The following is a 57,671-nucleotide window of genomic DNA, read 5'->3' as shown; positions in this document are numbered from 1 at the left end:
CGTCGCTTTTTGAAGAATTTGTTTCGCAAAAAAAAGGTTTTTATACGATTTCTACTTTAGTAAAATTAAAGGAAGAAAGCCGAGAAAACTTCATCAAACAATATCATAATAAAGAAACAATTGTAATTGATCGCAAACAGTTAAACGAAAATTTTTTAGGAAATTTAGTGACAGATTTTAATAATCTTGTCAATTACTCATTTATTGCTGTTTTATTAATATTGTGGTATTTCTTTCGACGTATAGAATTGGTTATTATCAGTGCGATTCCTATTGCGTTATCGGGCTTGGTTACTGCTGGATTGATGGGACTTTTTGATATTAAATTCAATATTTTTAGCAGTATTGTTTGTACATTGGTTTTTGGTCATGGTGTTGATTTTAGTATTTTTATGACGAGTGCTTTACAAAAAGAATATACGACCGGAAAAGATGAAATGCCTACTTATCGCACTTCGATTTTGTTAGCAGTTATCACGACAATTTTAGCAATTGGAGCACTTATTTTTGCTAAACATCCAGCGTTGAAATCAATCGCATCAGTTTCTTTAGTTGGAGTTGTGGCGGCACTAGTGATTACATTTATTTTCTACCCAATTTTATTTCGATTTTTCATCTCAAATCGTCCTAAAAAAGGTAAATCTCCAATGACGTTGTGGTTGGCAATTCAAAGTGGGATTTTCTTCATTTATTTTGGATTATTTGGTACAATAACGTCTTTAATTCTTCGATTTTTGATGCTTATTTTACCAATCACGAAAGAAAAAAAATATGGACTTTTTGGTTGGGGAATGTCAACTTTTATGAAATCTGTGTTGATGTTAAAACCAACGGTTGTCAAGAAAATTATTAATCCAAATCAAGAAGATTTTAAGAAACAGTCAATCATAATCGCGAATCACACTTCGTTTTTGGATACGTTGGCGATTGGAATGTGTACGCCTAAAATTGTGTTCTTAGTGAACGATTGGGTTTACAAATCGCCAATTTTTGGTCGTGCCGTGAAAATGGCTGGTTTTTATCCTGTTTCAAATGGTGTTGAAAATAATATTGAAGAGATTAAAACTCGAATTGGGAATGAGTTTTCGTTAATGATTTTCCCTGAAGGAACGCGTTCTCGAACGAATAATATAAATCGTTTTCACAAAGGTGCATTTTATTTGGCGGAGAAATTACAACTTGATATTTTACCAATTTATATTCATGGGAATTCTGAAATTATTCCAAAAGGAGAATTTTTAATTTTTGATGGACATATTTATTCAATAATAGGTAAAAGAATTGCTTGGAATGATGAAAATTGTGGTTTGAATTATTCGGAGCGAACGAAAAAAATCAGTAAAGAATTTAAAGCTAATTTTCAAGAAATTCGAAATCAATATGAAGATGAAAATTATTGGAAACAGAAATTATTTTTAAGTTTTTTATACAAAGAATCTGAAATTATTCAAGCTGTAAAAAAGGATTTTAAATTAAATAAATCTGTTTATCATCAATTAAATAATGCATTTACAAAAGATGAAAGAATTGTACATTTTTCGAATGATTTTGGACAAATTGATTTTTTATTGTTGATGCAACAATTCAACCGAAAAATAATAACGTTTGTAAAAGAGGAAGAAAAGCGAGAGGTTGCTGGAACAAATTATATTATAAAAATCCGTTCGTTAGAATATCGTCCTAACTTTGACGTTATAGATGAATATATGACGCTTTTAATTTCAACTGATATTGAAAATATTTATCAAGAAACAATAAATCAATTTGAGAAAATTGTTGTTTTAAAGAATAGAAATATTGACGAATCACTTTTTACAAGTTTTGCCCAACAAACCGAAACAAATGAATACACAATTTACACAAAATAATTCTGAATCTCATTACGATGTAGTCGTTATTGGTAGTGGTTTGGGAGGACTTGTTTCTGCGCTTATTTTGGCAAAAGAAGGAAAGAAAGTTGTTGTATTAGAAAAGAACAATCAGTTTGGAGGGAATTTGCAAACTTTTGTTCGAAATAAAACAATTTTTGATACTGGTGTTCACTATGTTGGAGGTTTGGATAAAGGAGAAAATTTGTATAACTATTTCAGTTATTTGAATATATCCGACAAATTGAAATTGCGCAAGTTGAATAAAAATGGTTTTGATATGATTTCGTTTGATGATGATTCTCAGGAATATCCAATTGCGCAAACGTATCAGAATTTTGTTGATCAATTAGCTGTTTTTTTTCCTGAAGAGAGAGAAAATTTAATCAAATACAGCAAAAAATTAGAGGAAATTTGTTCTGCTTTTCCTATGTATAATTTGAATATCGGAACTTTTGCTGATGAAGAAGATTTTTTGTCGATTAATGCGAAAGAATACATCGATTCGGTTTTCACAAATAAGCGTTTGAAAGCGGTTTTAGTAGGAAATAATTTTCTTTATGTAGGACAAGCAGAGAAAACGCCTTTGTACATACACGCGCTTTCAGTTAACTCTTATATACATTCGGCTTGGAGATGTGTAAATGGAGGAAGCCAAATCGCGAAACTTTTGATCAAAGAACTGAAGAAATATGGAGGTGAAATTTATAAATACCAAGAAATAAAATCATTTGTACAAAACGAGAATGAAGAAGTAATTGGTTGTGAAACAACAAAAGGAAAACGTTTCTTTGGTAATTTATTCATTTCGAATATTGACATTAAAAAAACAATAGATATGTTAGGCGAGCGTAAGTTTGGTAAACCATTTTCTCGACGCGTCAAAAGCTTGGAAGTAACGCCTTCTGCATTTACTATTTATATTGTTTTTAAGCCAAAAAGTTTTTCCTATATCAATCATAATATTTATCATTTTAACTCGATAAATGATGTGTGGGACAGCTACGAAAAAACTACAAATGATTGGCCAAATACATACATTGCAACATTTAGTATGGATCAAAAAGATGAAGAGTATTCGGAAAGTATGACGGTTATGACGTATATGATGTTTGATGAAGTACAAAAATGGGAAGAATCGTATAATGTTGATATTAATGATAATTACGGAAATAGAGGAGAAGAATATGAAGAATTTAAACGTCAGAAAACGGAATTAATCATTCGTAAATTAGAGAAAAAATTTCCTGATATTAGAGAAAAAATTTCTTCAATTCATACTTCTACGCCTTTATCTTATCGCGATTTTATAGGTTCTGAAAAAGGAAATATGTATGGATATTTGAAAGATAGTAATCATCCGATGAAAACATTTATTTCACCAAGATCAAAAGTAAAAAATGTGTTTTTTACTGGTCAAAATGTCCGTGTTCATGGAGTTTTGGGTGTAACGGTTGGTGCATTTGTAACATGTTGCGAAATCCTTGGTGCTGACTATTTAATGAATAAAGTTCATCGTGAAATAAAACTAAATGCGAATGAATAAAACTATTTACTTTTTTACGTTTATTTTTTTTACGTTTATATCTTGTGGCATTAGAAAAAGTTTAGAAAATCGTCCTGATTTGTCTACTTTTCAATCAAAACAATATAGTAGAAATGAGATCAATGACTCACTTTTTTATATTGAAAATAATTTTTTTAAGAAAAATAAAACACAAAATTGGGAACTTTTTGTTTCGGGAGATCCGTTAGAAATTGGTCAAAAAACAGGTGTTTTAACGAAAGAATTATATGCTTTTCAAGAGCAATCTTTCATGAATTTGATAACTGATTTTATTCCTTCTGAAAAGCGCAGAAAATTTCTTTTCAAAGTACTCAAATATTATAATCGAGATTTACATAAATATGTCAACAACGAATATAAAGCACAAATTTATGGACTTTCTGAGTCTGCAAATAGCCACTATGATTCGTTAATAGACAAATATAATCGTAACCTTTTTTTACATGGGGCGCACGATATAGGACATGCTATGCATGATTTGATGTTGGTTGGTTGTTCATCTTTGGCTGTTTTGGATAATAAATCTGAAGATGGAGGTTTGTTGATTGGTCGCAATTTTGACTTTTATGCAAATGATGATTTTGCGAAGAATAAAATAGTTTCGTTTGTCAAGCCAAATTCTGGTTATCCATATATGTCGGTGACTTGGTGTGGAATGATTGGTGTTTCGTCTGGAATGAATCTGGAAGGGCTTACAGTAACGATAAATGCGGGAAAATCTTCTATTCCACTTAAAGCAAAAACGCCTATTTCTCTCGTTGCTTTAGAAATTTTACAATATGCCTCAACGATTGATCAAGCAATTGAAATAGCAAAGACTAAAAAGGTTTTCGTTTCTGAGAGTATCATGATTGGTAGTTCAAAAGATCATCGTGTGGTGTTGATAGAAATTTCTCCTAAAAAGTTTGGTGTTTATGAAGTTCAAAATCAACCTTATTTAGCTTGTACTAACCATTTTCAGAGTGATGTTTATTTGGATGATAAGCGAAATAATATTCAAAAAGAGGAAAGTCATTCGGTTTATCGTTTTGAAAAAATTGAAGAACATCTTTCGAATGAAAATAAGCTAAATCCCACTAAAATGGTTGAATTATTGCGTGATACAAATGGTTTGAAAAACACTAAATTAGGTTACGGAAATGAAAAGGCTTTGAATCAACTATTGGCGCATCACGCAGTTGTTTTTCAACCAGATAAACGATTGGTTTGGGTTTCGTCAAATCCATATCAATTAGGTGAGTTTACAGCTTATGATTTGAATAAAATTTTTAATGATTCTATTTCAAATTATATGTTAAATGTAGATAGTTTGAGAATAGAAAAAGACAAGTTTGTCTTATCTGCTGATTATTCTAATTATGAAAAATATCGTGAACAAACGCACCAAATAAGTAAGTTGATAAAAGAAAATAAGAAAATTGATGAAACTTTTTTAACAAGTTACATTCAAAATAATCCTGATTTTTGGTTGGTTTATGACAAAGTTGGTGATTATTATTTTCAGCAGAAAGATTATCAACAAGCGAGTTTTTATTATAAATTAGCATTGACAAAGGAGGTGACTACAGTTCCTGACCGAAATAAAATTCAGAAAAAATTATCCAAATGTTCTCGAAAAACGCGTTAACATCCTTAGAACTTCAATCTTTAGAAGAGATTAAAGAATTTCAAAATCAGAAACTTCAAGAACAGATAAAGTATCTTGCGACGCATTCCAAATTTTATCAAGATTTATTCAAAAAATATCAAATTGATTGGAAATCTATTCAAACAACGGAAGATTTAAAATTAATTCCTGTTACAACGAAGAATGATTTGCAACAATATAATTTTGATTTTTTATGTGTTCCATTAACTGAAATTATTGATTACTCAACAACTTCTGGAACTTTAGGTGATCCTGTAACATTTGGTTTGACGGATAAAGATTTAGATCGTCTGGCAGCAAATGAAATGAATTCTTTTCAACGAATTGGGGTTCAAAAAGGTGATGTTGTACAATTGATGACAACGATTGATCGTCGTTTTATGGCTGGTTTGGCGTATTTTCTTGGTTTGAGAAAAATAGGCGCGGGCGTTATTCGTGTTGGTGCTGGAGTTCCGCAATTGCAATGGGATTCTATTTTAAAATATCAACCCAAATTTTTGGTTGCTGTTCCATCTTTTTTATTGAAAATGTTAGATTATGCAGAGAAAAATAACATCGATTATCAAAATTCATCCGTAAAATCGGTTTTGTGTATTGGAGAGTCGTTGCGTGATAAAGATTTGAATTCGTCTTTGTTGGCGCAAAAAATAAATTCGAAATGGGATATTCAACTTTTTTCGACTTATGCTTCAACCGAGATGGGAACAGCGTTTACAGAATGTAATGAATCGGTTGGAGGACATCATCAGCCAGATTTGATTATCACAGAAATTTTAGACGAGAATAATGAAGTTGTACAAGATGGTGAATTAGGTGAATTGACAATTACAACATTAGGAATAGAAGGAATGCCTTTATTGCGTTTTAAAACAGGTGATTTAGTACGCAAACATTCCGATAAATGTATATGCGGGAGTAATTCGTATCGATTAGGACCAGTTGAAGGTAGAAAGCAACATATGATAAAGTACAAAGGAACAACCTTGTATCCGCCAGCTTTACATGATATTTTGAATCATTTTGATGAAATCAAATTACATTTAATCGAAATTTATTCGAACGAATTTGGAACAGATGAAATTTTAATTCGATTAGTTTCAACAGACGAAACCGATGATTTTTTAGCAAAAATAAAAGATTATTTCAGAGCAAAATTACGCGTAACGCCTTCTATAAAATTTGAAACTTTTGAAGAATTACAATCAATTGTTTTCAAGCCAGAAAGTAGAAAACCAATTACGTTTGTTGATTATAGAGAAAGTTAAATATATGAAATAAAAAGTCCACTGAAAGTGGACTTTTTATTTGAAAATATCTTATTTTAAATAAGTATCAGAATTTCTTGCCGGGCTTTTAACCTCTGGCCATTCTTGCTGTTTTCCGTCTCTACCATTAGGTAAAATACGACGCTCACGACTTACTAAATCTTTTTCTTGATCTGCCATCATCGTTAAAGTAGCACTCAAAATTGCATTCGTTTGTACTTCTTCAAAAACGATTTTATCATACGTATCTTTGTTTGTGTGCCAAGTATACGTACCGTAACCCCAATTTAATGAACTAAGTCCGAAAGCTGGCGCTCCTGCAGCGATAAAAGATGCATGATCCGATCCTCCACCACTTGGCATTCCAGGGAAATCTGTCTTGATTTCTTTCGTAATAAAATTAGGAACAGCTTGTAACCAGCGCGTCATGTATTCATATGATTTTTCAAAACCAGATCCATTGATGTTTACTACACGTCCTGTTCCATTATCTTGGTTAAATACAGCTTGAGTGTTTTTAATAATTTCTGGATGATCTTCTACAAAAGCACGAGAACCATTCAATCCTTGTTCTTCACTTCCCCATAAACAAATCAAAATTGTACGTTTGTTATTTGGGTATAATTTTTTGATTGTACGAATTGTTTCCATCATTGTGATAGTTCCAGTTCCGTTATCTGTTGCTCCTTGCGCTCCATCCCAAGAATCGAAGTGAGCAGAAAGAATAATGTACTCGTTTGGTTTTTCTTTTCCTTTAATTTCTCCAATAATATTGAATGTTTTCGCAACTCCATTGTGTTTAGATTGTGCATTAACAGTCAATTTTGGAGCAGTTCCATTTTCAGCTAAACGATATAACATTCCGTAATCTTCATTCGAAATATCTAACATTGGGATAGTTTTCGTTTTTGCACCAAAAATTCTATTTGCTCCCATAATTCCTGTCCAATAAGAAATTGCAACCGCTGCAGCTCCATTTTTCTCAAAAACTTCTGGAAGTGTATTGTTGTTGTAACCTGTCACTTTTATAGAATTTGCCCAAGCTTCGGCTTCAGCTTTTCTTGTTTCAGTAACTTTTTTATACAAATCCTCTAAACCAAAATCTTTGTATTGATAATCAGAACGTCCATATGATTGGTTTTGTGACATCAAAACAACTTTTCCTTTTACAGAAGGTAACCATGCGTCAAATTCAGCTTTTGTTTTGAAAACAGGCATTGCGATAGCATCTGCATTCACAGCTTTTTTAGTTGCTGGTGACCATGCTAATTGAGTAGCTTCGATAGATTTTGCTCTTGGATACGTCATATCAACATGCGTTATTCCGCGCTCCCATGCTTTCCATGTTCCATAATCTTCACGGCGGGCATCAATTCCCCAAGATTTCAACGTTTTAATTGCCCATTCTCCTGCTTGATCCATTTGTGGAGTTCCTACTAAACGAGGTCCGATTCCGTCTAATAATTCGTGCGAAATTTTCTTCAACTGCGAATTATTTTGAATTTCGGTTACAAAACTTTGTACAGTTGGGTCTAATTTTTCTTGTGCTTGCGCATGTACCGCAATAGACGATAATACAATTGTAGAGTAGGTTAATGTGTTAATCAATTTCATAATTAAAGTAATTTCGTGTGATAAATTTTACAAATTAGGTCTAAAATAGAATATTTTGTGAAATAAAAAAAGACATCTGTAGATGTCTTTTGTGTAATTATGTTTTTTTGAAAATATAGTATTGTTTTTTAACTATCTTTCATTTTAATGAATCGATTATTTTGTAGCACAAATATTTTGTCAGGGTTATAGGCATGATTCTTTTTCGATTCTTCATTTAATGGAAAAACCGTAATTGCTAAAACTGGAAAATCATTGAAACTAAATATCTGTAAATTAATGTTTTTATATAAATATTCGTCCTGAGAAAAATTTGCATCAAGTAAATTGTAATAATTAATCAATTCGACATCGCTCATAATACTTTCGGTTAAATTTTCTGGATGATAACCAACAAATAATAAACCTCCCTGACCATGCAGCATTGCATAAATATTTTTTTCAATTTCTTTCGGACAATTCTTTTCTAAAAACTGAACATAATTAAAATATTGATAATGAAAAAGATGATCGTAAAGACAATCTAGAATAAATTCGTTGTTCGAAATATTATTTATAAAAAATTGTCTTGTTGGGTTATTCCACAAAAAAGGTGTGTCTAAAATTTTGAAATAGTCATCTTTAATAGCAAAATTTGAGAATAGATTTTTATTTAATTTTATTGCATTTATTTGTTCTTCAAAACCTAAATTTTTCAGTAACTTATATTCGTTTATTAAATTGTTAAGTTGTTCAGAATAATTAATTTGTTTAGAATTTTTTAAAGAATAAATTTCATATTCGTTATCTTTTTTTAAAGAATCGAAATCTTCATTTAACACAAAAGACAAACTAATTCCGTAAGGAAAAATGGTTTCATTTGGAGTGATAAAAATAGCTTCTTGATTAACTAGTTTTAAGCGTTTGTAATTATTTTCGTTAGGAAAATTGATTTCAGTATTTATTCGATCAATTGCTTTTGGTTGAATAAAGTTACTTTCAATTTGTAGCAAACCTTCATTTGAAATAATTTCGATGTAATTTTTAAGAAAATTAAAAGCATCCAACCTATTTTTTAACCCGTTATCCGAATTAAATTCAGTTGTTTGAAATTCTTTTGAGCTTGTGCAAAAACGTGTTTTTACAACATAAGTTATTGTAGATAAAATGTTTTTGTGCATAGTTGAATTTTAATCTTTTGTAAATGTAAAAGATTAGTTTTTAATAATTTTTACTAAAAAACACTTTTTTATAAAAATTATTAAGTGTTTTTGTTAAGAACTTTTTGATTCCGTTTTCGATAAAATAGTCACTTTTTTTAACATTGTTTTTGAGGAAATGATAAAATTATAAATTTGATTTAAACAAAAAATCCTCAACTCCGAAGAATTGAGGATTTACTAACCAACTAAAATTAACTATATCTATGAAATTTGTATGCTACGTTTTTCTTTTGGTAAAGCTTCTTCTTTCTTAGGTAGAACTAATTGCAAAATTCCGTTTACATAAGAAGCTTCTATTTTATCTTCGTTTATGGTTTCTGGCAATGTAAATGCTCTTCTGAAGCTTGAAAAATTAAATTCTTTTCTCGAAAATTTTTCTTCTTTTACTTCTTCATTTTGTTTAAATTCTGATGAAATTTTCAAAATATTTTCATCAATTTCAATAGAGAAATCTTCTTTGTTTAAACCTGGTGCAGCTAATAAAATCTCGAAACTATCTTCATTTTCTTTGATATTTACTGCAGGAAATTGATTTTGAGAATTTACAAAAGTTTCAAATTTTGGACGCATTGCATTTTCAAATCCAAAAGGAAAATAATTTGCTCTATTATTTCTTGCTGTATTCATGTCTTGTATGTTTAAATTTTTGATTTCATTGTTCATGTTTTCACTTTATTCAAATTATGTGCAAATCGATATTTTAAGACAAAATGACTGGTTTTTACTATTTTCAAATGTCAAAATGACCGAAAATTTAAATTTTGAACATAAAAAAATCCTGAAAAGTCATTTTCAGGATTTGTAAATCTCGGTAAAGATTCTATTTATTTATAAATTTCGTCTAAAACTTTTGCTAAACGTAGACCGCCTTTTAGCATTTGATCTTCGATCGTTTTTTTGTTGTCAAAATGATAACGGTAACCTAATTTATCGTCCATTTTAACACCTGCGTAAATTCTGTTTGCAATAATATAAGAGCCGTAAATCCAATCAGCAAAAGTTCCTTCTTGCATTGTTTTTTGTTGTTCTTTCGTTGCAATATCCAGTAAATTAGAATATTCTGTGTACGAATAGTTTTCGTAATCAACCAATTTAGAATCCCAAACGGTATGAATATTTACTTTATCGCGAAACCATTCAACTTTGATTCTATTTCCACCCAAATCGTCTGGACGCCCAACATGTAAAGGTTGATGCGCATCTCCCAAAATGTGAATCAAGAAATATAAATCGTGTTGTTTTTGTTCGATTGTTAAATTCTTGTTGTTTTTTAATTCATTAATCAAAAACAAACCTTTTTTGTACATATTATCATCAGAAGTTCCATCTAGCGCAACATCAAATTGTGCACGATCCAAATCTCCTGGAATATTTACGTAATGGTAAGAATCTGCATGTTTCCAAGAATCATCAGACTTGATAAAATCTGGCCAGTTCGCCCAATACGCTAATTTTTGTGGACCAATAATTTTTGTAATTTCTTTACGAGTTTTCTTGCTAATATGTTGTTCTGCAATTTGAGAAACTACTCGGTGACCTGTTAATCCCCAAGCTAAAGCACTTTCTGAAGCTAAAAATGCTCCTAAAAGCATTGCACTTCCTATAATTTTTTTCATTGTGTGAGCTCGATTTTTGACAAAGGTAATAAAACTAATTCAAGTAGAATGAGTGATTTTTGAAGGTGATTTTTAAATGATAGTTAATATTTTTTCAAGTAAAATCAAGTACTTTTTCATAAAAAAAACATCGATTTTAAAATATTCTTAAATAACTTAAAAAACTTAAAAAACTTAAAAAACTTAAAAAAAATATTAATTCAATAAACCTCGATAAACAGGCAGATTGGTATGTCTTTTATTTATAATACTAAAAATAATTCAGTACTTTGTTTTGCATAATACTAAAACTTTTATATATATTTGTATAACAAAATAAAACAAGCCGTTCTTATGAATATAGAGAAAACAAAAGTTCAGATGCGAAAAGGTGTACTGGAATATTGTATTCTCAGCATTATCAAAAAAGGAGATGCTTATGCATCTGATATCATAGACGAATTGAAAAAAGCAGAGATGATTGTTGTTGAAGGAACATTATATCCGCTTTTGACAAGACTAAAAAATGATGACCTTTTACAGTATCGCTGGGAAGAATCAACGTCAGGACCACCTCGCAAATATTATGCACTTACAGAGTTAGGTGAAAATTTTTTAAAAGAATTAGCTGAAACTTGGGAACAGTTAATTGAAGCCGTGAATAAAGTAACCACAGAAACGCAGAAAAATGGATAAAACAGTATCAATAAGTATAGGAGGATTTTCTTTCGTGTTAGACGAAATCGCCTATAATAAATTAAAGACCTATTTACAAGATGTAAAAACTTCGTTGAGAGGTACGGAAGGTGTAGAAGATATTATTGAAGATGTAGAAATCCGTATTTCTGAATTATTTCGTGAACGATTAAAATTTAGAGAAGTCGTAAACGAAGATGACATCAATTTTGTAATTGCAACGATGGGACATCCAGATCAATATAAGGTTGAAGAAGATGAAGAGAACGAAAAAACGTCTACAAATTCATCATACAATTATTCGTCAAATAATCAATCGTATGGTGGGCAACAAACTGGTGCGAAACGTTTGTACCGCGATCCAGATGATACAATTGTAACAGGATTATCTGCTGGTTTGGCGCATTATATGGGCGTTGATCCTTGGTTTGTACGTTCTATTTGGTTAGTTCTTGGAATTTTGGGAATTTTCACAGCAGGTGTATCATTTTTCTTAGTGGTATTCTGTTATTTTATCTTGTTAATTTTTGTTCCAAAAGCAAAAACAACATCAGAGAAGTTACAGATGTACGGACAACCAGCAAACATTGATACATTAAAAAAAAACGTAGAACAAGCTAGTGAAGCTGTTGTAAGTGGAAGCAAAGAATTAAGTAATAAATTAGGCGGAGCCTTTGGTGTTTTTGGTCGAATTTTACTTTGGTTCATCGGATTTATCATTCTAAGTTCAGGAATTGGATTAATCATTGGAGGATTCTTTTTCTTCTTTACTACTTGGACAGAAATGCCAACAGAATTATTCGGTTATCTTGTTGAAGAGGAATGGATGAGCATGGCAGCCAAAATATTTGGAGGAATATTAATGGTAATTCCAGGTATTTTGTTGACAATTTTAGGTGTAAAATGTTTCTGGAATAAAGTAAAAGTAAGCAAAGCTGTCATCTTTGGATCAATCGCTCTTTGGTTTGTTGCATTATTTGCAATCATCGGAATTTCTGTAAGTACAGCAAGTAAATTTAGAAACTCAGTTGAAATGACACAAGAAAAAAGTTATGTTATTCCTTCTGATACCTTACAAGTTTATTTTAGAGAAAATAATGAAGGTAACTTAAAGTTCAAAACTTTTAACGATTTAGATCAATTAATTGATGCTGATGGAAACTTAATCATTCCAATTGATGATATTTTTGAGATTGAAGAAAGTACAGACGATAAACTTCATGTTCAAGTAACTTATTCTTCTAAAGGAGGAAGCAAAGAAGAAGCAAAACGCAATTTAGAAGCAATTAGATATAATTACGAATTAAATGGAAATAAACTTTATTTAGATGAGTTTATTAAAATTCCTAAAGATGGTAAATTTAGAAATCAAACGGTTGATATCAAATTGTATGTTCCTAAGAACAAATTAATTCACACGAATAACACTGATCGAATAACAATTATTAATAATGATAATGATCGTGATTATTTATACGATTTGAAGAATAAATTTATTGGATATAATGGAAAAAAATTCGTATGTTTGAATTGTCAAAAAGATTCAGATTCTGAGGACGATATTAATCTTGATTCAGAGGATGTAAACATAAATTTGAATGACGGAAACGATTCGGCGAGAGTTAGAATTGATAAAAATGGTATTCGTGTCGAAAGTAAAGACGGTTCAGTAGGACTAAATTTACCAAGAACTGAAAACAAAAAAGAAAAATCAAACCAAGAAATACACTATAAAGATGATACAGATTCTATTAACATTAACTACAGAAATCATTCAAATAATCGTTGATTTCTTTGCATAGACTTAGGAAGTATTTTAATTAATAATATTCAAAAAGAGACATTTCATTTCGGAATGTCTCTTTTTATTTTTGGTTACATTGACTAATATCCGTTTCGAGTTTTGTATGTTTGCAAATGCATAAAGCATCATTTTATGAAAAAAATTTTAGGCAAACTTTTGTACTCATTAGGAGGTTGGAAATTAGATAATCATCTCGATCTATCGAAAGTAGATAAATGCGTTTTGGTTTGCGCTCCGCACACTTCCAATTGGGATTTTTACTATACTATTTTGGCTTTTTGGCAAATGGGAATTCCAATGAAAATGTTTATCAAAGATGCTTGGACAAAACCTTGGTATGGATATTTTATAAAGAAAATGGGCGGAATCGGAATTGATCGTTCTCAACGACATAATATGGTCGATTTTGCTTCAGATATTTTGAAAGAATCAGATAAATTATATTTAATTAATACACCAGAAGGAACGCGTTCTCGTGCAGAAAAGTGGAAAAATGGATTTTTCTATATCGCGCAAAAAGCAGATGTTCCGATTGTTTTGGCTTATTGTGATTTCAAGAAAAAAAGAGCTGGAATTTCAAAAATTGTAGAAACAGAAAACAGAACTTTAGAAGATGTGATGGATGAAATTCAAGATTTTTACAAAAAAGTTAGGGCAAAACATCCAGCACTTTATAACCCAAAAATACATTAAATTATGAACGAACAAGATATTTTACAGAAGTTCAATGAAATTTCGAAAAATACATTACTTGAAACTTTAGATATAGAATTTACGGCAGTTGGAGAAGATTTTTTATCAGGAAAAATGCCTGTTACGCCTAAAGTTCATCAACCATTTGGGTTATTGCATGGAGGCGCTTCTATCGTTTTGGCGGAAACGTTGGGAAGTACATTGTCAAATATTATTTTACATTCGGATGATTTTGTGGCGGTTGGTCAACATGTTGACGCAAATCATCTTCGTCCAAAAAAGGAAGGAACAATTTTTGGGCATGCAACAGTCGTAAAACAAGGTCGTACTTCGCATTTGATTAAGATTGAAATCAAAGATGAAAACGATAAATTAATCTGTTATACACATTTAACAAACGCTATTATTTCTAAAAAACATGTTTAAAAAATTTCAAGATAAACTTGAAAGATTAATTCAGAATCAAGAACCTTTTCTTCTTTTTAGAAAACCAAATTCTACACAAGTGGAGTTGTGGGAAAATAAAGATTTTGAATCGGATAACAAGTTTATTTGTAATAGTTTCGATAATACAAAATTGGTTGAATTTAATGATAATGAGGTTATAGATATTGGAATAAATGAATTACCAAATTTTGAACTTTCTTTACCAGAATCAAACAAAAATGAAGCAATTTCGTATGAAAATTATATTGATTTAATTCAAAAAACAGTTGAAGAATTACAAAGTGATTCACCAACTAAAAAAATTGTAATTAGTCGAATCAATTCACTTCCAGAAACGAATATTAATTTAGTTGAAACTTTTAAAAATTTACATCAACATTATCCAAATGCCTATGTGTATTTGCGATTTGATACAGAAGAAGGTTGTTGGATTGGAGCTTCGCCAGAGCTTTTATTGAAAGAAAATAATCAATTTATACAAACTGTTTCTTTAGCTGGAACAAAAGCAAAAGAAGATGAATGGACAGAGAAAGAATATCACGAACAACAAGTAGTAACTGATTATATTTCGTCAACTTTAGAACCTTATACTTCTTACATTGATGTGGACGGACCATTTTCGGTAAATGCAGGATTTTTTGAACATTTGAAATCATTTATTTCAGCTCAATTAAAAGATAAATCTCAGCTGTATGACTTGTTGAAAGCTTTGCATCCAACGCCTGCTGTAGGAGGAATGCCAAAGGATCTGTCAAAAGATTTTATTCTCGAAAACGAAGGCTATAATCGTACTTTTTATGCAGGTTTTATGGGCTTTCAAAATAAAACAGAATCGGAGTATTTTGTTAATCTTAGATGTGCAAAAATCTATTCTAATAAAGTAAATTTGTATGTAGGAGGAGGTATTATGCCCGATTCTATTCCTGAAAATGAATGGCGAGAAACAGAACTGAAATCAAAAACAATAGGTGAATTGTTGGTGAAAACAGAGAATTAAATCAACTTAGGACGTTTAGATTTTGGTAAAGTTAAGATGACTAAATTATAAGAATCTTTTATCCATTCTTTGATTTGAATGTTTTTCACGTCTTGATGAATTTTAACAGTATTCCAATGTTTTTTGTTCATGTGATAACCAGGAATTACAGCTTCGAAAGTTGCGCGTAATTCGATTGCATTATCTGGATCACATTTGATATTTACAGAATCAAAATCGTCAATATTACAAAGGCAAAACATTTTTCCAGCGATATAAAAGACCAAAGTAGATTGATCAAAAGGAAATTTTTCTTCGACCAATGGAAGTCCTAAACAAAACTCTCTTAACTCTTCTATATGCATAAAAATATTTTTAGTGAAGATACAAATAAAACGAAAACGACCTTAATTACAAGGTCGTTTTCTATTAAATGTGGAATGTATGCAATTAATTTACATCCCACCAAACACGCGTATTGATGTTATCTGGTCCCATTTGTTGAAGTGCGTTCTGATAGCCTTCTGGGTTATAATTTCTAACACTTGTTGGATAAAGCATACGACGAGGCATTTTTTTATCATTCAACATGGTAGAAGTTGTCGGTAATTTTGGAAAACCAGTTCTTTTATATTCAAACCATTGTTGGTAATCTGTAAAGAATAAAGCAAAATATTTTTGATCGATGATACGTTCTAACGTATTGTTGTATTTAATTTTTTCTTGTGCCATAAATTCAGCAGTAGGCTCGATATTCGTCCATAATTGTACAGCAGCTTTTACAGCTTTATCATAATGAGTTTTTGCATCACCACCTAAACCTTTTTGAGCCATTTCAGCTTTTATAAACTCAACTTCAGCATAAGTCATTAATGGAATTTTCATCGGAGCGATAACAATTGCATTGTTAGGAGATGACGGATTGAATTTGTAATCAGAACTATTTCCTTCGTAAGCTGCAGGAACTCCTTTGTAACCTAATGAAGAACCATCCAAATTAGAAGCTTTATTGACTAAAATTGGTAAACGAGGATCATTAGTTTCATTCATTTTATCAATAAAAAATGTTGTGAATGTTCGGCTATCTCTATAATCTTGTGCTCTTGGCCAAGGAGATAAACTTGGTGCTAAACCAGAAATTTGTAAAATAGCAGATTCTGATTCACTTTCGAAAATAGGATAAGTTGTCGGATTATCAATTATTTTTTTAAGTTCTGTTAAGGCAGATGCATCACGATTCGAAATTCTTAATAATAATCTCATTTTAAGAGAATTTGTGAATTTTTTCCAACGTGTTATATTGATGTTTTTTTCACTACTTGGGAATAAAATATCGGTACCATATTTTAGACCTAAATTAGTTACATATAATTGATTTGCTTTCTCTAAATCATTTAATAATTGCTTATAAATATCTTGTTGTGTATCAAATTTTGGTTTTGTAATTCCTTCTTCTGCTTTGGCTGCTTGAGAAAAAGGAACATCGCCAAACATATCGGTTAAATTAGAAATAACTAAAGAACGAAGCGTTAATGCAATTGCTTGATAATTGACATCTCCAGCTTTTTGCGAAACTTTTAGCATTTCCTCCAAATTAACAAGATTTGTGTAGGCATTATTCCAAGTCGAATTTCCCGTTCCTGTTGTTACATCATAACGATGAAGTCCCATTGCATTGCTTGGATAAGGAATATGAACTTGCATCAATTGAGCTGTAATATCGTAGTTTTTTAAAACATTATTTTCAGCCAAATCATAAAGAACAGGATTTAAAACAGAACCTGAATTAATTTCTGTGATTAAGTTTGGATCTTCATTTGCTTTCTCAAAATCGTTTGTACAAGAGAAAACAGTTGAAATTATAGTGAAGGCAAAAAATAGTTGAATTGAAATCTTTTTCATTTTAATAAATTGAATGTTGTAAATTATAATGAAGCTTTTAAGATTACTCCATACGTTGCTGTTGACGGCATTTGTCCCATTTCAACTCCAGGTACATAAGTATTTCCATTTAATGATGCTGTTTCTGGATCGTATAAAGGAAAATCACTAATCGTGAATAAATCGCGTCCGTAAACTGTTAATGACAATGCTTGTAAACCTGTTTTTGATAATAATCTTTTAGGAAAATCAAATGTTAAACTCACATCTCTTAATTTTAAATATGAAGCTTCGAATGAATTAGATTCTACATTTGCACGACGATTATATTCAGCATAATAAGTTGCCACATCAGCTTTTGTTGTATTTGGAGAATAAGTTCCGTCAGCATTCAATACAACACCATTTCCAATGATGTAACCATCTTCTCGACCAGGTAAAGAATCTGCCAATTTTCCTTGCTCCATCATTTTGTGATAAGTTTGTGAATAGACAATTCCACCATATTGTCCGTCTAATGTAAAACTGAAACGCAATGTTTTGAATTTGATTTCATTTGTGAAACCTGCTCTCCATTTAGGTGTTGCGTCTCCAACATATTCTATTAATCCATTTTTAAGTGGAACACCTGTTTTTGCATCATAAATGATTTGTCCCGCATCGTTTCTTACAAATTTTTCACCATATAGAGCTGTAGAAGAACCGCCAACTTTAGCAATTTGATAAACTGTTCCAGATTGACCAAGAATCATTTGATCACCTTCTATTCCTTCTACTAAAGATTTTACTTTGTTTTCATTTTTAGACCAAGTTCCAATCATTTTCCATTCAAAATCTTTACTTTTAATTGGAGAATACGTAGCTGCTATTTCAATTCCTCGGTTTTCAATTTCTCCTCCATTTACCACTCTTCTTGAATAGCCAGTTGTGATATCATTTGGTAATTCGAAGATTTGATTTTTTGTACTTTGTTGATAAACTGTAAAATCTAAGCTTAATCTTTTCTTGAATAATAAAGCCTCGAAACCAGTTTCCCATGATGTTGTAGATTCAGGTTTAATATCAGGATTAAATAATCTTCCAGGTACTACTGCAGAAGCTGTAAAATCGCTTTGATCGTAATATCTATTTGTCCAACCTGTTGTACCTCCGTTACCAACTTTTGCAAATGATAAACGGTATTTTAAGTAATTAATAGGTCCTTTTATTTTGAATAAATCTGACAGTATAAAACTAGAAGAAACTGAAGGATAAAAGAATGAACTATATTTTACTGCAACAGAAGAATTCCAGTCGTTACGACCTGTAAAATCAACGAAAATCATATCTTTCCAACCAAATGAAGCCATTCCATATAATGAATTTTCTTTTAAATTAGAATCATACGTTCTTGCAAAAGGAGAAGTTAATCCATTTGAAAGTTTATAAACTCCAGGCGAAGCTAAACCATTTACCCAAGCCGTTAAATTTCTGTATTCATAATTTTTTCTATTACCTCCAACATTTGCATTGAAACCAAAATCTCCCCATTTATCAGTATAAGTTAATAAGAAATCGATATTTGTTTCAGTTTTAGAAATGTCTTGTCTTTTGTAATATCCATTCGGCGTACGATTCATATCAAATGGACGTTTTTGTTCGCGCAATTGGGTATATGTATTAATTGCAGGACGTAACATTAAGCTTAATTTATTGCTTAATTTAAAATCTGCTCTAATATTTCCAACAATCTGGTTACTACTCATTGGGTTAACAGCTTCGTAAGCAATCGCATAAGGATTGTCCATGTATGAACTATACGGGCGAATCATTTTTACACCATCGTAATTTTTTTGCCAAATTGGTTTGTACCAATTTAAATCTACATTTGGATTTTGGAAGATCATAAAATAAGCAATAGATCCGTTATTGTAACCAGTTCCTGGTAAATTATCACTTGTTTTGCGAGTATAGTTTAAGGCAGTCGAAACTTTGATACGATCACTTACTTGATAATTTCCATTAATCGCAGCAGTATAATTTTCATAACCTGTATTTGGCATAATCCAGCTATTTTTCTGATGCCCAATAGAAGCTCTCATACTTCCTTTGTCATTTCCACCAGAAAGTGTAACTGCATTGCTGAAAGTAAATCCAGTTTGCCAAAATCCTTTTCTATTATCTTTATAGGCACGCCATAAAGTTCTTTCAGCCCCTTGTTTTTCTAAATTAGGGTCATATTGAAAAAATGATTGTCCGTCAAATTTTGGTCCGAATGCAGAAGAAGTACTTCCTGTATTTGGTCCATCTGCTGAGGTTTGATAAGAGTAATAAGGATTGCCATTTTTATCGAAACTTTTTCCAGTTCCTTGACCATATTCATATTGAAAATCTGGCCAATTATTAACGACGTCAATAGCCACAGTTGATTTATATTCTAAACCTAATTGTTTACCTTTTTTACCTGATTTTGTTGTTATAATTAAAGCTCCATTTGCAGCTTTATTTCCATAAAGCGCTGCTGCGGCAGGACCTTTTAAAACGGTTACACTTTCGATGTCTGCTTGATTGATGTCAGAAATGCCATTACCAAAATCGATGGGAGAATCATCGCCCATGTAAGCAGTATTGTTTCCAGAAGAAGTCATTTCTGTACTCATTGGAACACCATCAATGACAATTAAAGCATAATTTTTTGATTGATCGATTGAATTTGCTCCGCGTAAAATAATTTGTTGAGAATTGATTGGTCCATTTCCTCCAGAAATAATATTAAGACCAGCTACTTTTCCTTTCAATCCCGAAGACCAGTTATTCGCTTCTGCTGTTGCAAGTTCTTCCGAACCTATATTTTGTTGAGCAAATCCTAATTTTTTCTGCTCTCGCTTTATCCCCAAAGCAGTTACAATTACCTCATTCAGTTGGTTAGATTCTTCTTGTAAAGTAATTTTTACTTGAGAAATATCTTTCGGTGTGTATTCAATAAATTTGTGTTGAGATGAATTTACCAATAATGTAGGATGAGCAACATTTACTGAAACAAATTCGAAAAAACCATCTCCGTCTGTAAATGTTTTAAAAGATGTTCCCTTGATGATGATTTCTACATCTGCAATTCCTAATCCGTTTTGATCAACGATTTGACCTTTGATTGGATTTTGATCTTGAGAAATCGATTGATGATAATCTGTTCCGGTGTAAGTTTTAGCATTGGCGTGTAAACTTAAAAATCCACCTAGTAGAAGTAGTGGTAATTTTAATTGTTTCATAGCTGTAAATGTGAAATGTTTATGTGTTAAAAATTTTAACAAAACTAGAACTTCTTTTTATGAAGTTGTTTAACTCATGGTTAAGAGATTTTTAAGTAAACATTACTAAAATAGAGGTCTTGATATTAGTTTTACATTTGAATAAAGGTTTATTGATTTTTATTTAACATGAATAAATTGTAAAATATTTTATTTAAAAAAGCCACTTCAAAAGAAGTGGCTTATCAAGATGTGTATAAAACGGTTATTTAATAACTTCGAAAGAAGATTTTTCTGTAAAAGTGTTTCCGTACAAATCGGTTGCGCGAACTTCAATTGGATAAGTTCCAACTTTTAGTTTATTCGGTAAACGAACTGACCAAATATGTTTCGAAATTTCTGGAGCAGAAGGTCTGTTACCAATATTTGTAATTTCTGCATTATCAATTTTCATGATGGTTTCCATATAATTGTAATCAACTGTTGGATCCCAATTCATCTCTTTCCATTCACCATTATTTACACGATATTCAACTTTATTTGATTCATGTCCCATAAAGAAATTAGCATATAAAAAAGCACGATTGCGTTTACCTTCTTTTACTTTTTTTGTGTGGTACAGGTCGATTTGTTTTTCTTTTGGTGAATTTGCAACTTTATAATCAAATTTATATTGATTACCATCTACATGTAAAAAAGCATAACCTTTTGGTGTACCATCACGCATCGTAGAGGCCGGAACTCCTTTTGCATCTTTCGGTCCCGAATACCAATCACCAGAAGTTGTTCCAACATTGTACTCGTGATGAGGTTTTTGTTGTTGCCAACCATCTTGATTTGCATAAAAAATCTGTTCTTGGAAATGTGTATGAGCAGACATTGAAATTGTATTTGGGTAATCTTTTAACAATTCGAATAATTGATTTCTATCTTCTGGACGTGTGTCACGCAACGGAATATGAAATGCTAAAACAATTAAATGATCTTTTGGAACAAATTTTAAATCATTTTTAATGAATTCTAATTGATCAGGACGGAAACCTCCCCAATATCCTTTTCCATCACGAGGATCTGGATATAAAATATCATCTAAAACAATAAAATGTGCTTTACCGATATTATATGAATAATTATTTGGACCGAAATTTTTCTCGAACGTTTCATCCGAATATTGATCTTCTTTTGCATCATAATTCATATCGTGATTTCCCATAACATTGTACCAAGGTAAACCAACTTTCGAAACAGCTTTTATATAAGATGGATGCAAATTCAAATCATCACCAACCAAATCTCCTAAAGAAAGTCCGAATTCCATTCCTTTAATTCCTTTAACATCATCAATTACACCTTTAGAGAAATACTCGATTTCTTCTTCTGTATAAGCTTGAGGATCACCAAAAATTAAAGCCGAAAATTTTTCGTTTTCTTTTGTAGGAATTAAAGCAAAATCAATACTCTTTGGAGTATTTCCAGTCGGAGCAGAACCTGCATATTCTAATTTTGGAGAGCCATTAGGTTTGTTGATGTAGTAGAATTGTGGCTGATTGAATTCGTTTGTAGGAATTTTGTAATTTGTTGGTTTAATGACAAACAAAATAGTTTCGTTATCAATCTCGATTTGATATTCTCCTTTATCATTTGTCGAAACAACTTGTTTTCCGTTACTAATTTGCACGTTTGCCAAACGTTTTTCTGATTTATCGAATTTATTGTTTTGATTTTTATCTTCAAAAACAATTCCTTTAGCAAGTTGTTGAGCGTTGACAGAAGTATAAAAACTTCCAAATAATACTAGCGATAATACGATTTTTTTCATTGTGTGAATTTCTTGTTTTGTAGATGTTAAAATTCTATATTTTATGCGGTATTCGGATTAACACAACAATAAGTAAAGATTAAATTTAAGTAAATAAGAATAATATATTTTCAAATTTAATAATGGATGAATAATTGTCTTTGATTATTAAATATTCTAAATTTGCAACCGATTGCATTATGTTATGGAAGAGAAATTAAGCATGAGTTCACGACAAATTTTCATGCAAATTATAGGTTATGTAAGTTTTTCATTTATAGGTTATTTACTTATAGGTTTACCGTTGGCTATTTTACCTATTTTTATTACAAAAACATTAGGTTTTACTGAGCTTGTAGCGGGTATTGTAATTAGTTTGCAATATGTGATAACTTTTATATTGAGAGGTTATGCGGGAAAAATCGTAGATACAAAAGGTCCTAAACCAGCCGTTTTATTGAGTATGAGTTTGTTTATTTTAGCAGGAGTTTTATTATACTTTTGTTACTTCACAAGAAACAATCATTTTTTGTCAATAGCTATTCTTGTACTTGCGAGATTGGTTACTGGTGCAGCAGAAGGAATGGTAGGTGGAAGTCCAATAAACTGGGCAATTTTAAAAATTGGACAACAACATACAGCGAAAGCAATTTCTTATAATGGTGTTGCTAGTTATGGTGCATTGGCAATTGGAGCACCATTGGGAGTTATCTTAAATCAATATTTTGGACTTGGTTTTATTGGTTTGTTTAGTATTGTTTGTGCGATTATAGGTTATTTTTTAGCTAGAAATAAAGAGAATATATTAACTGCAGTTTCAAAAGTTCCGCAACCATTTATAAGTGTATTGAAAACAGTGGCTCCTTTTGGAATTTGTTTAGCACTTGCAGGTCTTGGATTTGGAGGAATTTCTAATTTTATAACACTTTACTACGACTTTTATAGTTGGTCGAATGCAGCTTTATGTTTAAGTGTTTTCAGTTTATTGTTTATTGTAGGACGATTATTTTTTAATAGTTCAATTAATACATTAGGAGGATTAAAAGTTGGAATTATTTGCATGATAGTCGAAACGATAGGTTTATTAATTCTTTTTAGTGCGCCAAATTCTTTTATCGCTCTTATTGGTGCAGGTATTACAGGAATTGGTTTTTCATTGGTTTTTCCTGCGATGGGAGTAGAGGCTGTTGCTTTGGTTTCAGATAATAGTAAAGGAGCTGCTTTAGCTGCGTATGGCTTGTTTATTGATATCTCATTGGGAATTACAGGTCCTCTAATTGGTGGTGTTATCAGTTTGTTTGGAATGTCAAACTTATTTGGTTTTTGTAGTTTGTTTGTGTTTATAGGATTATTGTATAGTTATTATTTACAAACAAAAAAAAATCGTTCAGAATTTAATAATTCCGAACGATAATATGAAAACATCTAATTTTAGATTCTTTTACGTAGTAAATTTTACCTGTTCTAACATAATTTTTTAGCACTTGTTCTAACTCTTTTTCTAGTTTAGAATCAGGTCTAATTTTATGATTAAACCTAACATAAGAAATATCAAAAGCAGCACCAAAATTATGTGAACTATCATTAGAAGAAGCATTTTTATTAATTCCTCTCAAACGATTTTGATCATGTAGCGTTCGTGTCATTGATGTAACAACGAAAAAATTTTGACCTGTTGTTTTTACAAAATCTCTTGCAATACTTGTCAAAATATCTCGACCTTTTGGAATAAGATACGAATGACTATGCGTTAAATCACCAACTCGCCAACCATAACCACGTTGTTTTATTTTAACCAATTTACCTTGATTGATATATTTGTTCAACTTTTTATCACCATCAATTAGCTCAAGTTTATGAGATTTTGCGGCATTCAAATGCTGAACATATTCTTTAGAAGGTTCTATAATAACTCGAGATTGAGCGTAACCGAATAAAGAAGAGCAAATAAAAAAAGTTGTTAAAAATTGTTTCATGATTCAATTCTCTTCTGCAAAAATAGAAAAGAACTTTTATATATTACATTGTTGTTGATTTAAATTGATCGGGATTACGAACCGTTACATGAAAACAGTGTTGTCTATATTCTTTGATATAGTAAATTTTACCGTCTTCTTGCAATTGTTTTAAAATCGCTTCTAAATTATCACGATGAGTTTTGCTATACGTATATTTATTATTGAATTTTGTATACGACAAATCAAAAGAAGCACCATAGTTATGAGAACTTTCGCCTTTTGCTGCATTGCTATTTACTCGTCTTAAACTTGCTTGACTTTCTTCAGAACGGGTAAGCGAAGTTACAGTAATTGTAGCATTGTTTTCGTCCAGAAATTTTGAAGCAATTCGTTCCAACACAGTTTTTGCTCTGTTATTTAAAAAAGCTTTACTGTGTGTTAATTTCTCAATTGTGTACCCATTTCCTTCTTCAGGAATTGCAACTAATTTTTTTGTAGCAACTAAACCTTCAATATCATCAAAACTCTTCACGATTGGAATGTTGAATGATTCTGCTGCCATTAAATGATCGTCATAAGTTACTTTTTTTGTAGAGATAGAAGTGGATGAAGAGGCAGAATTTTCTGCTAAAATGTAACTTTCTTGACTTTGAGCTGAAATAAATATTCCGCTAAAAAGACAAGAAAGGGCAATTAATTTTTTCATGTTTTAAATTATTACGCGACAAAATTAGAAGTTACAATTTAATAAAGACTTGTTAAAAATTATAATATTTAGGTAAACTTTTTTTAAAATTTTCTTAAATCTGTTCTCAAAATAGCATTGCTAGATAGATTGATAGAAATTTAAATTTCATCACATTTGAAACATAAAATATTCTTAAATATAAATTCTAATAGATTAAATCCTACTAAATTCGCTATTTTTGTAATTATTATTCATTTTTATTTTTAGACCTATTTATAAAATGGCAAAAGTTAAAGTTGGAATGGTACAAATGACTTGTACTAATAACAAACAAGAAAATTTAAACAAAGCAATAGAGCAAGTAAAAGTAGCAGCTGCAAAAGGCGCTCAAATTGTGTGTTTGCAAGAATTGTTTACCTCATTATATTTCTGTGACGTAGAAGATTACGATAATTTCGACTTAGCAGAAGCAATTCCTGGACCATCAACAGATGCGTTATCAGTTGTAGCTAAAGAATTGGGAGTGGTAATTATCGCTTCATTATTCGAAAAACGTGCGCAAGGTTTATATCACAATACAACCGCTATTTTAGATGCTGATGGACAATATTTAGGAAAATATCGCAAAATGCATATCCCAGATGATCCTGCGTTTTATGAAAAATTCTATTTTACTCCAGGTGATTTAGGTTACAAAGTTTTTGATACTAAATTTGGAAAATTTGGAGTGTTAATTTGTTGGGATCAGTGGTATCCAGAAGCTTCTCGTATAACAGCATTGATGGGAGCAGAAATTTTATTTTATCCTACTGCGATTGGTTGGGATACGACGCAAGACGAAGAAACAAATCAAGATCAATACAATGCTTGGCAAACAATTCAGCGTTCACATGCGGTTGCGAATGGAGTTCCGGTTATTTCTGTAAATCGTGTTGGTTTTGAGCAAGATGGAGCAATGAAGTTCTGGGGAGGCTCTTTTGCGACAAATGCGCAGGGAAAATTGTTGTACTTAGCAACGCATGATAAAGAGGAAACAGAAGTGGTTGAATTGGATTTGAACGAATCTGATTTCTTCCGTAAACACTGGCCTTTCTTAAGAGATCGCCGCATCGATTCTTATCAACCAATTACAAAACGTTTTATAGACGAGGATTAATGAAGAAATTATTTTCACTTATAGCATTGATAGGAAGTTTTGCATTTGGTCAAATAAAACCAATTCAGATTGATCCGATTAATAACAATTTATTTGTTTATCAAACATTCAATTCGTTTAATGGTGTTGAGTATAATGCAAATGGAATGTATTTGGTAACGAATAAAGGAATCGTTTTGTTTGATGTTCCTTGGCAGAAATCGCAATATCAAGAATTAAATGATATGTTACAAGAAAAGTATAATTTGCCAGTTATCGCTGTGTTTGCAACACATTCGCATGATGATAGAGCAGGAGATTTAAGTTTTTATAATGATTTGAATATTCCTACTTATGCAACTTCTTTAACCAATTCTAAATTAAAAAAAGAAGGAAAAGCGACATCAAAATTTGAGATTGAATTAGGAAAAACATACAAATTTGGTAATGAAAAATTTGTTGTTGAATATTTTGGTGAAGGACATACTTCTGATAATGTTGTGGTTTGGTTTCCAAAATATAAAGTGCTGAATGGAGGTTGTTTGATAAAAGGTGCTGACGCTGTAAATTTAGGTTACACAGGTGAAGCAAATGTTACTGAATGGCCAAAAACAGTACAGAAACTAGTTACAAAACATCCAAAAATTAAACAAGTTATTCCAGGTCATGATAATTGGAAAGTTACTGGACATATCGAAAATACGTTTAAACTTTTAGAAAAGAAATAAAATTGAACACTATAGATACATCAAAATTCCCAAAAGATTTAGGATATAGATTTCCTGCCGAATGGGAAGAACACGAAGCAACATGGTTGTCTTGGCCGCACAAAGAAGAATCTTGGCCAGATCGTATTCAGTTAATTTATCCAGCTTATGCTGAATTTATTGCTGAATTATCGAAAGGTGAAAAGGTTCGTATTAATGTGAAAGATGAAGAAATGAAAGTGTTTGCGTTGTCTTTTATCGAAAAAACGGATGCAGATTTGTCACAAGTTGAGTTTTATTTTAATGAAACAAATGATGCATGGTGTCGCGATCATGGTCCTGCATTTTTATTGAATAAAAACAATCCTGATAACCCAAAAGTTATTGTTGATTGGGGATTCAATGCGTGGGGAGGAAAATATCCACCTTTTGAAAATGACGATGTTGTGCCAACAAGAATTGGTGCAGAATTTAATCTTCCTGTTTTTCATCCTGGAATTATTATGGAAGGAGGTTCGGTCGAATTTAATGGAAAAGATACGTTGATGACATCAAAATCTTGTTTACTGAATGAAAATCGTAATCCAGATTATTCGCAAGAACAAATCGAAGAATTTTTAAGAAATTATTACGGAGTTTCGCAAATTCTATGGGTAGAAGACGGAATTGTTGGTGATGATACGGATGGACACATTGATGATACAATTCGTTTTGTAAATGAAGATACAGTTTTGACGGTTGTTGAAACAGATGAATCGGATGATAACTACGAATTGTTGCAAGTGAATCTTCGCCAATTGCAAGAAATGAAATTACGAGATGGACGTCCATTAAACATTATTGAATTGCCAATGCCGGATGCGGTTTATTGCGAAGGTGAGCGTTTACCTGCTTCTTATGCGAATTTTTATATTGCGAATAAATCTGTCATTGTACCAACTTATCGTTGTGCAAAAGATGCAATTGCTTTGGATATTATTCAGAAATGTTTCCCCGATCGTAAAGTTGTAGGAATAGATTCTACAGATATTATTTGGGGACTAGGATCTTTCCATTGTTTGAGTCAACAAGAACCTAAGATTTAGTTTTTAAAATACAAAAATACCCCTCTTCAAAATTTCTTGTTGAGGGGTATTGATTTAGAATGAAAACTAAAAACTTATTTTTTAATATATTTCTCTAAGCCGATATTTAGTATGATCAGTTCTTTAACAGCTAATTTCGAAACTTCTTCGGCTCCAAGTTTTGATAGATGAGTATCATCGTTTTTGCCTTTTGGATAATAATCAATTTCATTTGGTTGATAATGTAAATGCAATTTTTTAGAGTTTCCTGGACCATATTTTATTTCCAATTTCTCTGTCAAATATTGCATATCAACAAACGGAACATCCAAATCTTTTGCAACACTTCTCACAATCAAAGGATATAAACCGTGAGTGTCAACCAAAACGCCTTTTTCATTAAAATTTCGACGAACAATAGAAGTCATTAAAATCGGAATAGCACCTTTTGCTCGTGCTTCTGTAACATATTGTTCCAAATTTGCGCGATATTGAGTGACAGGATTTGTGTAACGAACAGAATCTTCAATTTTTTGATCGTTATGTCCAAATTGAATGATTACATAATCACCTTTTTTCAATTGATTCTGAACTTTTTTCCATCTTCCTTCTGTTCTAAAACTTTTGGAACTTCTTCCATTTGTTGCATGATTCTGAATTTCTAAATCAGAATTCATTAACTCAGGCAAAAGTTGTCCCCAGCCATGTTCGGGATTTTTAGTTGGATTTTCTTTATTCGCCATTGTCGAATCTCCAACAAGAAATAGGGTTCTTTTTTGTGCGAATATTATGCTAAAAAACAAGCATAAAATCGTTGATAAAATTATTTTTTTCATGTTAATTCTGCTTTGGATTCCATCCGTTAAAAATATTCTCGATGGTATATTTTTGTATTTCTTTTTCGGTTAATTGATGCGACCAAATTGCTCTTTTTTGAGGATTATTTCCTAAACCTTTATTTTTATATTCTGCATAATAAGCTTTTTTTTCTTTATCTGGAAACATTGCATCACCTTTCCATTCGTTCCAACCAATAGGAAGAATATGTTTTCCCATTTCGGTATGTATAAAAACTGTTTTGGCAAAAGGACGCCAAGGTCTTCCCAAATAAACTTTTGTCAAATTGTCTTCTGCAATAAGACTACAATTGAAAAAAACATAACCAAATTCTTGCTCTTGATGTGTTGCCGCAGCTGTAATATAAGAATTAGCCAAACTTTTTATGGTACAATGCTCAAAAACGGCAATTGCTTCACCAAAAATAAAATCTGTCGTTCCTTCGATATAACAATTTTGATAATATTGACGACTTCTATTTGTAGCTGTGTACAATGTATCTTGACATCCTAATAACCGAATATTTTTTGCCACAAATTTATCGCCTTCCACATGCAGAGCAACAGCTTGACCTTGGTTACAACTTTCGTTTTGTATCGTGAGATTTTCTAATTGTATATCATCTGCTTCAACCAAAAAAGTGTAGGAAGTATAGGTTGTCATTTTTTGATTGGTTAAACCATCTATTTTTCCTGAAAAATCATTATTAGTAATAATAGTTTTCTCTGAATCTTCACCTTTTATCTTTATTTTATGTTTCCAAGAAGGAATTCTAATTTTTTCGTGATAAACGCCATTTTTAACAAGAATCAAAGCTTGATCTGGTCCTAAATCTCTCAACGAATTAATCGCTTCTTGAATAGATGTAAAATCTGCTTGTTGATCTTTTGCAACAGTAATTGTTTTGTATTGAGCATTTACATTAGTATAGATGAAATGTAAACAAACTATAAAAATGAATTGAATGATTTTCATTTGTTAAATCGTTTCGTTAAAAAATCAATAATGTAGTCTTTCGTTTCATCAAACCAAGGATTCATCAACCAAAAAGAATGAGGCGAATTCTTAATTTCGTATGCTTCATTTAGAATATGATAATCGCTTAATTTTTTCATCATATCATCTCTACCAGCTCGAAATCTCGGTTGCGAACTATTGATAAATAGAGTAGGAGGCGTTTTAGAAGTAACATATTCTAAAGGCGAAGCTTCTTTCCAAAGTTCAAAATTATCTTGTTTCGTATAACCGAAAAAATAACTGGCATAAGTACCTTCTTCAGCTTCGGGATGAATAAAAGAAACAATTCCATCAATATTGATAATTGCAGCAATTTTCTTTGATTTTACGCCGTAAAGTGTTGCCAATTGAGCACCTGCAGAAGCGCCAAGAATAACGATTTTCGATTGATCGAGTTTGTGTTTTTTACGATTCTTTCTCAAATAATTAACCGCATCATCCATATCTTCTAAAGGAGCTGGATATTTTGCAGCATCACTTAATCTATAATTTATCGCCATCGTTACAAAACCAGCTGAAGCCAACGTTTGAGCCATTGGTTTTTGATTTTCTTTGCTACCCGAAATCCAACCTCCACCATGTACAAGAACAATTGCTATAGAGGATTTAGTTTGATTTTTTGGTTGATAAATATCTGCTTTTAATTGATGTTTTTCTTGATAAATTATATCTTCAAACGCATTAATGTTTTCGAAGTTTTTAGAAGAAATCGGCGTAATAAAAGGGTAATTTTTCTTTAATTTTTTGTAAGTCGTTTCGATTGTATAAGGCGAAGCCTTCGGTCTCTCAACTTGACCGAAGGCTATCACCAAATGCATCATAAAAACAAACAAAATCTTTTTAATTGATAACTGCATTCTTTTTAACTTCTTTAGAACTTGTTACATTCTTCTTATCAAATGCTTTTGGTAACTTGATTTTATCAGATTCATTACCAATAATCTTAATTTCTGGAGTTGTAGCTGACTTGAATTCAGTAGTGCTTAAATCAACATTTTTACTGTTAAAAATTGTGACCGCTTTTCCCTCTTTGTAATTGAATTTTATATTTTTCAGTTGAATTCCATCAGCGTCAATAATACTTAAAGCTTTTTTCGTGTCGAAAGTTGAATTTTCAACCACAATATTTTTAATATTCATTTCTGCAAGTCCCATGATAAACAAAGCTTCGTGAGAACTTACAACATTAATATTTTTGAAAAATATATTTCGAATTGTTGGAGTTTCCTCTGTTACAGGAACTTTTTTATCATTTCTTTTTTCGTCATCTGCATTTTGATCATCTTCTACAATCGGAGAATTTCCTTCGTAAAACATGTTAAAACCAATTGCTTGCGCAGGAATATTAATCATATCAATATTAGAGATGTAAATATTTTCGATTAATCCACCACGACCACGAGTCGTTTTGAATCTTAAACCAATATCTGTTCCGATAAAAGTTGCACCAGAAACATGAACATTACGAACACCACCAGACATTTCGCTACCAATCACAAATCCGCCGTGCGCATGATAAACTGTGTTATTTTTGATAATTACATTTTCAGTAGGAATTCCACGATCGCGACCATCTTTATCTTTTCCAGATTTGAAACAAATCGCATCATCACCAACATCAAACGTATTGTTGTAAATCAACACATTTTTACAAGATTCTAAATCCAATCCATCTCCATTTTGCGAATACCAAGGATTTCTAACATTCAAATTTCGAATGATAATATTCGAACTCATTAACGGATGAATGTTCCATGCTGGTGAATTTTGAAACGTTGGACCATCTAAAAGTACACGATCCGAATTAACAATACTAACCATTACTGGACGTAAAAAATCTCTTACTTTAATTAGATCTTCTTTGCTAATTTTATCAGGAACATTAAAATTAGAACTGCTGATATAACCTAATTTAGAACCTTCGCTTGGAAACCACGTTTTTTTATCATCTGATAAAACTCCGCCAGACGCAACTAGATTTTTCCATTGAGAATCTGTCATTTTACCCTTCTTTACAAAACGCCACGCATCACCATTTCCATCGATTGTTCCATTTCCTGTAATCGCAATATTCTGCGCATTTTTTGCAGAAATAGGAGAAGCAGTACGCGTTGTATTTAATCCTTCGAAGCTTGTTTCAACTAAAGGATAATCGTTAAAATCTTTACTAAAAATCAATAAAGCGCCATCTTCTAAATGTAAATTGATATTACTTTTAATTTCGATAGGACCACTCAACCAAATTCCGCGCGGAATAACAACTTTTCCTCCACCTTTTGCACTTGTTTCTGAAATAGCTTTGTTGATTGCTTCTGTATTTTTGAAAATTCCGTCTGATTTTGCACCATATTGAGCAATTGAAACAACACGATTTGGAAACGAAGTTTCTTTTACTTTAGGCATATTAAACTCAATATCCTTGTAAATATTCTCATCAACTTGAGCTGATATATGAGAAGAACAAACAACCGCTAACGCAACTGTAAGTAGTTTTATGTATTTTTTCATTATTTAATGGTTTTGTTTTGAATGATATTTTTGAATTCTTTGAAAACAATTGATGCGACAGCTTTTGCGCCTGCAATTTGAAAATGTGTATTATCTTTTTGTCCATTTGGATAAGCATCGTACAAATTCGCTTCAAAATTCATGAAATAGGTTTTTGTCACATATTCTTGTCCTTTTTGGTTAAAAAAATCCATCGATAATTGATTCAAATCTAAGAATGGAACATTTTTTTCTTTTGCAATTTCTTTAGCGACAAATGGATATTCGCCATGTACATTTTCTAGTTTTCCATTTTTCCATGGATAATTTCTCGCAACAGGACTTAGAATAATCGGAATTGCACCTTTTTCTCTTGTTTGATCCACATATAATCTCAAAAATTCTTTGTAACCTTCTAAATTTACAAATCGTTCTGGTTTATCTTCGGCGGCATCATTATGTCCAAATTGAATCAATACATAATCACCTTTTTTTAGTTGAGAATAAACCTCTCGCCATCTACCTTCTTGAAAAAAAGTACGCGTACTTCGACCACCTTTTGCTTTATCCTTGACGATGATATGTTTATTGGCTAAATGTTTCACATCTTGTACATTATCTTTTACAAAAAATGGTTGAAATTCTTGTCCCCAACCAGCAATTGGATATCTGTTTTTCATATAGTTTTTGCCCGGATCATAATCGTCTATATAATCTGCAACAGTTGAATCTCCGATTAAGAAAATGGTGATTGATTTTCCTTTTTGAGCATGACAAAAATTTGACAAAGTAACGAAGCAAATTAAAGCATATAAAAATTGTTTTGTCTTCATTATTTCTCATTTTTATCTACTCTGAACCAATCAAAATCAGCATAACCACCACGTTTCGCATCTTGAGAACTTATACTATATATACCAACTTTTGCTCCGATCCATTTTCCTGGTTTAGCTTGAAATGGTTCTCCGATTGATGTATATTTTTTTCCGTTTTCACTAAAACTAAATTGACAAACTCCGTTAGGTTCGCTCACTCTTACTTTCAAGAAAACTTCATTAGTTCCTAATTTTACTTCGGATAGAATTTTTTCTGGATTATTTTTCTCTGCTTTTTCTGCACGAATCAATTGTAAATAATAACCATCTTTTTTATTTGTGATAACCAAAGATTGATAATCTGTTCCCATGATTAATAAACCAGCAGTTTTCCCTTCTGTAGCATCTTCAGGCGTAAGTTTTATTTTTGTTGAAGCTGTGAAATTTGGTGCAGGAAATTTTTGGGTTAACAAATTAGGAACCGTCCAAAGATTATTCGAATTTTCTGGAACTTTGATAGAGAAAAGACGAAGAAAATTTTGATTTGCTAATTTACTGTACCAAACAATTGAAGGATTTGCGCTCCATTGCCATTGTAATCCAATATCATTTTCTTTAAATTCATCTGTTTCTGAAGGATTTATAATGTCAGACTTATTCGAAATTGTAGGTTTTTTATACGTTAAAACTGGTTCTCCAATTCCATTTTTATCTTGATCAACACCAATAAAGGGCCAATCGTTGATCCATTTCATTGGTTGAAGATGAACAATTCGTCCATAAGTGTCCGCATCTTGAAAATGATAGAACCAATCTTCTCCATTTTTTGTATCCACCCAAGCACCTTGATGAGGTCCATTGACATTGGATTTCCCTTGTTCTAAAACAATTTTTTCATCATAAGGCCCATAAATATTTTTTGAACGTAAAACTAATTGCCAACCAGTAGCTACTCCACCTGCAGGAGCAAAAATGTAATAATAACCGTTGCGTTTATAGATTTTTGGTCCTTCGACAGTTGGATGATTTTCGTGTCCATCGAAAATGTGTTTTCCTTTATCTAAGACTTTTGTTCCTTCCGCATTCATTTTTTTGATTGTCAAAATACTTTTTACACCTGCACGACTTCCTGCCCAACCATGTACGATATAGGCATTTCCGTCCTCATCCCAAAACGGACACGTATCAATAATACCTTTTCCTTCTTGAACTAAAATAGGATCTTCCCATTTTCCGAAAGGATTTTGGGTTTTGACCATGTAAATTCCGAAATCTGGATCGCCCCAATAAATATAATATTCGTTGTTATGAAATCTGATACTCGGCGCCCAAACACCATCACCTCTTTTTGGCGTACTAAAATGTTTAATAGGAAAAACATCGGGTAGGGCATGATTGACCAATTTCCAATTAATCATATCAGTTGAATGTAAAATTGGTAAACCTGGCGCTTCATTAAAACTAGAAGCTGTCATAAAAAAATCATCACCGACACGAATTGCATCAGGATCAGAATAATCTGCATATAAAACAGGATTTTTGTACGTTCCGTTTCCTAAATCTGATATCCAGACATTTGATTTTTGAGCGTGTATTGGCAAGAAATTTAATCCTAATAATGATAGGAGAATTAATGTTGATTTCATGGCGATTAACGATTTAATTCTAATGCAGCTAAAATAAATGGTCCAGTACCTTTCGGATCATTTGCTCTTATTTCTTCACTAATGTAATACTCGTAAGAACCATCGCGATAAGGATTTCCACCTAAACCAGCAACAGAACAACATTTTTCTAAACTTACAATACCTTTTTCATCGACTTGAATAAACTCTTTTAAAATTCCTTCAAATCCATTTTTGGCATTTTTCATGTATGATTTTGGTAAATAACCTTTGTTAACACCTTTTGCTAACGTATAAACGTACATCGATGAACCTGTTGCTTCCAAATAATTTCCTGTTCTATTTCCTTGATCCAAAACTTGATACCAAGTTCCCGAAGAATGTTGAACCTTCACAATTGCCTCCGCATATTGATTAAGGTATTTGATTAATTTATCACGACCTTGATAATCTTTTGGTAAATAGTCTAACACATCAACCAAAGCCATTCCGTACCAACCCATTCCTCTCGACCAGAAGTGTTGAGAAAGACCTGTTGTACTATTTGACCATTTTTCTTTTCTGCTTTCGTCCCAACCGTGATAATATAAACCAGTTTTTGGATCGCGGTTATATTTTTCGATTAAGTCAAATTGTAAAACAATTTTATCATACGATTTTTTCGCTTCAGTTGCGCTCTGAAATTTTGTAGCATATTTTGCATGAAAAGGTTCGGCCATGTAAACACCATCTAACCACATCTGATTTGGATAGATTTTTTTGTGCCAATATCCGCCTTCCGTTGTTGTTGGTTGTTGTTCTAATTGTTTATCTAACGTTTCCATTGCAATTTTGAATCGATTTTCTTTTGTTTTTTCGTATAAATCAAAAATTGCGTCGCCAGATTTAATCATATCTAAATTATAATTCTCGAACTTATACGTATCAATTTTTCCATTCGAATCAATCATTCTATTTGCATAATCGTAGATATAATTATAGATAGTTTGGTTATTTGTTTGCTCATATACTTTGTACATAGCGTCTAAAACCAATCCATTTGTATAACTCCAACGTGGTTTTTTTTGAAAATCTAAAAGTGTAGGATCAGGGAAACGAATAGTTTCTGAAATTGCCATTCTTTCTGACCATTTTAACTTTGGATCGACAAGAATATTTTCTGTATTTTTTTTCTGACTGATACAAGACGTACTCGAAATTATCATCAAACCACAAACCGTTGTTTTTAAAATATTTTTCATTATCAACTATTTATAAACGATTAGACTTTTCTAATTGAACTAATTTCGAATTCAAATCATTGTAGAATTCAGTTTCGTTTTTAAGTCCATTTGGCTCTTGTGCCCAAGCTGCCAAAATATAATATGTCATTGTTTTGGTTGTCGGTTTGAAAACGATTAAATGATCATCTTTTCCGTTTACTAATTTTTCGACCTCATCCGATTTATAGAAAATTGCCATTCCAAGCAAATCATTTTTGTCAACTAAAGTTTGTTTTCCGTATGTTGCGATATATCCCCAACTTCCATTTGCGCTTTTCTTTTGCTGCAACGGAATATTTTTGAATTTCACCAAACCAGTTGTTAAACCATTCGTTAAGACAAAAGTTTTCAATTCAAATTTAGAAAAACGATCATAAGGATAAATCGAAACTTTTGCTTTTACATCTGTTGTGTGATCCGCAGTTTTCCATTTAGAATAATCAATTTCAAAACTCGAAACATTTTTACTGTTTTTAACTTTGACATATGTATTTTCAACTTGATGCAAATGCGCAACCGTATCATTCACTAATCGTCCAAAACCACCAATTCCAAGCGATTTACCAGCTTTCAGAATATCTTGTCCCCAAGGTTGAGGATCGTGATAAGAATCAAATCCATCTTGTCCAACATCTTGCAAAACTTGCGTTTTTACTTTTTTTCCGAAAATATCAACAGCATTTCTCCAATCCAAATACAAACGATAACCAACATTTTGATTTTCCCAACCTGGACCTTCGTATCGAATATCGAAAGCATGATCGGTATGCTGAGGATCAAGAGTATGTTCTTGTACATTTCGAAATGTTCCGCCTTCGTACTCTTTGTGACCTCTTTTTCCATCTACCCATTTTCCGCCTTCTTTTATAGAAATTTCGGAATAGGTAAATCCATTGTTTTCATGTTGAACCAATCTGTTACTACAAGAAGTGACAAGGATTAATGTTGTTATTGTGGCAATAATTTTTTTCATACGTATTTATTTTTTAAAATTAGTGAGGAGTTTAATTGACGATCCAATCACCTAAAACATTATTTTTAGAGAAAGCTAAAGCTTCTTGAGCAGTTAATTGACGACTCCATTTAACTCTTTTATTTGCGATATGTTTACCTGTAGATTTGTATTCGGAGTAGCGTGTTGTAGATTCATTTGCAACTTTCCCCCAATTGTTCCAACCTTCTGCTTTAACAGACAAATCCATGTCACAATTGATGAAAGTAGTTTGAGCAAAAGGTCGCCAAGGTCTTCCCAAATGATGAGAATCTTGATTGTTCCCAGAAATTTTACAATTCTCGAAAACGAAACCGTATTTCTGATCTTCTGTCGTTGATGCCGCTGTAATGTATCCTTTCCCTTTATTATTTAGCTGACAGTTTTCAAAATAAGCGGTTCCTGCTCCGAAAATGTAATCGACTGTACCTTCGATGTAACAGTTCTTAAAATATTGTCTGCTTCCGCTTTTCACTAAATATAACGTATCTTGATTTCCTAAAAACCGACAATTTGTAAATTTTATTTTATCTGCATCAACGCGAACAGCAACAGCTTGTCCAACTTCGCCTGCGCTATTTTCGAATGTTATATTTTCGGCTGAAAAATTATCTCCAAAAATAAAAAATGAAGCCGAACCAGATGTTCCAATTTCTTGACCAATATTATTTAATTTTGATGCGTAATCATCATACGTCAAAATGGTTTTGTGTTGATCTTCACCAATAAAATTAATCATCGTTTTAGAAGGAGGTAAGGTGATTTTTTCTTTGTAAACACCATTTTTAATCAAAACTTTTACAGGAACTCGACTAAAATCGGGTAGTGCAGCAATTAATTCTTGAATAGTTTTGAATTGCCCTGAACCATCTTTCGCTACAATAAAATCATAATCTTTGACTTTGTTATTCGCTGAATTAATCTTTTCTGAAACTAATGATTCTGCATAAACTTCTAAATTGGTATATTGACTTGATAAATTGTAACCGTTTGCATCGTTAATGCCAACTTTCAAATTATTTCTTTTTTCCCATTCATCGTCCATTCCATCCTGATCTGTATCTGTAGGAATATTGTATGTTTTTAACGTAGGAAATCCGCCAACTTCTGTTTGACTATCGATAATTCCGGTCATATTTTTTGGATATCCGTTTGTTAAATAACCAATTAATCGATTATCAACTTCATCGCGTTTTAAACTTGCTCCCGCATGTGCTTGAACCATTTTGTAGGCATTTTCAGTAGAATGAGTGATAATTTCATTTTTACCAAATTCAGTTTCAGCTTTTGCTTTTAAAGGTTCATCGGCTTGTACACCGCCATTCCAGTTATTTGCTGTTATATCAGCATAACCTTTTACAAAATTTCCGTTGACATAAAATTTACCATATGGAATAGAAGGATTTACAATTCTATTTTTATGTTTTGTGGCTGGTCCAGATTTGAAATAATTATTAATCAAATTATATTTTCCTTTTTCTCCGCCATAAATAGAATTTGCGCCCCAATTAAAAATTACATTATTACGAAAATCAACCATTTCATCTTCAGGATTCATCGTTGATTCTGACCCACTAAAACGAGGATTTCGACTATTGTTACTCATAATTAGATTGTGGTGGAAACTTGCAGGCTCACCACCCCAAATTCCACCATAACCATGCGCTCCTTTTACATGGATAGATTTATTAAGAGCTTCTGATATGATAGACCATTGAATTGTAAGATTTTTGACACGATAAAACGAGATGTTTTCATCTGTAGCCCAACTTACCGAACAATGATCTATGATTATATTTTGTGCATTTCGACCACCCAAAGCATCACCTTCTACTTTTGCTAAATCGCCTAAACGAAATCTCATGTAACGAATAATTACATTGTCAGATTTGATGGTTACAGGATAATTAGAAACCGTAATACCATCTCCAGGAGCAGTTTGTCCAAGAATAGAAATATTTCCGTAATTAATATCCAAAGGAGATTGCAATATAATGTTTCCAGAAACAGCAAAAACGATTGTTCTGCTCAATTTTTTTTGAATTCCGTATCGTAAACTTCCTTTACCAGAATCGTTGAGATTTGTGACAATATAGACTTCTCCACCTCGTCCACCAGAACTGTACCTGCCATATCCTTCGGCAGAAGGAAAAGCAGGTAAATTCTGTGCAAATAAACATGAATGAATTAAAAATATAAATGTAATTGCGATGTGTGATTTCATTTTTTATCGTTTAATTAATTCCACCATCTTGGATCTCCAATCGCAGCACCTGTAGAAGATGCAGTTCTTAATGGAGAATTGACTGGTAATGTAAAATCAATTGTTGTGTTTGTCCAATTTAGAGCATTTTCTTGATTATTCGTAGAAGTTACTCCTCCAGTAGGAAAAACAAGTTTTTGTAAATCAGCTGCTTTACCATTCGTCAAATTATAGAAATTGTTGAACGTAAAAACAGCTGTACTTGAAGTAGCTAAACGAATTAAATTATTACTCGATAAACTTCCTCCAACTCTTGGCGAATTTGCAATAATATTATTGGTAAAATTAGCTTTGATCGGCACGTTATTATTGTCTAATAGTGGAAAAGAAGAACTTTGTCCAAAACTATTAATTGTACAATTGTTGACATTAATTGTTGCGTTAGCAGATGGCGTAGTAATACTTTCTCTGTATCGAATAAATAAATCTCCAACTTCTGTAAATGTTGAATTTTCGATATTAACTTCGTTAAAAACTAATTTGTCTAAATGTAAAAATCCGTAAGATGAAGCTGGGAAATTCTTGAAGAAAGAATGTTTAATCTCAAATTTATCCATTACATATCCGCTATTTGGACCTCTATTTGCTCTGAAAGCTGAGGTTTTAACACTACTTACAATACAGTTTTCAATCAATACATTTGCAAAATTAGCCTTCGCACCATTGCTGCTGCTGCTTGTCAAATTGATTAAATAATCTGCCGTATTTGCGCTTCCATCTAATTCGATATTCTTTAGATGTAAACCAGCCCCAGTATCATTTAACGTAAATTCTTTGAAAGAAACTTTTGTATCTTCTGGATTTCCAGAAATTCCAATCAATGAAATTTTCTTCGCATTAATTGCAAACAATTTATCTCCAGAATCATATTTACCAGGATTTAATCCAATGATATCACCATCTTTTGCATTGTTAATCAAGGTGATTAAATCATCGCCAGAATTAGCAATAACACTATAACTTGTAGACGATTTAGTCGTGAAATTCTGAGAACCAACGCTTGTATTTCCTTTATAAATTTCGACTGTATATCGTGTACTTGGATTAAGCCCTTTTGTTGTTTTAAGTCCAGCAGTAGCTTCGCTACTTGTAATTTGACTTATAATAGGATCGCTAACATAAACAGGATCCTGACCAGAAACTTGTGTATATGCTTGAAATCTCAATTCAGTTACTCCAGCAGTTACATCCCAACTAACCGTTGCTTGATTCTCCAGAATATTTGGATCATAAATAGGATGCAAAATTTGGATTCCAATAATTTTAATTCGCTTACTAACAGACCAGTGAGATTCTGGTCTGTTTTCGTAAGCATTTGTTTTAACACGTATAAAGAAATTTTTTCTCACGGGAATTTCTTGATCCGTAATAACAACTCCAGCAGAATCTGTTTTTTTTGTTAAAATGATATCTTTTGGATTTGTAAATAACGAATCGCTTGAAACTTCTGTTGTATAAGTTTCGTCAATATTATTAGTATACAGAGAAGGTGACCATGTGACTTTAGTTTCTGTTTCAAAATTTTCGGCAGATAAAGACAATGGTGTAAACATTCTCATTGGATCGTTAGATTCTGACTGAAATTCATCATCATTACAAGAGATTACAGCATTTGCAGTAAGTAATACTGTTCCTATAATCAATATTTTATAAAAAGTTTTTTTCATAATAATTGTGTTTTAGTATCCGTAATCTTGTGTTAAATTATAGTTTGTATTGATGATGTCTTGATAAATAGGCAACAGTTCTGAATGATTTGGTTTGTAATATTGTAACCAACCTTTTCGCTCGTCGTTAATCATTGTCGCAGCCATTCCAGTTTGCCAGTTTATGCGTGTATATCCCGTTGGAGTAGAAGCTACAGAAGGCGTGTAAAACAATTCTGTTTTATCATTTCCAACAAAATAAGTATCTAAATTCAAAACAGTTTTTTGTGCAGTTTGCGTTGGATCGTATTTACCAATTTTGTAATAAATGTATTTAGGTACATTGGCATATTCTCCCGTTCCATCTAATAGATTTTGTAATTTAACACGAGTTTCTGTTACCACTTGACCTAAAAGATTCCATCTGATTAAGTCATATTTTCGGATAGATTCTCCACCAAATTCTAATAATCTTTCGTGTACAATTTGCTCAAAAAAGCCTTGATAACCATTCGCTGTAACCGCAGGCATTTTATCAGGATTGTTCGCATAAGCTCTTGCTCTAACTTCTCTTAAAGCATCTATTGCAGCAGCTGTTGGTCCACCATTTAATTCATTTTCTGCTTCAGCAAACATTAATAAAACATCAGCAAAACGCATAATAGGCCAATTGATTCCAACATTTTGAGAAGGACCAGTTACTTTTGTCCAAGACTTTCTAAATTTTCCGTCTGTTAAAGCATCAATTTTTACCACCTGTGTTAAATCATCTGCATTAATTTCGAACGCATTGATTGTTACATCTCGTCTTTGATCATATTTATCAAATTCATAAAAATAAGTTGGTAAAGCATTTATTCCGCCACCACCATTCCATTTAGAAGCTGCATTATGACGTAATCCGTTGTAATAACCAAGTTTACTATCAGTTCGCGCATTTCCGCCAAAAGCACCTACTTGAAAAATCATTTCGTTTGTATTATCCATGCGACCTTCGTGAATAGCACGGAAAACATCTTCGTAATTTGGATTGATATTATGACTTCCACGTTGTTGCATAATGTCAAACGTTTCGTTGCGAGCAATTTGGTAATATTTTTCTGGATTTGTTCCTTTAACCATCTGTACAGGCTGTCTTCTCAACGAATATCCAGCTCTAGCAAGTGCAATACGAGCACGTAAGCCTTTCACAAAAGCTTTTGTAATTCGTGTTGTAGGATCTCCAGATTCGGCTCTCCATGGAATAACTTTTGAAGCAGTTTCTAAATCATTTAATAAAACTTCATACACTTCATCACGATCAGTTTTTGGAAGGAAAATATGTTCGTACTGAGAAGATGGTTTATCTTGAAATGGAACATCACCAAAGTTTCTGATTAATTCGTAATAATATTGCGCTCTTAACGTCAATGCTTCTCCGTAATATCTATCCATTAACTTTTTGTCACTATCACTTCCAGATTTGTAGACATCAGATGTCGGAATATTATAAATTAATAAATTTGCTCTTTCGATTCCTGTGTATAATTGACGGAAAGGTTTGTCTAATTCTGGATTTGTAGGACATGCATTGTACATACTAATTCCACGACGATCGTTACAATTGTAATCACCTGATGTTTTGAAATCATCTGCAGCTTGTCCAATGATAGAAGAAATTCTGTTTCCGTAACCATTATCACCAGCCAATTGATTATATACGCCAACCAAAGCAGAGTAAGTGTAACTTGCATCGTTGTAAACCTCTATTTCGGAAGTATTGGAAGGGCTACTAACATCCAAATAATCATCGCATGATGTTGTTGTTAATAAAACGATGCTAACGCCTAATATTTTTATAATTGTTTTTGTTTTCATTTTTGATGTGTTTTGAGATTAGAAAGTAACATTAATACCTGTTAAGAAAAATCTGCTTCGTGGATAGGCAGCGTAATCAACTCCAGGAGTTAAAGGACTTGTGCGTCTTGTATTTGCTTCAGGATCATAACCAGAATAACCAGTAATTGTAAATAAATTATTGATTGTTGCGTAGATTCTTACTTTGCTAATAAATTTCGTTTTTGCTAACATATCTTCTGGTAAAGAATAACCAACTGTAACGTTGCTTAATCTTAAATAAGATCCATCTTCGATGGCATAAGAATGTAAAATATAATTTCCAGAAGGAGGTGACCAAAATGTAGCATTTGCGTTTAGAGCTTCTAATTGTGTAGGATCTGTTACTCGATTTCCGTTATCGTCAAAATTTCTCCAAGCTCCAGCAACTGCTTTTAACATATTGTTGTCGCGGTATAAATATTGTGTTGTAAACTCAACTTTATTGGCATTGTAAACTTTATTACCAACAGAATAAGTGAAGAACATACTTAGGTCGATATTTTTCCATTGAAATTGTTGATTAAATCCACCATAGAATTTAGGTTGAGCATTTCCTAAAACTGTTTTATCATTATCATCAATTATTCCATCGTTATTTAAATCTTTCAATTTTAAATCTCCAGGACGCACATCTTTTGAACCTAATGCCGCAGCAGAATTGCTTGCAACACCAGCTTTTAATGTATATTTTTGAGTTGATGGATTGTAATCGAAATCGCTCACTTTGTACCATCCGTCTGTTACATAACCATAGAATTGTCCGATAGGTTTACCTACTTCAACTTTGAAATCTTGCAAATTATTTACCCATCCAGATGATTGATAATAGTATTGTAGACCATCACCAGTTACATCTTTTCCTAAAGATTTGATAACATTTTGATTATGAGAAATATTGAAGTTTACATTCCATTTAAAGTTTTTAGATTTCGCAATATCAGCACCTATTGTAAATTCAATTCCTTTGTTTTCCGTTTCACCAGAGTTTTGATATTGGTATTCGTATCCGCCTGTTTGCGGAATTTTAGCCAATAATAATAAATCTTTTGTATTTGTTACATAAGCATCGATACTACCATAAACACGTTTATTGAATAAAGTATAATCTAATCCAATGTTTTTAGAAATTGTTTTTTCCCATTTTGCACCCGAATTTGCCAACCTTTCATTAGGAGCTAAACCTGGAACTACAGCATTATCAAATGAATATCCCCAGTTACTTGAACTACTAAAGAATGTTGAATATAAGAATGGCTCAATGCGGTTATTACCCGAAGTACCATAGCTTAAACGTAATTTTAGTTCGTCAATCCAAGAAGAATCTTTTAAGAAATTTTCTCTTGCAACATTCCAAGCAAATGAAGCAGAAGGGAAGGTAGCATAACGATTATCAGGAGAGAATACACTCGATCCGTCTGTTCTGACAGAAAGTGTTAACATATATTTTTTATTGAACGAATAATTAACTTGTCCAAAAAACGAAGCCAATCGATCCACATTTACTGATGTTGAAACTGGATCTTGTACCATTCCTGCAGGAGGAACCGCACTTTGCAAATTAGAAAATGCTTGATTAGCCGAAATATTTTTTGGTAACCATTTGATATACGTTCTTGATGTTTCTCCGTCTGTTTTTACAATTTCCTGTCCAATCATTACATCTAGTTTATGAGTAGAACCTAATCTTGGTGAATATTGTAATGTATTTGAATTTGAAATTCTTCTTGTTTGACTTGCACGCATATCAACCACAGGAAGATTAGCATTTGCCATTGCAACACTTGTGATATTTCCGTAAAAACTATTGTCATTGCGATCTGTTTGTACATAACCAAAAACAGATTTGAAGGTTAACCCTTTGACAATTTGCCAAGACAAGTAACCATTCATCAAAAGGTTTTGTCTTTCGTCTTCTCTTACTTCATTATTCGCTAGCAAAACAGGACTTGTAAGGTTTGTTTGTGCATAATAATCTGGATCGAAGAAATCAACATACGATTCGTTTCCTGGAGCAGCAAAAGGTTGATATCTCACTGAATTACGAAGTCTGTTATTTGATTGAGAACCTGTATTTGAAGTACCAGCTCCCATGATTTTATCTTTACTATATCTAAAACTAACTCCCGTTTTTACTTTGTCGCTGATTTTATGATTTAATTTGAAGTTTGCTAAATTTCTTTTGTAACTAGAATTCAGCATAATTCCATCTTCGTTGATGTGATTTAAATTTAAACTGAAATCAGTCGATTTATTTCCACCAACAATCGAAACGTTATGATTTTGAGAAAAAGCTTTTCTACCAAAAACTTCTTCTTGCCAATCTCTCGCTTCCATACTTTTATAGATATCTATATCGTTAAAATCTCCATATCTTTTTCTGAAAGAATCTGCTAATTGCTCATCATTATTAATATTATACAATTCATACTGATAACGTACAAATTCATACGGAGTCATTACTTCTAACTTATTCTGAATTTCTCTAAATCCAGTATAATTAGAATAAGTAACTTGTGTAGGCATGTTGAAACCACTTTTTGTCGTAATAAGCACAACACCGTTTGCACCTCTCGCACCATAAATAGCAGTAGAAGCTGCATCTTTTAAAACATCAATACTTGCAATTTCTTGTGGAGATAAAATAGATAAGGCATTTTCTACTTGTATTCCATCCACGATATACAGAGGGCTGTTGTCTTGTGTAATCGATGTGCCTCCACGAACTTTAATTGTAACATCAGCTCCTGGTGCACCTTCGGACATACTAACTTGTACACCAGCTAATCGACCTTGTATAGCTTCAGCAGCAGAATTTACTGCCATATCTTTTATCTGATCAGCATTTACACTTGCCACAGAACCTGTTAATTCATCACGTGTTACAGTTGTATATCCAATTACAACAACTTCATTTAGATTTTGTTGCTCTGTTGCAACAAGATCTTTCAGTTTTATATCGATTGTTCCTTTCTTATTAACAGGAATAGTCTGTATTTCATAACCATCATAGGTAATGGTTAAAGTCGAGTTATCTGGAACAACAATTTCATAAAATCCATTTTCATCTGTAATTGTTTCGTACGTTGTCCCATCTACATAAATGTCAACTCCATTAAGAGGTGAATTATTAATAGATGATTTAACTGTTCCGGAAACTTTTATTTCTTCTTGCGCAAAACTCGCAATTGGTAGAAGCAAAAGCGTGAATAACTTAATTTTAGATATCCTCATATGTGTGGTTTTGTGTTTCTTCTGTTAAACTAAATAATTTTTAGCGTAATCGATTACATTATTAAATATAAAAGTGTATATAGTACACTAAAATATAACTATTTTTTTTAAAATCAAATAAAATATTAAAATTTATAAAAAATAATTAATCTATTTGTTAGTTATTGATATTTAATACAATATCTGTTTGTGTTGACTGATATTTATATATACTCTAACTTAAATAAGCTAAAGTGGTTAATTTAGATCATAATTTTTTTGGTGATTTATTGAATTTTTGAATATAAAAATATATAAATTGAAGTAAATTTGTAATCGATTACAAATGTGTTTTGAATGCTTTTTAATAGTTTTAGAACCATTGTAATTTATACATTACTATATAATACTATTGAGATTTAATTTATATTTACCGAATCTTGATAACGAACTTGAATTTTACCTTATTATGAAAAAAAGTGCTACAATATATGATATTTCTGAAAAATTGAATATTAGTGCTGCTACCGTTTCGAGGGCTTTAAACGATCATCCTAAAATTAGTCAGAAAACGAAAGAGTTGGTTATGAAAGCTGCTAAAGAGCTTAATTACAAACAAAATACTTTAGCGCAGGCTCTAAAAAGTGGGAAGACAAATAATATTGGGATTATTGTTCCTTATATTAATACAAATTTTTTCTCATCTCTAATTCGTGGGATAGAAGAGGAGTTGTCTCCACATGGTTACCATGTTATTATTTGTCAAAGTCACGAAGATGTAGATTTAGAAAGAAAACAACTAAATACATTATTGAATGCACAGGTTGATGGTATTTTTATGTCTGTTTCTAAAACGACGGAAGATATTTCGCACATAGAAACTGCAAAAGAATCTAATACTCCAATCATATTTTTTGACCGTAAAAAAGATATTGCAGGAATCAGTACTGTAACAATTGATGATTATAAGGGTGGATATTTGGCAACCGAGCATTTGATTAAACAAGGTTGTCGTAGAATTTGTCATTTATCTGGAGATTTGCGTTTAGAGATTTATCAGAATCGTTACAATGGTTATATCGATGCATTGAAAGATAATAAATTAGCTTTTAAAGAAGAATATGTTTTTTCAATTAAAAGTTCGATAGAAGATGGGGTTGAAGCAATAAAAACATTATGGAATTTATCATCGCCACCAGATGGTATTTTCTCGGCCAGTGATTATGCAGCGTTGGGAGCTTGTCAACAATTGAAAAAGAAAAATATAAGCATTCCTGAAGATGTTGCAATAATAGGTTTTAGTAATGAGCCATTTACGCAATATATGGAATTACCTATTAGTAGTGTAGATCAGACACCAGATGTAATGGGAAAAATTTCCGCTCAAGTATTTCTGGAATATATGAACGAAAATTTTTCAGGGATAAGCATAGAAAAAAAGGTTGTTTTAAATCCTCAAATTCATATTCGAAAATCTTCGAAAAGAAAATAGGTTATAAAGAAACGCCTCTTTTCCAAGGGATAAAATCGTTTTGATTTAAAATCTTAGCTTTTACTTTGACTTCACCGCTTGCAACTTTTATGATAAATTCTAAAAGTTCGTTAGCGGTTTCTTCAATTGTTTTATTTCCAGTAATGATTTCTCCCGTATTAAAATCGATAATATCAGGCATTTTTTCTTGTAATGCTGTGTTCGAAGAAATTTTTACAACAGGGGCAACAGGATTTCCAGTAGGCGTTCCTAAACCTGTAGTGAACAAGACGATATTAGATCCAGTTCCGACTAATGCAGTTGTACATTCAACATCATTTCCTGGTGTACATAGCAAATTTAAACCAGGTTTTTTGATATATTCTGTATAATCTAAAACATCTTGAATAGGAGAGGAACCCCCTTTTTTAGCTGCACCAGCAGATTTCATCGCATCTGTTATTAATCCATCTTTTATATTTCCAGGAGAAGGATTCATGTCAAATCCAGAACCAGCGGCAACAACAGAATCTTCGAAATCTTTCATTAATTGTAAAAATCTTTCGGCATCTTTTTCATTCACACAACGATTGATTAATTCTTGTTCAACTCCGCACAATTCGGGAAATTCGGACAAAATGGTAGCACCTCCAATTGCAGCCATAATATCTGATAAATAGCCTAAGGTTGGATTAGCAGAAATACCAGAAAAACCATCTGATCCTCCACATTCTAATCCTAAAACTAATTTAGATAATGGAGCTGGTTTACGTTCAATTTCATTGGCTTTTTTGATTGCTTCGAACGAATCTTTAATAATACCGTTCAACATATTATCAACTGTTCCAGATTTTTGTTGCTCGTAAACGATAATTGGTTTTTGATTATCAGGATTGATTTTATGTAAAGCTTCTTTAAAAATATCAACTTGTAAATTCTGACACCCAAGACTCAGGACTGTTGCACCAGCGACATTCGGATTGTTTACATATCCAGCAAGCAATCTTCCTAAAGCTTCAGCATCTTGTCGAATTCCGCCACAACCTCCTTGATGTGTAACGAATTTAACATCAATATTTTTGAATACTCTAGTGTCTTCTTCATCTGTGTCTTGCTCGTTTTCATCAGAATTCTGAATTAACGAACGTAAAAGCAGTTGATGTTTTGATGGTTTTTCGAATAATAATTCTTTTTCGAAAACATCTTTCAAAATTTCAACATTTCTATTTTCGCAAAAAACCAAAGGAAAAAACAACCAAATATTTTCCGTTCCAACTTGTCCGTCTTCTCTGTGATATCCCATAAATGTTTTGTCTTTCCATTTATCGATATTTGGAGGAGTCCATGACGTTGTAGCTGTTTTCTTTTCGACTTTAGAACTTTGATGTTTTACATTTTCAGTCGTAATAACTTCACCTTTTTTTATGTTGCAAACGGCTTTTCCGACAGTAATACCATACATCGTAATCGTGTCATTTTCTACAAAATCTATTGCAGCAAACTTGTGTTTCGCATTCGTATCTTTCTGAATTTCATATTCAGCATTATCAACGACCACAATTTCATTTACTTTTAGGTCAACTAATGCAACAATTACATTATCCGTTGGATTAACTTTTATAGCTTTTTTCTGCATTTTTTTCTCTTAAATCGTTTGGTTGCTATATATTTCATAAGATTTTTCAATTCCATATTCATCAATTAGCCGAAGAGCTTTTTCAATTTCATTTTCTAATTGATTAACCTTTGTCAAATCTTGTTCCCAGAAATTTATATTCTTCAAAACAGAATGACTTATTTGTTGATAATCATTGTTTTTCCAAATATTTCTGAACTCACTTATAATCGCTTCGTCATCATTTATAGGTAATTCTTCATTGTTCCAATCACCTTTGTAAAAACGAATTAAACAAGCCAAAGAAAATGTAATTCCTTTCGGAATTTGATTGAATTTCTCTACATAATCTAATAAACTTGGAAGAACACGAACTTTGAATTTAGAGATAGAATTTAACGCTATACTCGATAAATAGTGCTTGATAAAAGGATTTCTAAATCGATCTAAAACATCTTCTGTATATTCTTTTAATTGTTCTTCTGGTAAATCAAGGATAGGAATGATTTCATTATAAATAATATTTTTAATAAAATCTCCAGCTACTTTGTTATCGATTGCATCACGAACAGTTTCTATACCTAACATAATAGAAAAAGGAACCATTGAAGTGTGAGCGCCATTTAAAATTCGAACTTTAGAAGTACGATAAGGTGCTATATTTTTGACAAGCAAAATCTGTTCATTTGCTTTACTAAAAGGAATTTTTTCTTCCAATTTTTCATCGCCTTCAATTGCCCAAAATAAGAACGCTTCTGAAACGACAATCAATTCATCTTCATAATCTAACTGATTTGTGTAGCTTTCTAAATCATCTTTTGGAAATCCAGGTACAATTCTGTCTACTAATGTATTATGAAATTTATTTGAAGTGTTAATCCAAGTAATAAATTCATTTTCTAAGTTCCATAATTTAGCGTATTCTAAAATATAATCTTTCAAAATAATGGCGTTATTCTCAATTAATTCACATGGAATAATTGTTAAACCTTTGTCAGTATCTCCATTAAAATAAAGATATCTTTCATATAAGAACGCAGTTAATTTTGCAGGAAAATTTTCGTGGGGCGCATTTTCTAATTTGTTTTCTGAAGGATCAAATACAATTCCAGATTCTGTTGTGTTAGAAAAAACAAATTCCAATTGTTCTTCTTTTGCTAATTTCAAAAAATCTTGGTATTCTTTATAAGGATTAATCGATTTTTGAATCGCAGAAATAACACGATTTTCATCAATCAATTCACCTTTTTTAATTCCTCGAATAAATAAAGTATACAGATTATCTTGTTCTTCAAAAGTATGAAATGAACTTCCAGAAGGTGTCACTTTTATGTTTGCGATTCCTGCATTAAAATTGGCATCTTTATTCAGTTTATCGATTACATAGTCTGTAAAAGCGCGCATAAAATTTCCACCTCCAAATTGAATAATTTTTATAGGAAGTTCATTTTCTTGATGATATAGTTTTTTATTTAATTTTGTTTTCAAGTTATTGAATTTAAATTGATTATTTAATCACTTTGTATTTTGGTACTAATATTTTCATGACAATCCATGCTGTTAAATAAGCAACCCCACAAATTGTAAAAATGATCATATAACCTTTGTTGATTCCATCAACTATAATTGCTCCTGATTTTTCTAAATCTGAAAGTAAATTTTCTGGTAATCTTTCGTTGATGTATTGAGGATATTTTTCTAATAATGGAGTACCATCGATAGTTGTCCAGTTTTTGTGTGAATAATCAAACAAAACTCCTGATGATTTATTGATCAAAAAAGAACCAATTCCACCAGCCATACCACCGATTCCAACTATTGTAGCAATAGCACTTTTAGGAAACATATCACCAACTGTAGAGAAAATATTTGCAGACCAAGCTTGATGAGCTGCTCCAGCAATACCGATGATAATTACGGGAATCCAAAAAGAGGTTGCACCAAGAGGTTGAGCTAATAATGCCAATAATGGAAAGAAAGCAAAAATTAACATTGCGCGCATTCTTCCCGAATATGGATTCATGTTTAATTTATCGACAAAATATTTTGGTAACCATCCCCCAATAATAGAAAGTAATGTGATGATGTAAAGTACAAACAAAGGTAAGGCACTTTGTGTGCTATCCATCTTGTAGACTGAACTTAAGTAAGCTGGAGTCCAAAAAAGGTAGAACCACCAAACACCGTCTGTCATAAATTTTCCGAAGATAAAAGCCCACGTTTGTTTGTATTTAAAACATTCAGAAAAAGTTAGTTTTCTTCCTTCTGTAGATGTTTCTGTATTTTCTTCTATATCTTGTTGAATATACTCTAATTCAGCGCTATTAACTTTTGGATGTTTGTGTGGTACTTGGTATAAATAAATCCAAAATCCCATCCAAATAAATCCTAATGCTCCGATGATGATAAAAGCCATTTCCCAACCCATCGATTTTGCAATAAATGGAATTGTAAGAGGAGCAGCTAATGCTCCTACAGTAGCACCAGCATTGAAAATACTTGTTGCAAACGCACGGTCTTTTTTCGGAAAATACTCGGCTGTTGCTTTGATTGCTCCTGGAAAATTACCAGCTTCACCGATTGCTAAAATTAATCGAGCAAAAATAAATAAGCTAACACTTGTTGAAATAATTAATGAGGTGTCACTTACTTTTTCTAAGATTTCTTTTGCTCCAGCAAATCCAACAAACCAATTATCTGTAATATACCCTGCTGTTGCAATTCCACAAAAAGCGTGTAAACATGCTCCAATTGACCAAATTGCAATAGCGTATAAGAAACCTTTTTTAGTTCCCATTTTGTCAATAAATCGGCCAGCAAATAACATACTTACAGCATAAAATATTGAAAAAAGTGCGGTAATATTTCCGTAGTCATTATTATTCCAGTGAAACTCTGGAACTAAGTAATCTTTCCAAGTTAATGATAAAACTTGACGATCTAAGTAATTTATGGTTGTGGCAACAAATAGTAAACTGCAAATAGTCCATCTAAAATTACTTGGTTTAATGGAAGTTTCGTTCTTCATTTAGTGTGTTTTTGTGATTTATTATTTTTGACTTCTTCCTTTAAATCATATATTTTTTAATTCTTTATAAATTTGTATTGATTCTCCAACTGTTCGTTCAATTTGAGAGTAATCATATTCATTTGATGAATTTTTTGTGAACAATTGTGATCCAATTCCAACACAATAAGCGCCAGCATTTATCCAGCTTGTTATGCTTTCTTTTGTAGGCATAACACCTCCGCTTGGCATAATATTCGTCCAAGGCATTGGTCCATTTATAGCTTTGATAAAATCTGGTCCTCCAACTTGTGTTGCAGGAAATATTTTAACGATTTCTGCTCCTAATTCTTCTGCTAAAGAAATTTCCGAAACAGATCCACAACCAGGCATCCAAGCTACTTTTCTTCGGTTACAAACTTTTGCTACTTCAGGATTTAAAGAAGGGGCAACAATAAAGTTTGCTCCAAATTGAAGATATAATACTGCTGTTGGTGCGTCTAAAACAGAGCCTATTCCTAAGATTAATTCGGGTAATTCTTTTGCCGCATATTTATTTAATTCAGAAAAAACTTCGTGCGCAAAATCGCCTCTGTTTGTAAATTCAAATAATCTTGCGCCACCATCGTAACAAGCTTTTATAATTTTTTTAGAAATTTCGATGTCTTGATGGTAAAAAACAGGAACAATTCCAGTTTCTTTTGCTTTTAAAGCGACTTCTATTCTTGTAAATCGTGCCATTTTTATCTTTTTATTCTTCCTCCAAAATTTCCATTAACTAACTCTAAAATATCATCAACAGAAGCTAAATTTGTGTCACCTAAAATAGTATGTTTCATTGCGCAAGCTGCGTTTGCAAAATTTAAAGCAAATTGATCATCGTGATTAATCAAACCATAAATCAAACCTGCAGCAAATGCATCGCCAGTTCCAATTCTATCAACGACATGGTTGATATGAATTTCTTCTGTTTCTAAATATTCATTATTAATCCAAGCTCTACCTTGTGTTGCTTGCGAACTTGCATTAATTCCAATTCTAACTTTATCAAATACTTTTTGAATTGACGGAATTTCTTTCATCAATGTTTTAGATGCTTCAGTAAATCCATTCTTATCCGTTGAGAAATTTGTTTCTAAAATTTCATTGATTTCATTCACTCCACCAATAAAAATGGTTGAATATCCGATTAATTCTTTCAAAATATCTTGTCCTTTCTTCCCGTAATTCCATAAATTACTTCTATAAGCAGGATCAGTTGTGATATGAATACCTTTGAAATAAGCGAATTGTAAACCTTGCTTCAACGTTTCGTAAGCAGATTCTGAAATTCCAGGTGTAATTCCTGTCCAATGGAAAAAGTTGCAATTTTCTAAGGCTTTATTCCAATCAACTTCGTTTGGTTTTATATTTGAAAAAGAACCATTTAATCGGTTATAAGCGATACGACTTGGTCTGACATCAGAACCAACTTCTAAAAAATATAATCCAAGTGGATGTTCATTTTTTTTAATAAATGAAACATCAATTCCTAGACTTTTCATGTAGGAAATAGCTGCATCTCCAACAAAATCATTCGAAACATTTGAGACGTGTTGCGTTTTACAACCAAAAGTAGACAAAGAAGCTGCAACATTCATTTCTGTTCCACCAAAAAAGAATTCTACTTCTTTACTTTGTTGCAAAGTTTTATGATTTGATGGAGAAATTCTCATTAAAACTTCTCCAAAAGTCAAAATATTATTGCTCATAAATAAATCTAAAAATCAAAATATTCTTTTGCATTGTAATAACAGATATCTGATATTGTTTTTCCAACTAATTCAATATCATTTGGTAATTCGCCATTTGCCATTTCTTCTCCGAATAAATTACAGATTACTCGTCTGAAATACTCATGCCTAGGGAAAGATAAGAAACTTCTTGAATCTGTTAACATTCCAATAAAGCAACTTATTAACCCCATATTAGATAGGGCATTTAGTTGTTTGATGATTCCATCTTTTTGATCTAAAAACCACCAACTCGAACCAAATTGCACTTTTCCTTTTACGCTTCCATCATTGAAATTTCCAATCATTGTTGCGAAAATTTCGTTATCAGCTGGATTCAAATTATAGATGATTGTCTTTGTTAATTTATCATTTCCGTCAAGTCTATTTAAGAATTTAGAAAGATTAGCCGCTTGTTTAAAATCTCCGATAGAATCCCAACCTGTATCAGGACCTAAAATACGATGCATACGAGCATTGTTATTGCGAAGTGCGCCTAAATGATATTGTTGAATCCATCCAAATTGGTGATATGTTTCCCCTAAAAATAGAAGTAGGGCAGTTTTGAATTGCTCGATTTGAGTATGATTTAACGGTTGATTATTTCTTTTTGATTCGAAAATTGTATTAATTTCAATATCAGTAAATTCTACGTAAGAAATATTATTCAAACCATGATCACAAATTTTGCAACCGATTGCATTAAACGCTTCAATTCGATTATATAACGCATCTTTCAAGTTTTGGAACGAATTAATTTCGAAACCAACAACTTCAGAAAGTTTATTGATGTAAGAATTGTAATCCTGATTTTCAATTAGAATCGCTTTATCTGGTCGAAAAGCTGTACTAACTTTTGTCTTGAAATTGCTTTTATTTAACGTTATATGATATTCTAACGTATCTGTCGGATCTTCAGTTGTGCAAACCGTTTCAGCATTTACTAAACTTAATAAACCTTGACAAGATTTATCTGCTTGTTGTAATTGAGCGGAAGTATTCTCGAAAATTTCTTTTGCGTTATTTTCGTTCAATAATTCATCGATTCCAAAATATCGTTTTAATTCTAAATGAGTCCAGTGAAATAAAGGATTTCGAAGCGTATGAGGAACAGTTTTCGCCCACGCTTCAAATTTTTCTAAATCAGAAGCATTTCCTGTGATGCAATTTTCGTTAATTCCTAACGTTCGCATTGCACGCCATTTGTAATGATCTCCAGCAATCCAAACTTTCGAAATATTTTCAAAAACTCTATTTTCTGCAATATCTTTTGGCGATAAATGATTGTGATAATCTATAATAGGAAGTTTTTCAGCATAGTTGAAATACAATTCCTCGGCATATTTATTTTGTAATAAAAATGTATCAGTTATAAATGATTTCATATAATATTTAAATTTTACTCGTTTGATGGTTTACCTATTGTTGCTAAAATTCCTCCATCGACATAAATGATTTGTCCATTAACAAAATTACTCGCTTCCGAAGCTAAGAAAACCGCTGTTCCAGCTAAATCTTCGGGATTTCCCCAACGACCAGTCGGCGTTCTGTTGATAATAAATTCGTTGAAAGGATTTCCGTCCACACGAATCGGCTCTGTTTGTGAAGTTGCAAAATAACCAGGTCCGATTCCGTTTACTTGAATGTTATGTTTTGCCCATTCTGTAGCTAAGTTGCGCGTTAACATTTTCAATCCACCTTTTGCCGAAGCGTAGGCAGAAACATTGTCTCGTCCCAATTCGCTCATCATCGAACAAATATTAATTATTTTTCCAGTTTTACGCTCAATCATTCCTTTTGCAACCAATTGCGACATGATGAAAGGACCAACTAAATCGACATCGATAACTTTTCTGAAATCTTCGACATCCATATCTACCGCAAGAACACGTTTGATAATTCCAGCATTATTCACAAGAATATCAATTTGACCATGATTCTTTTCGATCAATTCAACTTGTTTTTTTGCTTGTGGTTGATCAGTTACATCAAAAATATATCCTGTTACAGTAAATCCTTTACTTTTATAATATTGTAAAGCTTCTTCAAGTTTTGAAGGAGTTGTACTTGTAATAACTAACTCAGCACCAGCTTGTGCCAATCCTTCTGCCATTGCTAATCCTAAACCATGTGTTCCACCTGTGATTAAAGCTATTTTTCCTGATAAATCAAATAAATTCATAATTCTATTATTTTAATTCATCCGTATTTACACCATCCATATCGCTGTAATCCATATTTTCACCAGCCATTCCCCAAATAAAAGTATAATTTGAAGTACCTACACCCGAGTGAATAGACCATTCTGGTGAAATAACTGCTTGATTGTTTTGTAAGAAAATGTGACGCGTTTCATTTGGTTGTCCCATAAAGTGGCTAATTGATTGTCCTTGTTCTAAATCAAAATAAAAATATGCTTCCATTCGTCTTTCATGTGTATGAGCTGGCATTGTATTCCATACACTACCAGGATGTAATTCGGTCATACCCATTTGTAATTGACAAGTTTCTAAAACACTATTTACAATAAGTTTATTAATTGTTCTTTTGTTTGCATATTTAGAATCGCCTAACTCAACAATTTCAGCTTCATTTTTTGTAATCTTCTTAGTTGGATACGAATGATGAGCAGGAGCAGAGTTGATATAAAACAAAGGTTGTTCGTTATTTAGTTTATCAAAAACGATTTCTTTATTTCCTTTACCAATATATAAAGCTTCTTTGTTGTTCAATTCGTATTCAGTTCCATCAACAGTTACTTTTCCTTTTCCACCAACATTTATAATTCCTAATTCTCTTCTCTCTAAAAAAAAATCTGCTTTAAGATCTGTTGTTGGTTCCAAAGTTATTGCATGATTAGCTGGGTAAATACCACCAATAATCAAGCGATCATACATCGAATAGACTAACTTCACCTGATCTTCTATAAATATATCAGGAATTAAAAAATGTTCTCTTAGTTCTTCAGTTGTATATTTTTTAACATCATTAGGATGATGTGCATATCTAAATTCAGAATTTATCATAATAGTTATTTATTAAAATTAATGTAATCGATTACATTTTAAATTTAAAAAAATACATCGAGATGATGTTTTGTAAAAGTATTAAAAAGTTTTTTAATAATGTACATAAAACACTATAAAAATTTCTTTTCAAAAGATGATGAATGTAGTTGTTTGGAAATAAATTTATTCGTAAATATTTTTAACAATACTCTTTGTTGAAATATTGAATATGACAACAAAGAGAGAAAAAAATAAGTTACATTTTTGTAAATTATATTTTGGTTATTAAACCTTTTAATATTTTGTTTAGTTTTCTATTATTAAGAGTAGATACTAAAACTTAAAATTCAGAAAGTCGAATGATTTGTTTCAGAAAAAATTTTTATAATAATAAATGTTAAATATTCAAAAAACTGTTTTAAATCATGTATCTTTAACTTAATTAACTAATTAATATGGATTATGAGACGAGTTTTATTTCTATTTCTCGATCATTTCTCATCTACTTACCTTTTATTGTTTTGCTTTTTTTGTTCAATTTATATTAATGCGCATAATGTTGAAATAAAAGAAAGAGATGATTCTATTCCAACAATTTCTAAAGGTTTAGTCACAATAAAAGAAAATACTACTTTTTACATTTCTAAAAATACAATTATATCTAATTTTGAAATTAAAGATTCTATTAACCATGAAAAAAATATAAAACAAAGAAAATCAAAAGAAAAAATCAAAAGAAAAAATACAAATAACTCAAAGCTTAAAAAAAGCAGAAATAATTCGTATGATTTATCTACACTAACAAATAAAAAAATATATTATTTACCGTATAAAGAATCAACATTTTTCATTAGTAGTAAATCAATTCTTTTAGCACTTTATCCTATCAATTCTTATAATATAATTATTTTTTAACCCGTTGTGCATTTTGATT

Annotated in this window: 45 protein-coding genes (1 of these 45 running past the window's edge); 15 read left to right on the top strand and 30 right to left on the bottom strand. The window is 31.6% G+C overall.

Annotated elements, in window-relative coordinates; all coding sequences use genetic code 11:
• The 4 genes in view from B3M86_RS11355 to B3M86_RS11340 are tightly spaced (each overlapping or abutting the next) and all read left to right on the top strand, a layout consistent with a single transcriptional unit that may run on beyond the window.
• Positions 1 to 1,868, top strand: the 3' portion of a protein-coding gene (locus B3M86_RS11355) for an MMPL family transporter (RefSeq protein ID WP_291076798.1). 1,792 nt of this gene lie to the left of the window's left edge; only the last 1,868 of its 3,660 coding nucleotides appear in the window; its start codon lies off the left edge, out of view; the stop codon is at positions 1,866 to 1,868.
• Positions 1,843 to 3,414: a phytoene desaturase family protein gene (locus B3M86_RS11350; RefSeq protein ID WP_291076799.1), complete on the top strand. Its 1,572-nt coding sequence runs from the start codon at positions 1,843 to 1,845 to the stop codon at positions 3,412 to 3,414. Before B3M86_RS11355 ends, B3M86_RS11350 begins: the two co-directional genes overlap by 26 nt.
• Positions 3,401 to 5,062 (top strand): C45 family autoproteolytic acyltransferase/hydolase, encoded by a 1,662-nt coding sequence (locus tag B3M86_RS11345; protein ID WP_286495628.1) that lies wholly within the window; start codon positions 3,401 to 3,403, stop codon positions 5,060 to 5,062. Before B3M86_RS11350 ends, B3M86_RS11345 begins: the two co-directional genes overlap by 14 nt.
• Complete coding sequence (locus B3M86_RS11340; RefSeq protein ID WP_219034299.1) at positions 5,041 to 6,348, top strand: phenylacetate--CoA ligase family protein; 1,308 nt, start codon at positions 5,041 to 5,043, stop codon at positions 6,346 to 6,348. Before B3M86_RS11345 ends, B3M86_RS11340 begins: the two co-directional genes overlap by 22 nt.
• 51 nt (positions 6,349 to 6,399) lie before the next feature.
• Here B3M86_RS11340 and B3M86_RS11335 read toward each other — a convergent pair whose 3' ends face one another.
• The 4 genes from B3M86_RS11335 to B3M86_RS11320 all read right to left on the bottom strand — a co-directional run bounded on the left by B3M86_RS11335 (position 6,400) and on the right by B3M86_RS11320 (position 10,780).
• A complete protein-coding gene (locus tag B3M86_RS11335) occupies positions 6,400 to 7,962 on the bottom strand; it encodes a M20/M25/M40 family metallo-hydrolase (RefSeq protein ID WP_125350368.1) in 1,563 nt (520 codons plus the stop codon).
• Between the two features lie 128 nt (positions 7,963 to 8,090).
• The gene (locus B3M86_RS11330) at positions 8,091 to 9,122 is read right to left on the bottom strand and encodes a hypothetical protein (RefSeq protein WP_219034300.1); all 1,032 of its coding nucleotides are present in this window, start codon (positions 9,120 to 9,122) and stop codon (positions 8,091 to 8,093) included.
• A gap of 243 nt (positions 9,123 to 9,365) precedes the next feature.
• Entirely contained in the window at positions 9,366 to 9,791 is a 426-nt protein-coding gene (locus B3M86_RS11325; RefSeq protein WP_291046890.1) for an Hsp20/alpha crystallin family protein, read from the bottom strand.
• A 197-nt stretch (positions 9,792 to 9,988) separates the two neighbouring features.
• Positions 9,989 to 10,780 (bottom strand): S1/P1 nuclease, encoded by a 792-nt coding sequence (locus B3M86_RS11320; RefSeq protein WP_219034301.1) that lies wholly within the window; start codon positions 10,778 to 10,780, stop codon positions 9,989 to 9,991.
• A 333-nt stretch (positions 10,781 to 11,113) separates the two neighbouring features.
• Between B3M86_RS11320 and B3M86_RS11315 the strand changes: the two genes are divergently transcribed.
• From B3M86_RS11315 to B3M86_RS11295, 5 genes are all read left to right on the top strand, one after another.
• On the top strand, positions 11,114 to 11,455 hold the full coding sequence (locus tag B3M86_RS11315; RefSeq protein WP_125350363.1) for a PadR family transcriptional regulator: 342 nt from the start codon (positions 11,114 to 11,116) through the stop codon (positions 11,453 to 11,455).
• The gene (locus B3M86_RS11310; RefSeq protein WP_219034302.1) at positions 11,448 to 13,244 is read left to right on the top strand and encodes a PspC domain-containing protein; all 1,797 of its coding nucleotides are present in this window, start codon (positions 11,448 to 11,450) and stop codon (positions 13,242 to 13,244) included. The genes B3M86_RS11315 and B3M86_RS11310 overlap by 8 nt, the downstream gene beginning before the upstream one ends.
• Positions 13,245 to 13,391: 147 nt before the next feature.
• Positions 13,392 to 13,952: a 1-acyl-sn-glycerol-3-phosphate acyltransferase gene (locus tag B3M86_RS11305; protein WP_286495621.1), complete on the top strand. Its 561-nt coding sequence runs from the start codon at positions 13,392 to 13,394 to the stop codon at positions 13,950 to 13,952.
• A 3-nt stretch (positions 13,953 to 13,955) separates the two neighbouring features.
• Positions 13,956 to 14,378, top strand: a complete 423-nt coding sequence (locus tag B3M86_RS11300) for a PaaI family thioesterase (RefSeq protein WP_219034304.1) — start codon at positions 13,956 to 13,958, stop codon at positions 14,376 to 14,378.
• Positions 14,371 to 15,396: an isochorismate synthase gene (locus tag B3M86_RS11295; protein WP_286495620.1), complete on the top strand. Its 1,026-nt coding sequence runs from the start codon at positions 14,371 to 14,373 to the stop codon at positions 15,394 to 15,396. Before B3M86_RS11300 ends, B3M86_RS11295 begins: the two co-directional genes overlap by 8 nt.
• On the opposite strand, the gene B3M86_RS11290 is transcribed toward B3M86_RS11295, so the two are convergent.
• The 4 genes from B3M86_RS11290 to B3M86_RS11275 form a co-directional block, all read right to left on the bottom strand.
• Positions 15,393 to 15,740 carry an MmcQ/YjbR family DNA-binding protein gene (locus B3M86_RS11290; RefSeq protein WP_125350359.1) on the bottom strand — a complete coding sequence of 116 codons (348 nt, stop codon included), beginning with the start codon at positions 15,738 to 15,740 and terminating at the stop codon, positions 15,393 to 15,395. The two genes, B3M86_RS11295 and B3M86_RS11290, sit on opposite strands and share 4 nt — an antisense overlap.
• Before the next feature lie 85 nt (positions 15,741 to 15,825).
• On the bottom strand, positions 15,826 to 17,277 hold the full coding sequence (locus tag B3M86_RS11285; protein ID WP_286495618.1) for a SusD/RagB family nutrient-binding outer membrane lipoprotein: 1,452 nt from the start codon (positions 17,275 to 17,277) through the stop codon (positions 15,826 to 15,828).
• Between the two features lie 23 nt (positions 17,278 to 17,300).
• Positions 17,301 to 20,504: a SusC/RagA family TonB-linked outer membrane protein gene (locus B3M86_RS11280; protein ID WP_291076800.1), complete on the bottom strand. Its 3,204-nt coding sequence runs from the start codon at positions 20,502 to 20,504 to the stop codon at positions 17,301 to 17,303.
• 244 nt (positions 20,505 to 20,748) lie between these two features.
• Positions 20,749 to 22,302, bottom strand: a complete 1,554-nt coding sequence (locus B3M86_RS11275; protein ID WP_286495616.1) for a calcineurin-like phosphoesterase C-terminal domain-containing protein — start codon at positions 22,300 to 22,302, stop codon at positions 20,749 to 20,751.
• Positions 22,303 to 22,504: 202 nt separating this feature from the next.
• Here B3M86_RS11275 and B3M86_RS11270 point away from each other — a divergent pair, with 202 nt between their 5' ends.
• Positions 22,505 to 23,695 (top strand): MFS transporter, encoded by a 1,191-nt coding sequence (locus tag B3M86_RS11270; RefSeq protein WP_291052708.1) that lies wholly within the window; start codon positions 22,505 to 22,507, stop codon positions 23,693 to 23,695.
• Here B3M86_RS11270 and B3M86_RS11265 read toward each other — a convergent pair.
• Positions 23,676 to 24,257 carry a DUF5715 family protein gene (locus tag B3M86_RS11265; RefSeq protein ID WP_219034309.1) on the bottom strand — a complete coding sequence of 194 codons (582 nt, stop codon included), beginning with the start codon at positions 24,255 to 24,257 and terminating at the stop codon, positions 23,676 to 23,678. The genes B3M86_RS11270 and B3M86_RS11265 overlap by 20 nt on opposite strands.
• Before the next feature lie 43 nt (positions 24,258 to 24,300).
• Positions 24,301 to 24,945 carry a DUF5715 family protein gene (locus B3M86_RS11260; RefSeq protein WP_114999918.1) on the bottom strand — a complete coding sequence of 215 codons (645 nt, stop codon included), beginning with the start codon at positions 24,943 to 24,945 and terminating at the stop codon, positions 24,301 to 24,303.
• Between the two features lie 262 nt (positions 24,946 to 25,207).
• Here B3M86_RS11260 and B3M86_RS11255 point away from each other — a divergent pair, with 262 nt between their 5' ends.
• From B3M86_RS11255 to B3M86_RS11245, 3 genes are read left to right on the top strand one after another with little or no spacing between them, the layout of a single operon-like run.
• Positions 25,208 to 26,083 (top strand): carbon-nitrogen hydrolase, encoded by an 876-nt coding sequence (locus tag B3M86_RS11255; protein WP_291076802.1) that lies wholly within the window; start codon positions 25,208 to 25,210, stop codon positions 26,081 to 26,083.
• A complete protein-coding gene (locus tag B3M86_RS11250) occupies positions 26,083 to 26,790 on the top strand; it encodes a subclass B1 metallo-beta-lactamase EBR-4 (RefSeq protein ID WP_114999921.1) in 708 nt (235 codons plus the stop codon). The genes B3M86_RS11255 and B3M86_RS11250 overlap by 1 nt, the downstream gene beginning before the upstream one ends.
• Positions 26,791 to 26,792: 2 nt before the next feature.
• Positions 26,793 to 27,854 carry an agmatine deiminase family protein gene (locus tag B3M86_RS11245; protein ID WP_219034310.1) on the top strand — a complete coding sequence of 354 codons (1,062 nt, stop codon included), beginning with the start codon at positions 26,793 to 26,795 and terminating at the stop codon, positions 27,852 to 27,854.
• Between the two features lie 74 nt (positions 27,855 to 27,928).
• On the opposite strand, the gene B3M86_RS11240 is transcribed toward B3M86_RS11245, so the two are convergent.
• Genes B3M86_RS11240 through B3M86_RS11185 form a run of 12 tightly spaced genes read right to left on the bottom strand, consistent with a single transcriptional unit; the run spans position 27,929 to position 45,885 of the window.
• On the bottom strand, positions 27,929 to 28,669 hold the full coding sequence (locus B3M86_RS11240; RefSeq protein WP_286495612.1) for a rhamnogalacturonan acetylesterase: 741 nt from the start codon (positions 28,667 to 28,669) through the stop codon (positions 27,929 to 27,931).
• A gap of 1 nt (position 28,670) precedes the next feature.
• The gene (locus B3M86_RS11235; protein ID WP_291076804.1) at positions 28,671 to 29,645 is read right to left on the bottom strand and encodes a pectinesterase family protein; all 975 of its coding nucleotides are present in this window, start codon (positions 29,643 to 29,645) and stop codon (positions 28,671 to 28,673) included.
• A complete protein-coding gene (locus tag B3M86_RS11230) occupies positions 29,642 to 30,544 on the bottom strand; it encodes an alpha/beta hydrolase (protein WP_219034313.1) in 903 nt (300 codons plus the stop codon). Before B3M86_RS11230 ends, B3M86_RS11235 begins: the two co-directional genes overlap by 4 nt.
• Positions 30,528 to 32,195, bottom strand: coding sequence for a glycoside hydrolase family 28 protein (locus B3M86_RS11225; RefSeq protein ID WP_291076806.1), 1,668 nt, complete (start codon positions 32,193 to 32,195; stop codon positions 30,528 to 30,530). Before B3M86_RS11225 ends, B3M86_RS11230 begins: the two co-directional genes overlap by 17 nt.
• On the bottom strand, positions 32,195 to 33,007 hold the full coding sequence (locus B3M86_RS11220) for a rhamnogalacturonan acetylesterase (protein ID WP_291076808.1): 813 nt from the start codon (positions 33,005 to 33,007) through the stop codon (positions 32,195 to 32,197). The genes B3M86_RS11225 and B3M86_RS11220 overlap by 1 nt, the downstream gene beginning before the upstream one ends.
• The gene (locus B3M86_RS11215) at positions 33,007 to 34,635 is read right to left on the bottom strand and encodes a glycoside hydrolase 43 family protein (protein WP_221855152.1); all 1,629 of its coding nucleotides are present in this window, start codon (positions 34,633 to 34,635) and stop codon (positions 33,007 to 33,009) included. The genes B3M86_RS11220 and B3M86_RS11215 overlap by 1 nt, the downstream gene beginning before the upstream one ends.
• Positions 34,636 to 34,640: 5 nt before the next feature.
• Positions 34,641 to 35,855, bottom strand: a complete 1,215-nt coding sequence (locus tag B3M86_RS11210) for a glycoside hydrolase family 88/105 protein (protein WP_291046876.1) — start codon at positions 35,853 to 35,855, stop codon at positions 34,641 to 34,643.
• Between the two features lie 10 nt (positions 35,856 to 35,865).
• Complete coding sequence (locus tag B3M86_RS11205) at positions 35,866 to 36,849, bottom strand: DUF4861 family protein (RefSeq protein WP_291046874.1); 984 nt, start codon at positions 36,847 to 36,849, stop codon at positions 35,866 to 35,868.
• A 31-nt stretch (positions 36,850 to 36,880) separates the two neighbouring features.
• Positions 36,881 to 39,091 (bottom strand): pectinesterase family protein, encoded by a 2,211-nt coding sequence (locus B3M86_RS11200; RefSeq protein ID WP_291076810.1) that lies wholly within the window; start codon positions 39,089 to 39,091, stop codon positions 36,881 to 36,883.
• A gap of 14 nt (positions 39,092 to 39,105) precedes the next feature.
• Positions 39,106 to 40,797 carry a DUF4957 domain-containing protein gene (locus B3M86_RS11195; protein ID WP_219034320.1) on the bottom strand — a complete coding sequence of 564 codons (1,692 nt, stop codon included), beginning with the start codon at positions 40,795 to 40,797 and terminating at the stop codon, positions 39,106 to 39,108.
• A gap of 12 nt (positions 40,798 to 40,809) precedes the next feature.
• Positions 40,810 to 42,633, bottom strand: coding sequence for a RagB/SusD family nutrient uptake outer membrane protein (locus B3M86_RS11190; protein ID WP_221855142.1), 1,824 nt, complete (start codon positions 42,631 to 42,633; stop codon positions 40,810 to 40,812).
• Between the two features lie 18 nt (positions 42,634 to 42,651).
• Positions 42,652 to 45,885 carry a SusC/RagA family TonB-linked outer membrane protein gene (locus B3M86_RS11185; RefSeq protein WP_291076813.1) on the bottom strand — a complete coding sequence of 1,078 codons (3,234 nt, stop codon included), beginning with the start codon at positions 45,883 to 45,885 and terminating at the stop codon, positions 42,652 to 42,654.
• A 448-nt stretch (positions 45,886 to 46,333) separates the two neighbouring features.
• On the opposite strand from B3M86_RS11185, the gene B3M86_RS11180 reads away from it, so the two are divergent.
• Entirely contained in the window at positions 46,334 to 47,356 is a 1,023-nt protein-coding gene (locus tag B3M86_RS11180; RefSeq protein ID WP_038330468.1) for a LacI family DNA-binding transcriptional regulator, read from the top strand.
• Between the two features lies 1 nt (position 47,357).
• Here B3M86_RS11180 and B3M86_RS11175 read toward each other — a convergent pair whose 3' ends face one another.
• Genes B3M86_RS11175 through kduI form a run of 8 tightly spaced genes read right to left on the bottom strand, consistent with a single transcriptional unit; the run spans position 47,358 to position 56,755 of the window.
• Positions 47,358 to 48,971 (bottom strand): UxaA family hydrolase, encoded by a 1,614-nt coding sequence (locus B3M86_RS11175; RefSeq protein ID WP_221855138.1) that lies wholly within the window; start codon positions 48,969 to 48,971, stop codon positions 47,358 to 47,360.
• A gap of 9 nt (positions 48,972 to 48,980) precedes the next feature.
• A complete protein-coding gene (locus B3M86_RS11170) occupies positions 48,981 to 50,438 on the bottom strand; it encodes a tagaturonate reductase (RefSeq protein WP_286495604.1) in 1,458 nt (485 codons plus the stop codon).
• A 19-nt stretch (positions 50,439 to 50,457) separates the two neighbouring features.
• Complete coding sequence (locus B3M86_RS11165; protein WP_221855134.1) at positions 50,458 to 51,978, bottom strand: MFS transporter; 1,521 nt, start codon at positions 51,976 to 51,978, stop codon at positions 50,458 to 50,460.
• 45 nt (positions 51,979 to 52,023) lie between these two features.
• Positions 52,024 to 52,698, bottom strand: coding sequence for a bifunctional 4-hydroxy-2-oxoglutarate aldolase/2-dehydro-3-deoxy-phosphogluconate aldolase (locus B3M86_RS11160; RefSeq protein ID WP_221855132.1), 675 nt, complete (start codon positions 52,696 to 52,698; stop codon positions 52,024 to 52,026).
• Positions 52,699 to 52,700: 2 nt separating this feature from the next.
• Positions 52,701 to 53,708 carry a sugar kinase gene (locus B3M86_RS11155; RefSeq protein ID WP_286495603.1) on the bottom strand — a complete coding sequence of 336 codons (1,008 nt, stop codon included), beginning with the start codon at positions 53,706 to 53,708 and terminating at the stop codon, positions 52,701 to 52,703.
• Positions 53,709 to 53,716: 8 nt separating this feature from the next.
• On the bottom strand, positions 53,717 to 55,114 hold the full coding sequence (gene uxaC / locus B3M86_RS11150; RefSeq protein WP_219035359.1) for a glucuronate isomerase: 1,398 nt from the start codon (positions 55,112 to 55,114) through the stop codon (positions 53,717 to 53,719).
• 14 nt (positions 55,115 to 55,128) lie between these two features.
• The gene (locus tag B3M86_RS11145) at positions 55,129 to 55,911 is read right to left on the bottom strand and encodes a gluconate 5-dehydrogenase (RefSeq protein ID WP_291046863.1); all 783 of its coding nucleotides are present in this window, start codon (positions 55,909 to 55,911) and stop codon (positions 55,129 to 55,131) included.
• Positions 55,912 to 55,918: 7 nt separating this feature from the next.
• Positions 55,919 to 56,755, bottom strand: a complete 837-nt coding sequence (gene kduI, locus B3M86_RS11140; protein WP_286495601.1) for a 5-dehydro-4-deoxy-D-glucuronate isomerase — start codon at positions 56,753 to 56,755, stop codon at positions 55,919 to 55,921.
• A 444-nt stretch (positions 56,756 to 57,199) separates the two neighbouring features.
• Here kduI and B3M86_RS11135 point away from each other — a divergent pair, with 444 nt between their 5' ends.
• A complete protein-coding gene (locus B3M86_RS11135; protein ID WP_286495600.1) occupies positions 57,200 to 57,652 on the top strand; it encodes a hypothetical protein in 453 nt (150 codons plus the stop codon).
• The last annotated feature ends 19 nt before the right edge of the window (positions 57,653 to 57,671 follow it).

Origin of the sequence: Empedobacter sp. UBA6305 (genome assembly GCF_002440405.1) — a bacterium.
GTDB classification, from domain to species: Bacteria; Bacteroidota; Bacteroidia; order Flavobacteriales; family Weeksellaceae; genus Empedobacter; species Empedobacter falsenii_B.
Note: the sequence above shows the minus strand (reverse complement) of the source record. Positions and strands in the feature narration are given on the sequence as shown.

Coding starts and splice junctions, on each gene's coding strand:
- B3M86_RS11280 (WP_291076800.1), bottom strand. CDS start 20,504: ATGAAACAATTAAAATTACCACTACTTCTACTAGGTGGATTTTTAAGT.
- B3M86_RS11165 (WP_221855134.1), bottom strand. CDS start 51,978: ATGAAGAACGAAACTTCCATTAAACCAAGTAATTTTAGATGGACTATT.
- B3M86_RS11205 (WP_291046874.1), bottom strand. CDS start 36,849: ATGAAAAAAATTATTGCCACAATAACAACATTAATCCTTGTCACTTCT.
- B3M86_RS11315 (WP_125350363.1), top strand. CDS start 11,114: ATGAATATAGAGAAAACAAAAGTTCAGATGCGAAAAGGTGTACTGGAA.
- B3M86_RS11335 (WP_125350368.1), bottom strand. CDS start 7,962: ATGAAATTGATTAACACATTAACCTACTCTACAATTGTATTATCGTCT.
- B3M86_RS11320 (WP_219034301.1), bottom strand. CDS start 10,780: ATGAAAAAAATTATAGGAAGTGCAATGCTTTTAGGAGCATTTTTAGCT.
- B3M86_RS11285 (WP_286495618.1), bottom strand. CDS start 17,277: ATGAAAAAGATTTCAATTCAACTATTTTTTGCCTTCACTATAATTTCA.
- B3M86_RS11310 (WP_219034302.1), top strand. CDS start 11,448: ATGGATAAAACAGTATCAATAAGTATAGGAGGATTTTCTTTCGTGTTA.
- B3M86_RS11175 (WP_221855138.1), bottom strand. CDS start 48,971: ATGCAGAAAAAAGCTATAAAAGTTAATCCAACGGATAATGTAATTGTT.
- B3M86_RS11200 (WP_291076810.1), bottom strand. CDS start 39,091: ATGAAATCACACATCGCAATTACATTTATATTTTTAATTCATTCATGT.
- B3M86_RS11340 (WP_219034299.1), top strand. CDS start 5,041: ATGTTCTCGAAAAACGCGTTAACATCCTTAGAACTTCAATCTTTAGAA.
- B3M86_RS11220 (WP_291076808.1), bottom strand. CDS start 33,007: ATGAAGACAAAACAATTTTTATATGCTTTAATTTGCTTCGTTACTTTG.
- kduI (WP_286495601.1), bottom strand. CDS start 56,755: ATGATAAATTCTGAATTTAGATATGCACATCATCCTAATGATGTTAAA.
- B3M86_RS11190 (WP_221855142.1), bottom strand. CDS start 42,633: ATGAAAACAAAAACAATTATAAAAATATTAGGCGTTAGCATCGTTTTA.
- B3M86_RS11295 (WP_286495620.1), top strand. CDS start 14,371: ATGTTTAAAAAATTTCAAGATAAACTTGAAAGATTAATTCAGAATCAA.
- B3M86_RS11270 (WP_291052708.1), top strand. CDS start 22,505: ATGAGTTCACGACAAATTTTCATGCAAATTATAGGTTATGTAAGTTTT.
- B3M86_RS11195 (WP_219034320.1), bottom strand. CDS start 40,797: ATGAAAAAAACTTTTTATAAAATATTGATTATAGGAACAGTATTACTT.
- B3M86_RS11235 (WP_291076804.1), bottom strand. CDS start 29,645: ATGAAAATCATTCAATTCATTTTTATAGTTTGTTTACATTTCATCTAT.
- B3M86_RS11215 (WP_221855152.1), bottom strand. CDS start 34,635: ATGAAATCAACATTAATTCTCCTATCATTATTAGGATTAAATTTCTTG.
- B3M86_RS11305 (WP_286495621.1), top strand. CDS start 13,392: ATGAAAAAAATTTTAGGCAAACTTTTGTACTCATTAGGAGGTTGGAAA.
- B3M86_RS11265 (WP_219034309.1), bottom strand. CDS start 24,257: ATGAAACAATTTTTAACAACTTTTTTTATTTGCTCTTCTTTATTCGGT.
- B3M86_RS11325 (WP_291046890.1), bottom strand. CDS start 9,791: ATGAATACAGCAAGAAATAATAGAGCAAATTATTTTCCTTTTGGATTT.
- B3M86_RS11225 (WP_291076806.1), bottom strand. CDS start 32,195: ATGAAAAAATACATAAAACTACTTACAGTTGCGTTAGCGGTTGTTTGT.
- B3M86_RS11155 (WP_286495603.1), bottom strand. CDS start 53,708: ATGAGCAATAATATTTTGACTTTTGGAGAAGTTTTAATGAGAATTTCT.
- B3M86_RS11240 (WP_286495612.1), bottom strand. CDS start 28,669: ATGAAAAAAATAATTTTATCAACGATTTTATGCTTGTTTTTTAGCATA.
- B3M86_RS11250 (WP_114999921.1), top strand. CDS start 26,083: ATGAAGAAATTATTTTCACTTATAGCATTGATAGGAAGTTTTGCATTT.
- B3M86_RS11180 (WP_038330468.1), top strand. CDS start 46,334: ATGAAAAAAAGTGCTACAATATATGATATTTCTGAAAAATTGAATATT.
- B3M86_RS11290 (WP_125350359.1), bottom strand. CDS start 15,740: ATGCATATAGAAGAGTTAAGAGAGTTTTGTTTAGGACTTCCATTGGTC.
- B3M86_RS11210 (WP_291046876.1), bottom strand. CDS start 35,855: ATGAAAAATATTTTAAAAACAACGGTTTGTGGTTTGATGATAATTTCG.
- B3M86_RS11350 (WP_291076799.1), top strand. CDS start 1,843: ATGAATACACAATTTACACAAAATAATTCTGAATCTCATTACGATGTA.
- B3M86_RS11230 (WP_219034313.1), bottom strand. CDS start 30,544: ATGCAGTTATCAATTAAAAAGATTTTGTTTGTTTTTATGATGCATTTG.
- B3M86_RS11135 (WP_286495600.1), top strand. CDS start 57,200: ATGAGACGAGTTTTATTTCTATTTCTCGATCATTTCTCATCTACTTAC.
- B3M86_RS11160 (WP_221855132.1), bottom strand. CDS start 52,698: ATGGCACGATTTACAAGAATAGAAGTCGCTTTAAAAGCAAAAGAAACT.
- B3M86_RS11330 (WP_219034300.1), bottom strand. CDS start 9,122: ATGCACAAAAACATTTTATCTACAATAACTTATGTTGTAAAAACACGT.
- B3M86_RS11255 (WP_291076802.1), top strand. CDS start 25,208: ATGGCAAAAGTTAAAGTTGGAATGGTACAAATGACTTGTACTAATAAC.
- B3M86_RS11300 (WP_219034304.1), top strand. CDS start 13,956: ATGAACGAACAAGATATTTTACAGAAGTTCAATGAAATTTCGAAAAAT.
- B3M86_RS11260 (WP_114999918.1), bottom strand. CDS start 24,945: ATGAAAAAATTAATTGCCCTTTCTTGTCTTTTTAGCGGAATATTTATT.
- B3M86_RS11345 (WP_286495628.1), top strand. CDS start 3,401: ATGCGAATGAATAAAACTATTTACTTTTTTACGTTTATTTTTTTTACG.
- uxaC (WP_219035359.1), bottom strand. CDS start 55,114: ATGAAATCATTTATAACTGATACATTTTTATTACAAAATAAATATGCC.
- B3M86_RS11145 (WP_291046863.1), bottom strand. CDS start 55,911: ATGAATTTATTTGATTTATCAGGAAAAATAGCTTTAATCACAGGTGGA.
- B3M86_RS11185 (WP_291076813.1), bottom strand. CDS start 45,885: ATGAGGATATCTAAAATTAAGTTATTCACGCTTTTGCTTCTACCAATT.
- B3M86_RS11275 (WP_286495616.1), bottom strand. CDS start 22,302: ATGAAAAAAATCGTATTATCGCTAGTATTATTTGGAAGTTTTTATACT.